Origin of the sequence: Pseudooceanicola marinus, from assembly GCF_002786295.1 — a bacterium.
In the GTDB taxonomy this organism is placed as follows: domain Bacteria; phylum Pseudomonadota; class Alphaproteobacteria; order Rhodobacterales; family Rhodobacteraceae; genus Pseudooceanicola; species Pseudooceanicola marinus.
On record NZ_PGTC01000007.1, the window covers coordinates 1 to 53752 of the forward strand.

Here is a 53752-nt window from a genome sequence, read left to right on the forward strand (position 1 = left end):
ACGACGCCGGAGCCGACGGTGCGGCCGCCTTCGCGGATGGCGAAGCGCAGGCCGTCTTCCATGGCGATCGGGGCGATCAGCTCGACACCGAACTTCAGGTTGTCGCCGGGCATGACCATCTCGGTGCCCTCGGGCAGGGTCACGGTGCCGGTCACGTCCGTCGTACGGAAGTAGAACTGCGGACGGTAGTTCGCGAAGAACGGAGTGTGACGGCCGCCTTCGTCCTTGGTCAGAATGTAGACCTCGGCTTCGAACTTGGTGTGCGGCTTCACGGAACCCGGCTTGCAGAGAACCTGGCCACGTTCCACGCCTTCACGGTCGATGCCGCGCAGCAGGGCGCCGATGTTGTCGCCGGCTTCACCGCGGTCCAGCAGCTTGCGGAACATCTCGACACCGGTGCAGGTGGTCTTCTTGGTGTCCTTGATGCCGACGATTTCCAGTTCGTCGCCAACGTTCACCACACCGCGTTCCACACGGCCGGTCACAACGGTACCACGGCCGGAGATCGAGAAGACGTCTTCGATCGGCATCAGGAACGGCTGGTCGACAGCGCGCTCGGGCTGCGGGATGTACTCGTCCACGGCGGCCATCAGTTCGCGGATCTTGTTCTCGCCGATTTCCGGGTCACGGCCTTCCATGGCGGCCAGGGCGGAGCCTGCGATGATCGGGATATCGTCGCCCGGGAAGTCGTACTCGGACAGCAGTTCGCGGACTTCCATCTCGACGAGTTCCAGCAGCTCCTCGTCGTCGACCTGGTCGACCTTGTTCAGGAACACGACCATGGCGGGGATACCCACCTGGCGGCCCAGCAGGATGTGCTCGCGGGTCTGGGGCATCGGGCCGTCGGCCGCGTTCACCACCAGGATCGCGCCGTCCATCTGCGCGGCACCGGTGATCATGTTCTTCACGTAGTCGGCGTGGCCGGGGCAGTCGACGTGCGCGTAGTGACGGTTCTCGGTCTCGTATTCCACGTGCGCGGTGGAAATGGTGATCCCGCGGGCCTTCTCTTCCGGCGCGCCGTCGATCTGGTCGTAGGCGCGGAAGTCACCGAAGTACTTCGTGATCGCCGCCGTCAGCGTCGTCTTGCCGTGGTCAACGTGACCGATCGTGCCGATGTTGCAGTGCGGTTTGCCGCGCTCAAACTTTTCCTTTGCCATCCGTCAGGCGCCTCTGTGTTTAGGGGGCCACTGGCCCGATTTCACTCGGACGGCGATGTATTGGGTCTGAGGGGGAAAATCAAGCGTCACTTGGGTGCGCGCGCCCGCAAGAGCGCCCCTGCGGCCACAACCGGCCCGCTCGGGCCCTGTCGCCCGACCCCGCGACAAGGTACATCGGGCGCCAAAGGGGGAGCACCGGCGGCGCCTGTGCGCGAAAGAATATTTTGGAATCAGTAAGATCAGCCGCCGCTGGCCGAGGCGCCCGCGCCCCCTGAGGTGGCCGTCGCAGCCGGGCTGGCCGTGCCGCCGCCGGTGCCGCCCGTCGCCGGCGACGGGGCATCGCCGCCCCCGGAGCGGCCACCACCGGACGTGGTGCCCGTGGAGGCACTGCCGTCATCCTCCGCGGCCACGCTGCCGGCCACCGTCGCGGCGGCCACCGGGGCCGGGCGCATCTGGCCGGCCTGCGGGCCGGGGGCGTCGCCGAACCACTCGCGGTTCTCCAGCAGCCAGTTCTCGATCTGCTTGGCGGCGTTGCGCGCCAGGTTGGTCATCTGCTCTTCGCGGGTCTGGGTCAGCCCGGAGCCGACCACCGTCTCGCCGGAGAAGCTTTCCAGCACGGTGAACTGGCGCGGTTCCTCGTTGATCTTGCCACCGGCGGCATCGTCCCAGACCGTGACATTCACGATCAGGCCGGATTTCGGCGACAGCACCAGCGGAATGCCCGGCGGCGCCAGGATGTAGCCCTCGACCGAGATGCCCAGGTGATAGAGCTTGTCGCCCTCGTAGCGACCGAAGCGTTCGTCGATCGCCTCGGTCATCGCGGCGACCCACTCCTCCTCGGAGGCATCGCGGGAGATCGCCACCTTCTTCATCTTGCTGGCCACGACGATGTTGTGGCCGAGGCTGAAATCACCCAGGTCCGGCATCGGTTCGTCGAAATCGTCGGGATTGGTACAGGCCGAAAGCAGGAACGCGCAGGCGGCCAGGCCCGGCACAAGACGAGCGACAGCGGATAGTCGGAACATGGATCCCCCCGGGACGGTCATAACACAGCCCCCGGAGTATCCGCTTTGGCCGCCCCTGTCTATTCGTGCGGTCATCCCACCTGCGAGCGGGACGGGGCCAAGGCGGAGGGGGCTCCGCCCCCGCCTCCTGCGGAGGCTCCCCCGGAGCATTTCCAACAAGGTGAAGCAGGGGCGGGGCACCGGGAGGCGCCCGGTTCGTCGGATGGCAGACGTGCCACGCGCCCGACCTCGGACGCGGGGCGCGCCCGGGCGGGGGCGTTTCGGGAGGCTGAGGCACGGAAATCCGGAGCGCCGGAGACAAGACGGCCCGCCACCGGACCTCCCGGCGGCGGGCCTGAGTGAAAGAGCGGGATGGCGCGCCTCCCGTGCCGAGTGCCCGGGTCAGGTAAAGGTGTTGTCGCGGGGGAAGCCGCGCGGGGCCATGCGGCCCGTGCCGGCCCGCTTGCCCAGCCATTCCGAGAGCTCCGTCTCGGTCCGGGTGCGGCCGGCGGGATCGTGCCACGACAGGCCCATTTCCAGCACCAGCGTGGTCAGATCCGACAGCCCGCCATCCTTGTACTTCTGCAGGCGTACGCCCTTGCCACGCGTCATCTCGGGCAGCTCTTCCAGCGGGAAGACCAGCACCTTGCGGTTCTCGCCCACCACCGCGACGTGATCGCCCGTCACCGGCTTCACCAGCAGGGCCTTCACGCCGTCCTTGACGTTCAGCACCTGTTTGCCGGAACGGGTCTGGGCCAGCACCTCGTCTTCGGGCACGATGAAGCCGTCGCCGGCGGTCGAGGCCACGATCAGCCGCTCGCCGGGACGGTGAATGCGCATCGCCACGATCTCGGATTCGTTGGGCAGGTCGACCATCAGCCGCACCGGTTCGCCCATGCCGCGCCCGCCCGGCAGGTTCGACGCCAGCAGCGTGTAGAACCGCCCGTTGGAGCCGAAGATCAGCAGCTTGTCGGTGGTCTCCGCATGGAAGGCGAAGCGGCCCTCGTCGCCGTCCTTGAACTTCAGCTTGTCCTGGGCCGAGAGATCGATGTGCCCCTTCATCGCGCGGATCCAGCCCATCCTGGAGCAGACCACGGTGACGGGCTCGCGCTCGATCATCGCCTCCAGCGGCACTTCCTCCGCCTCGGCGGCGGCCTCGATCACCGTCAGGCGGTGGCCGCGGGCGTAGTCCTTGCCGAAGGTCTTCTTCGTCGCCTTCAGCTCATCCGCGATGCGCGCCCATTGCAGATCGGGGGTGGCCAGCAGATCTTCCAGGCCCGCGCGTTCCTCCATCAGGGCGTCGCGCTCGCGCAGCAGCTCCATCTCTTCGAGACGGCGCAGGCTGCGCAGGCGCATGTTGAGGATCGCCTCGACCTGTACCTCGGTCAGTTCGCCATCATCGCCTTCGGACAGCGGCGAGACATAGTCCTTCTCGTCGCGGCAGCGCGCACGCTTCTTCGACCAGTCCTCGGCCAGCAGCGCGGCCTTGGGATCGTCATCGTAGCGGATGATGTCGATCACCCGGTCGAGGTTGAGGAAGGCGGTGACGAGGCCTTCCAGCACTTCCAACCGGTGGTCGATCTTTTCCAGCCGGTGCTGCGAGCGACGCTCCAGCACCTCGCGGCGGTGATCGAGGAAGGCGCGCAGCACCTCCTTCAGCGAGCAGACCTTCGGGGTCAGCCCGTCGATCAGCACGTTCATGTTCAGGCTGAACTTGATCTCCAGGTCCGAGTTGCGGAACAGCATGCCCATCAGCAGCTCCGGGTCGACGTTCTTCGACCGGGGTTCCAGCACCATGCGAATGTCGTCGGCGCTTTCGTCGCGGATGTCGGCGAGGATCGGGATCTTCTTGGTCTGGATCAGCTCGGCGATGCGTTCGACCAGCTTCGACTTCTGCACCTGGTAGGGGATCTCGGTCACGACGATCTGCCAGGTGCCACGGCCCAGGTCCTCGACCTCCCACTTGGCACGCAGGCGGAAACTGCCGCGACCGGTGCGATAGGCCTTGGCGATGTTTTCCGGGCTTTCCACCAGCACGCCGCCCGTGGGGAAGTCGGGGCCCGGCACGTATTTCAGCAACGTGTCGTCATCGGCACCCGGCGTCTTGATCAGATGCAGGCAGGCGTTGACCAGCTCGACGATGTTGTGCGGGGCGATGTTGGTGGCCATGCCGACCGCGATCCCCGACGACCCGTTGGCCAGCAGGTTCGGGAAGGAAGCGGGCAGCACCACCGGTTCGGTCAGGGTGCCGTCGTAGTTGTCGCGGAAATCGACCGCGTCCTCGGTCAGCCCTTCCATCATCGCCTCGGCGACGGCGGTCAGGCGGGCCTCGGTGTATCGGCTGGCGGCGGGGTTGTCGCCGTCGATGTTGCCAAAGTTGCCCTGGCCGTCGACCAGCGGGTAGCGGACGTTGAAGTCCTGCGCCAGGCGGGCCATCGCGTCGTAGATCGCGGCGTCGCCATGAGGGTGATAGTTGCCCATCACGTCGCCCGAGATCTTCGACGATTTGCGGAACCGCGAGGTGCCAGTCAGCTTCAGCTCGCGCATCGCGTAGAGGATACGCCGGTGCACCGGCTTCAGCCCGTCGCGGGCATCGGGCAGGGCCCGGTGCATGATCGTCGACAGCGCATAGGTCAGATAGCGCTCGCCAATGGCGCGGCGCAGCGGCTCCGCCAGCTGCTCGCCGGAACCGGATTCGGGAACGTCTTGGGTCTCGTCACTCATAGCCGCGGTGATAGCCGCAGGCCGCGCGGCGGTAAAGCGCCGCCTGCGCCCGAGACACGGATTGCGGATCGGCAAGGAACTTCCTGCCCGCAACGGGGTTAGTCAGGCAACACAGCGTCGCGGCGGGAACCTGCCAAAGCCCCGGCCGCGACACGCAGAAAACCGCTGCCCGGAGGTCCCGATGTTCCGCTTCATGACTGCCACGACCCTTGTGCTTACCGCCGCCTTCTACCAACAGAGCGGAGGCGCGGATTTCGAACCCTGGGAGCGTGAACTGCCCGACTACGTCCGCACCGAGGCCCCCACGCCCTACACCCTGGCCCGCACCGACACGGTCGCATCTGGCGCTGCGATGGCCGCCCAGGCCGCCACCCGACCCGCGGTCTTCGTTTCCAGTTCGCAGCCCGAGGCGGCGCCGGTGCGCCTGGCCTCGATCGCGGGCCAGAACGACAGCGGCCTCGACCCGGCGCTGGACGGCATGCGCTTCGCCACCGTCACCAATGCCTCCCTGCCCGCCGACGGCGGCCTGCCCCAAAGCTCGACCCGCCGCGAAGTAAGGCCCGAGGCGGCACAACAGATGACGCCGACCACCGAGGAGCGTCAGGCCGTGCTGCGCGGAACCCTGCCTGCCACCGCAACGGACGCCCCCGAAGCCAGCGCCGCAGACGCCCCCGAGCGCGACCTGCGCCAGGTCTCGGGCGACCGGGTAAACCTGCGCGCCGGACCCGGCACCAGCTACGGTGTGCTGGCCACGCTGGACGAAGGCGCCGAGGTCGAGGTCATCGACACCAATAATGGTTGGGTGAAGCTGAAGACCGCCGACAGCGGGCGCATCGGCTGGATGGCCGACTGGCTGGTGAGCGCCGCGAAGTAAGGCAGCCCCCACATCGCAGATCCCTCCCCGTGCGCTCTCTCGCACGGGATCCCGACCCGGCGGCCTTGCCCGCCGGGTCGCTGCGTTGCATAGCAGGGGCATGACCAAAAGCATCCTCATCACCGGCTGTTCCTCCGGCATCGGCTATGACGCCGCCCATGGGCTGAAGGCCCACGGCTGGCGGGTCTTCGCCACCGCGCGCAAGCCCGACGACGTGGCCCGGCTGGCCGCCGAAGGGCTGGAGGCGCTGCATCTGGACTATGCCGACCAGACCTCGATCGAGGCGGCACTGGCCGAGGTACTGACCGCCACAGGCGGGCGGCTCGACGCCGTTTTCAACAACGGCGCCTTCGCCATTCCGGGACCCGCCGAGGACATTTCGCGCGAAGCCATGCGCGCGCTGTTCGAGGCGAACTTCATGGGCCCCCACGCCCTGAATCGGCTGGTGATCCCGGTGATGCGCGCCCAGGGCGGCGGGCGGATCATCAACTGTTCCTCGGTGCTGGGGCTGGTCGCCGCCCCCTGGCGCGGCGCCTACAACGCGTCGAAATTCGCCCTGGAAGGGCTGACCGACACCATGCGGCTGGAACTGGCGGGCAGTGGCGTGCACGCCATCCTGCTGGAACCCGGCCCGATCCGGACCGATTTCCGCAAGAACGCCATCCGCGCCTTCGAGGAATGGGTGGATTGGGAGGCCTCGGACCGGGCGGAGGACTACCGCAATGGCCTTCTCGACATGCTCTACAAGCGCGGGCCGAAATACCAGGGCAAGGCGCGGTTCGAGCTGGAGCCGGCGGCCTGCACCGCCAAGCTGATCCGCGCGCTGGAAGATCCCCGTCCGAAGCCCCGCTACATGGTCACAACGCCCACCTATATCGCTGCCACCCTGCGCCGCCTGCTGCCCGCGCGCCTGCTGGACCGGGTGACGAAGAACGCCTGAGCGGGCCGTCACCGCCCGGCCCTGCGACGAAAACTGTTGTCGCTTTTTGCCCGCTGCCGCCCTAGGTATCGGGGAACCGAAAAGGAGAGCCCATGGCCCAGGACCCCCTCTTCCTCGTCGCCGCCGGCGCAGTGCTGATCGTTGCCATCATCCTGATGCTGGGGATCGGCAACTTCGCCAGGAGCGGCAGTCCCAAAACCTCCAACAAGCTGATGCAATGGCGGATCGCGGCGCAGTTCATCGCTGTGCTGCTGATCCTCGCCTTCGTCCTCATCCGCGGAAAGGGCTGACCCCATGGTCGTACTGTCGAAGATCTACACCCGCACCGGCGATGCCGGGGAAACCGCCCTGGGCGACGGGACCCGGGTGCCGAAACCCTCCCTGCGGGTCGAGGCCTATGGCACCTCGGATGAAACCAATGCCGCCGTCGGCCTGGCGCGCCTGCATGCGAGCGGCGAGATGGACGAGGCCCTGGCCCGCATCCAGAACGACCTCTTCGACTTGGGCGCCGATCTGGCGCGCCCGGCGATGGAGAAGGACCACGAAGCACCCTATACGCCGCTGCGCATCGTGGCCTCCCAGGTGGAACGGCTGGAACGGGAGATCGACGTGATGAACGCCGACCTGCAGCCCCTGCGCAGCTTCGTCCTGCCCGGCGGCTGCGCCCTGTCGGCCAACCTGCACCTGTGCCGCACTGTCTGCCGCCGGGCCGAGCGGCTGGCCGTGGCGCTGATGGCCGAGGAAGGCTGCAACGCCGATGCGGTGAAATACCTCAACCGCCTCTCGGACTGGTTCTTCGTCGCCTCGCGCATCGCCAATGACGGCGGCGCCAAGGACGTGCTCTGGGTGCCCGGCGCCACGCGCTAATGGCACCGGCAGAGGGGGGCTCTGCCCCCCGCTGCGCTCCCCCCGGAGTATTTCCAGCCCAAGTATGGGAATAAGACCAGCGCCAGACAGGCACCCGCGCTCTTCCGCTCATGCCCGCGCAACCGACGGACAAGGGAAGCGGGCGCCGATCAAGCGCCCCCGCCCTGCTCCATACAATGGCTAAAAATACTCTCGCCGAAGGCAATCGGCCGTCAGGCCGATACCCTACCCTGCCACCAGCCGCCGCGCGGCGGCCCAGAGCGCCAGCAGCAGGACCATCGGCAGGACCACCATCCGCAGCAGGAAGACCCCCACCAAGGTCAGCGCGGCATTCAGCAGGTCATCCGCCTGTTCCCAGAAGAAGCGCGCGGCGCCCCGATAGGCCTCCCAGCTTTCGCGCCAGGACTGGTCTTCCAGCGCCACCAGCTTGCCCGCCTCGGCCGCGATCATGTCGAGCGTTCCGTTGGCCCCCGCCGCCGCCTCTGCGGTCAGGACCTCGCCGCCCCAGACGCCCAGCACGAAGGCCAGCGGCAGGGCGATGGCAAACGCAAAGCCCAGCCCGCCACAGACCCCGCCCAGGCTCCGCAGCACCGGCGGGGCGCGATGCCAGCCGGTCACGGCCTCGCAGCCTCCGCGCGTCAGCAGGGCCAGGGCGAGCAGGGCAAAGCCCACCGAGGCGACGGGCGCCAGCGAGATCTTCAGCACCCCGGTCAGCACTGCCACGGCAAAGATCGCCGCCGAGACCCGTTCCACCGTGTCGTCCACCGGCTCCAGCCATTTCAGCGGGTGGACCGATCCCTCGACCACAAGCGAGCCGCCCACCTCGACCTCCTGCGCCGCCGAGAGGAAGGCGTTGATCGCCCGCAGGCTGACATAGGTGGCGCCTGCGGCCACGGCGATCTCGCCCTGGTAGGCTTCGGCCCGGGTGGTCAGGGGATTTTCCCGCGGCATCGCCGCCAGCACGAGGCAGAGCGCGGCCAGCACGAGCGACAGGAGCGTGTTGCGGGCAGAGCGCATGGTCGGGCCTTCCGTCGGGGGCAGCGTCAGAGCATGCCGGGCAGAACCAGGTCCGGCGGCCGGTGGCCATCGGCGAAGGTCTTGATGTTGATCAGCACCTTCTCGCCCATCTCCAGCCGCCCCTCGCGGGTGGCGGAGGCCATGTGCGGCAGCAGGATCGCGTTGTCCAGCTCGCGCAGGCGCGGGTTCGACTGACGATCCCCGCCGAAGACGTCGAGGCCGGCGCCCGCGATTTCGCCCGAGCGCAGCATCCGGGTCAGGGCGTTCTCGTCGATCACCTCGCCGCGCGAGGTGTTCACGATGACCGCCTCGGGTTTCATCAGCTTCAGCCGCCGGGCATTCATCAGGTGGAAGGTCGAGGGCGTATGCGGGCAGTTGATGGAGATCACGTCCATTCGCGCCACCATCTGGTCCAGACTTTCCCAGTAGCGTGCCTTCAGATCCGTCTCGATCTCTGCGCGCAGCCGACGGCGGTTGTGGTAATGCACCTGCATCCCGAAGGCCGAGGCCCGCCGCGCCACCGCCTGGCCGATGCGGCCCATGCCGAGGATGCCGATCCGTTTGCCGGCCACCCGCGCGCCCAGCATGCTGTCGGGCGCCCAGCCTTCCCAGTCATCCCGCTGCATCATCGCCAGGCCTTCGGGCATGCGGCGCAGCAGGGCCAGGATCAGCGCCATAGTCATGTCGGCGGTGTCTTCGGTCACCACGTCAGGCGTGTTCGACACCAAGATGCCACGCTGTCGCGCCGTGGCTACGTCGATATGATCAACCCCGGCGCCGAAGTTGGCGATCAGGCGCAGGTTCTCGCCGGCCTGGGACAGCAGCGACTGGTCGATCCTGTCGCGCAGGTTGGGCACCAGCACATCCGCGTCACGCACCGCCTCGGCCAGCTCCTCGCGGGTCATCGGGCGGTCGGCGGGACCGAACCGCGTGTCGAACAGCTCCTCCAGGCGGGCCTCGACCCGGTCCGGCAGGCGTCGCGTGACGACAACACTCAGGCGGCGAGATGGCATGGGCGGGCTCCTCTGTCTTCCCATTCCGGCGTTTCGCAGGCAAAGTGGCCCAAAGAACGTGAGGGTACAAGAATAACCCCGCGGAGGCAGCAGAAACGGGCAACATCATGAGACCATTGCGCAAGCGCGTCCTGGCGCTTTCGGTGTCGTTCTTCGCGATCGCCGGTGTCCTGACGGCATCCGAAACGCCGCAATCCGCCGAAGAGCCGGGTGAGCCCCGGCAGCAAACCGCCCAGGCCGGGCCCGAACCGGGCGCCGCGACCGACACCCAGGTGGCCGTTGCCGCCAGCGAGGCGCCCCCCGCCCAGGTGCAACAGCTGGGCCCGGAAACCAACCTGCCCCTGCCCCGTTTCGTCTCGATGAAAAGCGATCGCGCCCATGTGCGGCGCGGACCTTCGACGACTCACCGGGTCGACTGGGAATTCCTGCGCCGCGACATGCCGGTGGAAGTGGTGGCTGAATATGGCCACTGGCGCCAGATCCGCGACCATGACGGGGTCGGCGGCTGGGTCCATTACGTGCTGATCTCGGGCAACCGCACCGTGCTGGTGGAGGACGAGATGCTCGACCTGCATTTCCAGCCCTCCTCGGAGTCGCGCGTGGTCGCCCGGCTGGAACAGGGTGTCATCGCCGATCTGGGCAAATGCGACCGCGACTGGTGCCGCGTGGCCGCCGGCGGTCAACGGGGCTGGGCGCCGAAAACCTCTCTCTGGGGCGTGACTGCGGACGAGATCCGCGACTGAACCTGCGGCGGCCCGACGCCGCCCAGATGCCCGGCACAGCACAAGCCCCCTGCCCGCCCCTGTCCCTCGCCCGCTGCCGATAGAAGCCTCCGCCGCGCGACGCCCCTTGCCGCGCTCCCCGCTTCGATTCGCCGGTGACCGGGTAAACTGGCGGCACTGCCCCACGCCGACTCGGCACGAAGAAGAAGGCAGGCGCCTGCAACGGACGCGGCGCATTCGCCCCTGCGAGAGCCAGGACCGGCTCCCTTTCGGGGGCGCCACGCAAACGGGTCGAGATGCGCACACCCCTGTCGCAACAGCCCCCTGCGAACGCCTTCCGGGGGCCGGCAAAAAACCCGTCCGATTTCTGCCAAAAAGGGCTTGAACACCGGACGGGCATTCATTAGTTAGCGCGTCACCGTTGGGGTGTAGCCAAGTGGTAAGGCAGCTGTTTTTGGTACAGTGTACCGTAGGTTCGAATCCTACCACCCCAGCCAATGTCCTCGAAAAATTGCATACTTCCCAATGGGATAGCCGTTGATCAAGCGGCCAGCCTCCCGTCTCCACGTCGTGATGGTTCACAAACTGGTTCACATCGTGCGGGGTGTAGACCGCGCGAACCGTCGAGAAAGTGGGGGCTTCACCTCGTTCGCAGAAACGGGATCTTCTATTTCCGGCGGCGCTGGCCCGAAAAAATCCGCTGTCTCGGCGCGCCTGCGTTTCTGTCGGTTTCGCTCCGCACCCACCTCCTCGCCGAAGCGGTAAAGCGGTCGGCCGACATGCTCTCCGCGGTCGAGGCAGGAGAGAAGCACGTGCTCAAAGAACTACAGGACAGCCCGGTCAGCGAGGCCCGGGTTCAGGCGATGCTGAAAGAGATTGTGCGGCGGGCTGTGGCTGGCATGATCGCCCGTCAGGAGAGCGGGTCTGTGACCGAGATTCCCGAGTCCTATTTGGGCCGGATCGACAAAGAGACCGGACGCATCCGGGACGCTCAGCGGGCCAGGGACTGGTCGGTGGCCTCCACGTTCGCCGGAGAGATCGCGCGTCAAAACGGCCTCGGCCCGGAGGCCGTCGAGTCGCCAGCGGTTGCTCGGCAAGTGCTCTCCCTCCTGCGCCGGCTCAACGACTTGAGCGCCCGGGTCGAGCGCGACTTCGATGACCCGCTCGATGTCGGGCGGGATCTGCTGATCGATCATGGGCTGAACCCGACCCGGGAGGCCATGAAGCCGCCCATGCTGCTGTCGGAGGCGATCGAGAAGGCCTGCGAAGAGGCCCCGCATGACGTGGAAATCAAGATCCGGGTTATCGGGAAAGTCGCCCTGGCGTATTTCGGGGACGTGCCCGTGGCTTCGATCGTGCTCGAACAGTCCTTCGAGTTCCTCTTCCAGGTCTGGATGCTTCCGAAGCGCTGGGGAAAAGGCCACGGCCGAAACAGGCACGAGAAGATCGGCAAGGACTTGTGCCCTTTGCAGGAAATCCGCGACGCCGATGCGAGAGACGCTCAACTGTTGGAGGAAATCCTGAATCTCGACACGCTGTCGGTGCCCGACAAGCGGCGCCGGCTTGTGGTGGAACTGATTCCGAGGCTCACCGACGGATACCTCTTCGTCCAGCGTGACATGCTCAATCGCATATTCCGCGCCGCGCTCGGACGGAAGCGCGTCGGACGGGATGTCGATGACGAAGATCGCCTCGTCCCCTCCCACGCGCAGCTGAAGAACCGGTTGCGCGCCTGGCACAAGTCTCAGAAGACACCCTGCAAGCTTCCGAAACGGGTGTCGCGCCCGAAGCGCCGGATGTCGTGGTCGCTCGAGCACGTGTCGAGGCTCCTGCGCTCGCCGATCTATGTCGGCACATCGTCACCGAAGCAGCGTAGCCGGAAGGCCACCGCGCGCAATCGCATCATCATTCGAGACGCGATCTATTGGGTCCCGCTCATCATGATCACCATGGGCGTCCGCCCAGAGGAAATCCTCCAGGCCGCGGTGCCGGACGTGGTGCGCCGGGACGGGATCCTCTGCCTCTTTGTCGGAGAGGAAGAGGACGCGGTGTTGAAGAACGAGCAATCCCGGCGCGTTCTACCGATTCCGGAGATCCTCCTCGAACTGGGGTTCCGGGAGTGGGTCGTGGCGAAACGCAAATTCGGGGAAACCTGGCTTTTCCCGGAGATCCAGCCCGACAAGAGCCACGGTCGACGCTCCCAGATCTTCGGCGACCGCCTGCGGAACCTCCTGAAGACGCTGAAGCTCCACGACACGCGCGAAGACATCTACGCCATGCGGCGCACGCTTTCTTCCAAGCTTTTGAGCCGAGGCATCGATACCGGCACTCGCCAGAGGATTCTCGGCCACCTCGAGGGCACGACCATCGACCGGCACTATTCGGATCACGGTCTTCTGGAGTTGAAGGACCTCTTAGATTCCGTGGATTACGGGATTGAGGTCGGCCGCGACAGGCGGTTCGATTTCCCGATTATCGTCGGCAACCGAACCGCCATGCAGACGGCTCTCGATGTCGAGGTGGCCTTGACCGATCGGCGGGAAATCTCTGCCGTTCAACTCCGAGACTCCGAGACCGACGAGATCGTGTTCGAGGCCGCCATCTCAGGCCGGAAGGCCCCGGCGGAATATACGTGGAATGATTGCGAAGCACTGGAGGAAAAGGACGTAGCCGCGCGGATCGTTTCGCTCGGCCGGCAATATTCGCTCACGATGCCGGCAAGCGAAGAGGCCACGGCAGCACTCGAGCATCTGCTGATCCTGGTCGACGACAAACCATTTTACGCTCCCGCCACGAAGCCGAGCGTCGACAAGGAAACGGAGGAAATCGAAAATCCGTCTGTGGTTGATGCCAAACCGATCGTCGATAACCCAGATAGCCGCCCAGTCGATCTCGAGGCAGGGGACCTTGTGGTGTGCGCTCTTCCGAGCCGACGTGCTGAACCCACCAAGTCCACTGCGCGTCCGGGAATTGTCGTGAACACCCGGACCATGGCTGGCCGTAAATTCCTCGATATCGCCTGGGGCGGCCCGATCGAGACTGCGGGTCCGGCACCGCATGAACTCGCGATTGCGCAAGCCGTCGAGATGGCTGAAGCCAAGCTCGACATTCCGACGCGCTTCAATTTGCGGCGGCGTTTCCTTGTGCCCGAGGAGGATACCGCAAGGCTGCATCATCGCCTCGGACGCATCAGCAAGAGTGCCGAAAACAGACTTAGGGAAGGTCTTCTTTATGCAGGTGACGTGTCCCCAGAGCCGGTCGCAGAACCGACCAGAAAACAGCGGCCTTTGGTTGTAGAACGGAGACGCAGCAGGAGCGTGCGTCCGCCAAATTCAAGGTAGCGAACAGTAGTCGGTGGTCGACGAGCAGACCGATCCCCAAGGCTGTCCTAATTGGTCTTGGCACTGACACGCTTGAAGCGCCACCTTGTTGCGAGACCGATACCTGTGCCCGCTGCCCCGACGCCTCGGTCTGCAACGCCGTGATGCCGGAGGTGCGCCAGGTCAAGAAACAAGCCGATCCGCAGGCCGGCCGCTGACGCGGCCCCTGCACCCAGAGAAGGAACGCCCCATGGCGGCACGCAAACGCTCCCTGCGGGACCTGGCCGCGAAATCCAGGAAGGACGGGTTGGCAGCTGCCAACACTGGACCGGTGGCAGGCCGGATCGCCGAGCTCGACCCGGGCCTGGTCCATACCGGCGGTCTCGCGGGTCGCCTGGATGTCAGCCAGGCCGAGATAGCGACTCTGGCCGAGAGCCTGCGCAATGCCGGGCAGAAGGTGCCGATCCTGGTGCGGCCGCATCCCGAGAGGCCCGGAGAATACGAGATCGTCGCCGGCCGCCGGCGCCTCGCGGCCTGCCGGCTCGCGGGGATCAGCGTCCGTGCCGAGATCCAGGACCTCGACGATACTGCCCTGGTAATGGGTCAGGCGATCGAGAACATCGCCCGGGAAGACCTGACCTATATCGAGCGCGCGAAGCTGGCGGCGCGGATGGTCGACGAGGCCGGACTCGACGACAAGGACATCGACACCGCTTTCTCCTGCGGAAAGACAGACAGATCACGGTATCTCAAGATCGGCCGCGGCGTCCCGGACGACATCCTGTCCTTCGTGGGCAAGGCTCCCGGGATCGGGCGGCCCCGGTGGGAGAAGCTCGTGGCCCAGATGGCGGCGGACGAGACGGCGCTCCCCCGGATGCGGGAAGCGTTGGCAGCTGCCAACACCGAGGATGGCGGCGTGGGCGACTCCGATGCCCGCTTCTCCTATCTCTACGAGGCTGCCTTCCGGTCCGAGCCCAGCTCCAAGCCGACCGAGGCCAAGCCTCCGGCTGGGCACGAGATCTGGGTCTCGTCGCATGACAAGCCCGTTGGGACGATCAAGCGGACCGGGTCCGGTGTTCAGCTGACGCTCCGTGATGCCCCGAAACCCGGGTTTCTCGACTGGCTCGCCGAGAACGGAGAGCTGCTCGTCGTGCAGATGCTCCGAGAATACGAGGCGCACCGTTTCGTCGAGGACATAAGCGACGCGGTGAACGATGAGCAGGAGGACGAATGAGTCGGAAGACGAAGATCATCGCGGTCGCCACGCAGAAGGGCGGCGCCGGCAAGAGCACGATCTCGATCCATCTTGCGGTCCAGGCGATGCAGTCGAAGAAGTCCGCCCAGGTGATCCTGCTGGATCTCGACCCACAGGGGTCCGTCGCTGACTGGGCGAAGTTGCGCGAGCTCGAGGACCCGATTGTGCTGCAAGCCATGCCGGGCAACCTCTCCGCCTATCTCTCCCAGGCTGAGGAGGATGGCGCCGACTACGTGGTGATCGACACGCCGACCCATGCCGGCGGCACGATCGACGCGGCGATCCGCGCGGCGGACCTGGTTGTCATTCCCATTCGTCCGGGCCCCTTTGACATCAACGCAGCCGCGGGCACGGTCGAGATCATGAAGCAGACCGGCCGGCCGGGGATCTTCGTGCTGAGCCAGGTCGCGGCGGTCGGGCCGGAAGGCGACGACACCGCGGCGGTCCTGCAGGAGCTCTACCCGGACGTGCCGGTGGCCAAGGCCCGGCTCGGCCAGCGCAAGGCCTTCATGCAGGCGCTGATTTCGGGCCAGGCGATCACGGAATTCGACCGGCCGAGCTCAAAGGCCGTGGGGGAGATCAAGGCGCTGTTCCGGGAGGTGCGCGCCGCCATCAAGGCCCCGTGAGCACTCATTGATTTTACTCCCCCAATAGGGTATATGTTTCGTGCAAGACGCGGTTTTCCTGTCGGTCACTATCGATGAATCGGAAGATCCGGTCGTGATCGTGTCTATCGAGATTGCCGAGGGGCATCTCGAGGTCATGGCCGAGATCGAGATCGACGAGGAAGGCCGGGTGATCATTGCGAGGGGCCTTCATCTGCACGGTGTGGGCTTTGATGTGAACGCCCTGGGGCCCATCAGGCTCCGGCAGATTGCAAGGGCCATGCTCGAGGAGTTGGACTATGACGAATGCAGGATTGAAGGAGGTGTTCGGACGACTGGGGCAAGTCCAGGACGTCGACCGAAACCAGTCCGGTTCACGAGAAAGCCTCGTCCTGCGTCCTGAGGGCGCGACCTCCGCGATCAACGCCATTGCGGCGACACGCGCCCTGGCGCAGTGCGGGATCACCCTTCTCAGGGCAAAGCGCGCCGTGGAAGCTGTCATCGCCGGGGGCGAGGTCACACTCGTTCTTCCGAAAGTGGCCTCGCGAGATCAGCTGGTCGAGGAACTTGCCGCCGCGGGGCTGCAAGGCAAATTCCTTCGAAAGAGACTTCGTATCACGTCGAAGAGTGTCGCCAAGAAGTGGGTCAAGAAGGTTCGTGAGAGAGCGGGCCTGACCCAGGAACAGTTCGCTGTCACCTATGGCATGGACCTGAAGACCCTGCAGAAATACGAGCACGGCGACAGCATCCCGGCCTCATCTGTTCTGTCGTATCTCCAGATGATCGAAGCGGATCCCGAGGCCGTGAAACGCATTCGCATCGAGGGGTGACACGGCGTTGGCAGCTGCCAACGCCAAGCCGCAGGAGGAGCGCTATCGTTCACTCACCCTCAAGCTCTCCCTTCGAGCCAGAGCGGAATTCGTTCAGAAAGTTGGACTTGGATGGCCCCGACGGGATGCAGTGGTTCGAGCTTCACCACCCTGACCTCGTCATGGAGGGGCGCGACCCGTCCATTGAACTCTGCAATTGGGATGGACATATGGAGGAAGGCGAGGACGACTTCGCCCGGCCACACGGCCTGCACACGGGACGGCCCGACAACAGTTCGGAGTCCACCATGCGCAGCACCGCAGATCGTATTCGCCAGGCCCTCAGCTTCGAAATCATCGGTCTTCTGATCGTCACCCCGCTCTTCGCCTGGGTGTTCGACCATTCGATGAGCGAGATGGGCGTTCTGGCCTTTCTCGGCGCCACGGCCGCGACCGTCTGGAACTACGTCTTCAATCTCGCCTTCGATCATGGCCTGCATCGCTGGCGCGGCAATCCTCACAAGACGTTTCCCATCCGGATCCTGCATGCCGTGCTTTTCGAGACGACACTTCTCGTCATCCTCCTGCCGATCTTTGCATGGTGGCTGAACGTCTCTCTCGTCACGGCGCTGGTGATGGATATGTCCTTCGCGGCCTTCTACATGGTCTACGCTTTCGTTTTCACCTGGGGCTACGATATCCTGTTCCCACCCACGGGGATGAGACGGACAACGTGATGACGGACAAGGAGGCCGACGGCGGCAGCGATCCCTGCTTCGCACATCTGCTTGTCGACGGGCATCCGGTCGACCCGGAGGCCGCCCGCGATGTGGCGCGGTTCCGGCGCGCCGAGAGGGCACGGCTCATCGCGGCCCGCGCCCTCTCTGCCGAGGAGCGGCGCAGGGCCACGGCAAATCTGATCACCGAACTCGCCAATCTCATCGCCCCGGCCGCAGGCATGACGGTCGCCGTCTACTGGCCGATCCGCGGCGAGCCGGATCTCCGCTCCTGGATGCACACCGCGTATGCGGCGGGCGCGCGGATCCTGCTTCCGGTCATCATCGATGAAAACGCCCCCCTGGAGTTTCGCACCTGGTCGCCGGACTGCCGGATGACGCGCGGTTTCTGGAACATCCCGGTCCCGACCGATGGAGAGGTAGCCCGTCCGGATACCGTCATCGCGCCGCTCGTGGGTGTCGACGAAGCCCTCTACCGGCTGGGCAATGGCGGAGGCTATTACGACCGGACGCTCGCGCACCTCGAGCCGCGGGCGCGGGCGATCGGCGTCGGCTTCGCCGGATGCCTCCTGCCGACCATTTATCCTCTGCCCTGGGACGTTCCGATGGACGAGGTCGTGCTCTCCGATGGCACCAGGATTTCGGCGTAGAGTCTTGCGTGTCGCTGTTGTTGGCAGCTGCCAACAGGAGGCTTGTCCCCGTCCAGAGCGATCGCACCATTCGGGCGACCACGCTCCACAGGGGGGCGGATGTAGGAGCCCTTCCACGTGGCCACACCGGGAGAATTTTGCGACTCTCTTGAATCCGGGTATGCTGCGCGGGTTACGACGGGGAATCTCCAATGGACACGGCTGGGAACATTCAGCGCCGCCTTGCGGCGATCGTCGAGGGCTCCGAGGATGCCATCATTGCGAAGAACCTCGACAGCATCATTCTGACCTGGAACCCCGCTGCCGAGCGCATTTTCGGGTATTCCCCTGATGAGGTCATCGGCAGGCCGATCACCATTCTCATCCCCGACGACCGCAAGGATGAGGAGGCGGACTTCATTGCAAGGCTACGCCGTGGGGAGCGGATCGCCAACTTCGAAACTGTCCGAAAGCGAAAAGACGGAACCCCTATTCCCATCTCTCTGACCGTCTCGCCGTTGCGCGACGACGAGGACAACATCATCGGGGCGTCAAAGATCGCCCGCGACATCACACACCAACGCGAGGCAGAAGAACGTCAGCAACTTCTGCTATCCGAAATGCGTCACCGAGTCGGCAACTCCTTTGCCGTCGCCAGTGGACTTCTCTCCATCGCCGCGCGTCATGCCGGCAGCGTCCCGGAGCTTGTCACGGTGATGCGCCAGCGCCTCAATGCCTTGGCGGCGGTCCATTCGCAGGCCGTCAGCGATCCGTCCGGGAGAAAGGCCGAGGGGACCACCCTTTCCGAACTCCTCGGCGCAATATTGGAGCCGTTCACCGGCGATAGTCCGGCGCAGATGGAGATCCCGGAGGTTCATGTCTGTCCAGCGGCCCTCACGCCAATCTCTCTCGTTGTGTTCGAGCTCGCCACGAACGCCGTGAAATACGGAGGCCTCTCCCAGAATGGCGAAGGTATTGCCATCCGCGCCAACAGGCTCGGCGATCGACTGATCATCCATTGGAAGGAATCCTCGGCGCCCGCACCCGCATCCGGCGAAGCTGACCATGTAGGCTTCGGAACCCGCATGACCCAGAGCACTGTCAGTTCGTCTCTTGGAGGCACCTTCTCCCGGGACTTCAATACCGAAGGCCTGACGGCGACGCTCGATCTCGACCTGGCATTGGTAACGGGATCTTCGCCCAGTCGCTCGTCCGACGAAAATGTCGCCGCAACTGGCGGAGAGAAGAGGGCTTCGACCATGTCCGCAGATAGCTGCGCGGAGTGACCCCTGAGACGAGACTGGAGTGAGCCACACAAGATGGTCCTCTGCCTTTCGCCGCCCCCGTCATGAGACGACAGGCGAACTGGGGATCTTCCCATGGGGCGCGAAGGTGCATTTCTCGAAACCGGATATCGCCGTCGCCATGTAGTTACCCAGACAGGAGCACTGGCGTTCATTCGGGCCGACGAGATGCCGTTTCCGGCACACACGGTTTCGCGTTGGCAGCTGCCAACCTCATCGACCCGATCCTTCGACTAAGTCGAGGCCGGGGCAAGCGCGCGTAGAGCCTTCGCGAGTTCGGAAGGGCACACCGGCTTGGCCAGTATGCGCGCTGGACGGGCGCTGCGAATGAGATCGAGCTTTCCTGGAGACGTGGCGGCCGTCACGAAGATCACGCGAATGCCCGGCCATCTTCTCCGCAAAATCTCCACCACCTCGACGCCGTTGGAGCCCTCCGCGAGATCCATGTCGGTGATCAGGATTTCGGGCTCGACGCCGACAAAGCAAACAGATGCCTGCTGCGCCGAGGCCGCGAGCCCCAGGACTCGACAGCCGCTCGCCTCGCACAAATCCGCCATGTCGAGGGCAAGGATCGCCTCGTCCTCCACGATCGCCACTGTTGTCATGAACTGCTCGTAGGTTTGTTGTGATGCTTACATTAACCACAGGGGCAAGCCTGTCGTTCCGCACGAAGGCCTGAGCACACCAGCATTTGATCCTGATCAGCGCAGGGTCCAGCCGTGAAGCGCGACCGGCCTGTCTTCTGGATCCCGGCCGCCCTCAGGCGGCCTTCGGCCTGCATCGGTTTTCTCAGTGACGCCCGTGGGGCGCCAACGCCGGAGCACTCCTGTATCCAAGACGATTGCCGTTGGCAGCTGCCAACCTTACCTTCCGGGCGTCTTGAGGATCGACGCGATATACTTAAATGAGTATAACGAGATGTAACGTGCGGCAGAGCCGAGAAAGCGTGTCATGGACGAGGAAATCATCGACGGGTCCGGCAATGTTTTCGACGATATCGACATCAAAGACGCCCAGGAGATGAGCCTGAAGGCCGCTCTTGCGATGCAGATGTCGACCACCATCAAGCGCCGTCAGCTGACCCAACGCGACGCCGGAGAGATGCTCGGGATTCCTCAGTCCCATGTCTCCAGGATCATGAAAGGGAAGCTCGAGGGGATGACCGCCGACAGGATGCTGCGCATGCTGCTGAAGCTTGGCTGCGACATCGACATCGCAATCAGGGAAAAGGAAGCCGCCGGATCGGGGCGTCTGGCTGTCGAGACATCTCGAACGCGCGTCCCGGCTGCTGCCTGACAGGGAATGAAGGACATGACGTTGAACATCGCTCCCACTGCCCAGGCATTTCTCGGCTTCCTCGAGAAGGAGATCAGCTCCGATCCGAAACGCCTGAAGCCCTTCGGGGGTGAAACCACGTGCTTGGCGGAAAGGCTCGTGGATGGCGTGGAGATCGATCTGAACGCGCCACTCGACGATGACTGAGCAAGACAAAGTACCTGGGGGTCCGATCTTGCCGGACGACAGAGAAGCAATGCCCATGACATCACCGACCCAGAGGTCGCGTGAAGATCTGCTTGCGATGCAGCGGACCCACGAAGCCGCGCAGCAGCTTGAAGATGATGCGCGTGCCGTTGTGTGCTGGCTCGACGCGGAATTCCCGGGCCTCGTCGTCAGCATGGAGGTGCAGCGCCACTACTCCTGCGAGGACCATGAAGTCGCACATGTCGAGCCGCGAGTGACGGAGCGCCCGCGGCGACATGAAGTTCGGGATGCCGCAGAGAAGGCCCTCACGGCACTGGGATGGTCTCTGCACCCGGAGGGGCGCGATGTCCGCTCAGCTTTCTACCGCCCCGCGAAATCCGCGCATGCTCGGCTGGCGGCCGTTAATCGCGTTCAGCGCGCCCTGTCGGCCGAAGGCATTGTCGCGCCTCATTGGTCTCTCACGAACAGCGAGAACTGACAGGCAGCTCATCCTATAGCGGCCGCCTCGACCTGCGCTCGGCGCCATCTATTCCGGTATTATCCGTCTTCCCACTTAGCCTGTCTGTCTTTCTTCACCCGCCGTCGCGACGAGAGAAACGGACCGACATAACTCAACAGGAAGATCGCCATTGTGACGATCACGGCTGAGACGGCCTCCTCGTTCACCCAGCCATAGGTGACCGCGGTAATCGTCCCGGTCGCCGCCACGAGCAGGCTTCCGTATGGGTCGGGCAGACTACGGACAGCAAGACGGCGGGCCCAGATGAAGGCCAGTAAGGCATTCGTTCCGAGCCACAGGTAACTGAAAGGCCCAAGCGGAATCTGGTAGGGCTCCGGGAGCCAGATTTGACCGTAACCGACCATCGGCGAAAGCAGGTCACAGGAGAGATGCACCGCGATCCCGACGAGCGCTCCGGCGATCGGCGCGGCGCCTGCCCGCCATCCCAGGAGAATGAGTAGCAGGGCCGGGAGCACCGAATGTGTGACGATTGAGCGGTGATGCAGGAGGTCGAGCAGCAGGAGATCCAGGTCCGGCACCCAAAGGAACAGGTAGGCCATCAGCAGGAAGAGGCCCGCTTTCGCCGCAGACGAACGACCGGCAACACTCCTCACCTTTCCTGCAAGCGGGACAAATCCCGAAATCTTCTGCATGGACGTCACGTTCCCTAATCGTTCCGAATGAACTACCTTTTCAAGATGATGAAAGCCAGCATCGAGAATTTCGCCATCCTGGACTTCGAGGCGTCCAGCCTCTCCCAGGAGAGTTGGCCGATCGAGGTCGGGCTCAGCTGGATTGAGAACGGCTATGTGCGGACCTGGTCATCTCTCATCCGCCCCGATCCAGCATGGAATCTCGGCGACTGGTCTCCGCAAAGCGCCGAGGTCCACGGCATCCCTCTTTCAGATCTCCAGGATGCACCCTCTGCCGCGGAGGTGGCGGAAGCCTTTCTTGATGTCGTCGGGCGCCGCAGACTCACCTCAGATGCCCCTGAGTTCGAGGGGCGCTGGCTCTCGCGCTTGCTGCGAACTACCGGCCGCGCGGAGACCCCTTCGATCGAGGATTTCGACGCTGTCTCGTTCGCCGTGTTCTCGGGCTACGCCCTCGACATGCTCTACGAGACCATTGAGCGACGCCCTGCCCCGCATCGCGCGGGCCCAGACACTGCGCGTCTCGCTCGCGGCTGGCTACGGGCGAGCCAGCATCAGACATCTCTGCAGCTCGAAGGGAGGAGTGCATGACCGAGATATTCACCACTGAAGTCATTCTCACGACGGCTATCTTGGGGAACAGTCTGCTGGTGACGATCATGGGCTTCCTCATGATGCGCGAACCAAAGGACGATCGACCCAAGGTCGACATCGACGCCGTGGTCCGTAATGCCCCGTATCACCTCCTGGAGGGCACCGGGATCAAGGTTGAAGGCGCATGCCCTAACGACTGACGGTAATCCGGCAGTCATAGGAAGCTTGTCAGACCCGCATATTGCCTTCATAGTGCCATCATTTCGCAGTCAGGATGCGTGTCATGGCACAACTCACCGTTCGAAATGTCGACGATGCGATCGCCGCCGCCCTGAAGGAGCGGGCAGCGAAGGCAGGGCGATCTGCAGAAGCGGAGCATCGGCGAATTCTCGAGGAAGCCCTCCGCCCCGGCCAAAGGGCTGATTTCTTCGCCGAGGCTCGCACCAGGCGCCTGAAACTGGCCCCAGGAGCTCCGACCACGACGGAGATCCTGCGCGCGGATCGTGATCGCGACGAGGCGTCATGACAGCGGGCGAAAGCTTCGTTGTCGACACCTCGGTCGCGATCAAGTGGATCATCGACGAAGAGGGAAGCGACAAGGCAGAGCTCCTCCAGGGTGCCGACATGGTGACCCCTGCCCTCTTCCGCATCGAGGCCGGCAACGTCCTTCGCACCCTCGCGGCGAAACAGATCCTCGCCAACGATCGTGCGATCGACCTCTTCCTGTTTCTGCAGACGGCCCCAGTGACGATCATCGATGCCGACGAGATCCTGGAGCGACGTGCCCTCGACCTCGCGCTGGCGCTCGAGCACCCGATCTACGATTGCGTCTACTTAGCGCTTGCCGAGCGCATTGATCGTCGCCTCATCACCGCCGACCGCCGGTTCATCAAGACCCTTTCCGGCACCGAGCATGCGGCGCGGGTCCTTGCCTTGGAGTCCCTGGGATCAGCCACGCCGGGAGAGGCCCGCCTTTGAGACACCTTCCCCCGCGAGCAATATTCATTTCAGCAACGATTTTTCGAGTGAGCGCATGAATCCGACAGACATCTTCGAGGCCCTCGATGCCCTCGCCAAGGCCCCCTTCGATCCTGCGGAATTCGGGTTCTCCTTCGCCGAGGCGACCGACAATGCACAGGCGACGGTTTCCAAGCTCCGCGTCGGGTCACTGAACAGGTCGGACATCGAGGGCGGTGTCCTGATGAACCTCAAGTTCCATTACGCCCCGGCCGACGCCCTCGGGGTCGAGGCCACCCTCGATGCGCTGAAGGGCAGCAAGCGGACCGCGAAGCACAAGCCGGCGATCCTGATCGCCACCGACGGCGAGACAGTCGCGGCCGAGCACTGGAAGAGCGGCGAGCGGCTGCCCTGGCACTGGGCACCGGCGGCTCCCTCCTCTGCCGAGGCCGCCTGATGGCGACCATCACACATGTCAGCGCCCTCGACTACGTCGCGAAGGTGCTGGGGGAGGTCCTCAAACTGCTGGAGGCGATCGTCAGCAGCGACGACAACCTCAGCTGTAGCAACGTCGTCAGCGTCTACTTGGGGCAGAAGGACAGCGCTGGCTGATCGCTGGGCCTGGAGTGCTGGGGGTGGAACTGTCGACGACGGAAACTATCCTTCTCGGCGTTACAGGTTTGATGCGACCATTGGAGACCTTGCGATGAGCCGACCCGATCCGACCCGCCGCGCACTTCTGACCTCGCTTGCCGCCTCGCCGGCCGTGATGCTGGGCGCGCGCCCTCTCGCCGCTCAGGAGACTGCCGCCGCTTCGGCCGGGCTCATCTCGTCCAACGTCTGCCTCCTCGCCACCGAGGTGACGGAGGGGCCATACTACACCGATCCGGAACTTGTCCGCGCCGACATCACCGAGGGCAAGGAGGGGGTCGCCATGGACATGATGATCCAGGTCGTGGATGCCTCCTGCCAACCTATCGCTGGAGTCCGGGTGGACATCTGGCACTGCGACGCGCAGGGCAACTATTCCGGCTATGCCAATCAGGGGAGCGACGGCACCCTCGACACCTCGTCCGAGACCTTCCTGCGCGGCACGCAGATGGCGGACGAGCAGGGGATCGTCACCTTCAGGAGCATCTATCCGGGCTGGTATCGCGGGCGGACGACGCATATCCACCACAAGGTCTTTGTCGACGAGACGAACGTGCTCACCGGGCAGATCTTCTTCCCCGACGCGCTGTCCCAATACCTCTACAATAACTTGCCGCCTTACAACGATCGGGCCTCAGCCCGCGACACGGTCAACAGCAGCGACGGGATCGCGGCGCAAGCTGGCGAGAGCGCCTACGCCGCAGTGCGCGAGGCCACAGATCGGTATGTGGCAACTCTGGTCATCGGGGTGAACCCTGAGGCGACCAGTCAGAGCGGCGGCCCCGGAGGTCCGTCCGGCGGCGACGGTCGGCCCGGCATGCCCCCGCCTGACGCCGGCCTGCCTCCCGGTGAGGGTCAAGCGCCTCCCGGCGAGGTCGGCGGCAACACGGGTGGGCCATCGACATTGGTGCCGGGGCAGGAATGAACTGCCGGCAAACCTGAATAACACGGCAACAAATCTGGTAAGGGGCTTGGGACAGCGTCACCGCCCTTACCGAGCCTGGAGTGGAGTCAAAGAGCGGCACGGCATGATCCGAGGAGCCTGCGTCACGACGGAGCGCTGGCACCAGTTCCTCGACGACTTCGCGGACGACGAGGACCTCATCGCGCGCCTCAAGGATCGGTCACCGCGGTAACAAACGGCCGGTTACGGTCTCTGCACGAAGCCAGCCCCGGAATCTGCCGCTTCTGGATAGCGGACCTTCATTCCCGTGTTGGCAGCTGCCAACCTTCCCCGTCATTTCAGACTGGGGACGCTTTCCTTTGTCCGCTGCGCATCTTGGCTGCGATCTTTCTATGGCTCGGGCAAGGCCGACCGGGAGGCCTGCGACTTGCCGAAGCCGTGCATCTCTTTCGCCCACTGGTAGCCGACCACCAGCCCTTTCATCCTCGGAAGCATTAGCAGAGCCAGCCCGGTAGCGATCGTGCAGAGCACGAGCGCCAGCATCAGGGGATCATCCCGCATGTAGCCGAAGAGGCCATGGAGGGCGAAGCCCATCACGTGCCCGACGATCAGGATAGTCAGGTAGGCCGGACCATCGTCCGCGCGATGATGATGCAACTCCTCACCGCATTCGGAGCAGGTGTCTTTCACCTTGAGGTAGCGCGCAAAAAGCTGCCCTTCGCCACAAGCGGGGCAGCGATGGCGCAGGCCACGCAGGATGGCCGGTTTCATCTCACGGGTTTCAGAAGTGGTCATCTCATCCCTCTCGACTCGGATCATGACAGCCAGAATATAGGGATCATTGATTGGTTGTTGAAGGCATATGTTGCGCCCTGTGCATGCGACATTATGTGCGTGTATGAGGCGTTCCTGGGACAGTCATGCATACAATCATACCTTCAATCTCCTGAGAGATGACCTTATATGTCGGAAAAGGCATGGAGTGGTATGGCTATGAACGACTGGTGTCCCGAGATCTCGCAAAACGGAAGCCCACGCTATGTCGCGATCGCTGACGCCATCGTGCGGGATCTGGAGAGGGGCGTGCTACGTGCGGGAGATCGTCTGCCGCCACAGAGAAAGCTCGCGGATCTCCTGGGCCTGGACTTCACGACCGTCTCCCGTGGCTATTCGGAGGCCCAGAAGCGGGGGCTGGTGGAAAGCCATGTCGGGAGGGGGACTTTCGTAACGGCGCAGCTGGCTCGAGCCTCGGGGCCTGATCCGGAACGAACTCGGGACGAGGATCTGACGATGAACATGCCGCCGGAGCCGCGCGACGAGCGGCTACTGCGCCGCATGCGGGAAGGCCTCGGATATGTTGGCAACAACATGACGCCTTTGCTTCGATACCAGTCTTCCACGGGAAGCGATCGAGACAAAAGCGCAGCCATGACCTGGCTCGGCAAGCGGGGACTGAATCCGAGCGCTGAGTGCGTGGCGATCACGCCCGGGGCTCATGCGACCATCCTGGCGATCCTGACCATTCTGGCCGATCCCGGAGACACGATCCTATGCGAGGCCGTCTCCTATCCCGGCTTGCGCGCCATCGCGGCACGACTGCGCCTGAACCTCCAGGGCCTGCCCATGGACGAAGAGGGGATCATCCCGGGCGCGCTCGACTGCGCGATCCAGGAGCACAAGCCAAGGGCTCTCTATCTCACCCCCACCCTGCACAACCCGACCACCGTGACCGTTCCGGCGCAGCGCAGGCGGCAGATCGCAGACGTCGTGACCGCGCACGGGCTCCACGTGATCGAGGATGACGCCTACGGGTTCGTTCCCTCCGATGCGCCTGCGGCCCTCGCCACTCATGCTCCGGACCTCACCTGGTATATCGGAGGGTTATCGAAGTGCCTTGGAGGCGGATTGCGACTCGCCTACTGCACCGCACCCTCCAGCCGGTGTGCCCTCAGCCTGGGGCACGCCCTGCGAAGCACGGCCGTCATGGCCTCACCGATCTCCTCCGCACTGGCAACCCGCTGGATCGAGGACGGCACCGCTGATGAAATCCTCGGCTACATTCGTGTCGAAAGCGCAGCACGACAAGCGATCGCAACCGAGTTGCTGGCCGGGCTGGAATATCGATCGGCGCCGAATGCCTTCAACGTCTGGCTACGGCTGCCCGAGGGGGCGGGACGCGCGGACCTGATGGGCCGACTGGCAGGACGGCACATCGGCATCATGCCTTCCGATGCGTTCACTGTCCTCGGGAGCCCTGACGAGCATGTCCGCGTCTGCCTGGGCGGCTCCATATCGCGCGAGGAGCTGCGCAGAGGGTTGCTCCTCATGACAAATTCCCTACAACCCGATGCTTGGGTCGGATAGACAGATCATCGGGACACCGGTCTCGGAAGCCGCATTCAGTTCGCGACGACCGCACCTGCACTGAAGTCCGAGGACTTCCTTGAGGTCGTCCTCGGCGCAAGCCCTCCCGAAGCCGATCACCGATTCAGTCCGTCAGACAGGTATCACGCTGCACCAAGAACCTGCTCCGCGGCGGAGCCGGTCCCGAGATGAGCACGCTCCGCCGGTCCCGAGAGCCGAATCGGAACCTCAACGAACGGATCCCAAGCGCTGATTCGGCCCTCTGGAGCCTCGCAGCACCCTTCTGTGGACCATCACTCACTCCCGCAGACCTTCAGTAAGCAACTTTCCTCACACGGAAAAAACGGCGCTCATGCCCTCCCATACGAGCGACTAATAGCCGTCTCGACGGTGTGCCGCGAAGGATCCTCGGGACCGGTTTTCCGCATCCATGAAATTTCGGGACGCGCAAAACCCGCCATATGTGCCTCTGAGAGGGCCTCTCAGACAAGATATGGCCCACCATCCCATCCCCTCCGGGTCGTCCGAGCTCCACGACCTAATTGGCGCGCAGCAGCTGCATCGTGCCGGCTATCGCCAAGGGGCGTGAAATTCTCCTCAAGAATAGTGTCACCTCCCTCAAGGAGCAACGTCGAGGACCTGCAGCATTGCTTATTTGACGCGGCGCGGCCGCGGACGCTCTGGATCAGGGACCGGTTCGGCAAGCGCATCTTTTCGCGCGAGTGGCTCTATGCCTGCTCGAACGCGTGGGTCTGGCCGTCGCTCTGCATGCGCTGCACTACGGCCCCGCGAGCCAGAACATTGTCCGCAAAAACTGACTATCGGGCCTCGATCGGCACCGTCGGCGGCCAAGATCCAGCGCACTCGCCCTGGAGACAGCTCCGCCCTCAGCCTCCACTCTGCCGGATGAATGTCTGGGCCCCCGCAAGGGTTGAGGCTGGGAGACAGTTCGTAGACGGTTGAAACCACGCCGAATGGCGTGAGCCGGCCGGCCGGGACGCCCTTACTCCGCCCTCTTCAGGGCCGTGTCAAAATGCCCGGCGACCGGAAGGCAGTCCTCCTTGTCAGCATCGTCAAAGAAGCTTTCCTTGCGGCACAACTTCGCGGAAAAGCTGCCTGTGATCGTCGACCCCTCTTCTTCGAGGGAGAGCGTGTCGATCGAGATGCTCAGGTCGTCCCCGATCTCCTCGTTCATGTAGAAGGGTGCATTCATGCCCTCTGGCCACCACGACACAGAGGCATCCATCATCGCGGCCGGGGCGTCTGTGCCCATAAGGGATATCTCGATCGTCAGGATGCCCTGCATGATGCTCTCCGCATTCGGGTCATGTGCTTGGATGCTCAGCGAGGACACCGGACCGAAGGTGCGCCATTCCGCGGTTGACGTTCCTTCGGACGGAACGTCGAGGGTTTCACCCTCGTAGGCCGCCTCGCCGAGGGTGGCGGTTACCGTGCCGACCGGGACCGTCTCGATCTGGGCCGTCGCCGCCTGGGAAATTATCAGCAGGCCGGTCACAAGGACCGAAAGAAGTTTCGTGTTCATAATAGTCTCCATAGGTCTTGCGCCACTTACGGGAATGTCCAGCCGTCATGTTCGACGCGGAAGATACGCAACGGCGCGCCGGGCCGGCCCGTGTTTGGGCGCAGCCGGAAGACGGCGGTGTGCCTCCGCCCGAAATTCTCAATCCCAACATTGATGGTGATCATGCCGCGCACCATGGGCTGTTCGGGATCGGGTTGCGGGACACTTACGCTGCCATCGAAATCCTGCGCGCCATAGATCGGGTCGGCCTGAAGCGGTGTCGCTTGAATGGCCGCCACGACATCCGCAGAGAAGAAAGTGCCCGCATGCGCCGGATCGAGCGGCTCTGGCCCACCCATCCGTGCCAGGCGCGCGCTCTCATATAGGGCGCTGACAAGCTCCTGCGCCTCGCGGATCATCGCATCACCCGGCGCCTCGTCCGTATCGGCGGCGGGCGTCTCTACCTTCTCGTAGCCTTCGGCAATCAGGTAGCGTTGTGCCACCCAGCCGGCCTTGCTCATGTCCGCCGAACGCACCAGGCACCATCGTGGCGGCAGAGCCTCGATCTCTGCCTCGGTCATGGCTGAGTAATGCGCCATGGTGAAGAACGGCACGCAGGCGATCTCCTCCAATCCCCGCGCATCATGGGCAAAGGTCTCGATCACCGGATAGCCGGTGCCGGGCCCCATCCGAGCGTTCAGAACATCATCTGCAGCAACCCCGGTCACCCGCCATGCGTCGGGACCATGCCCATCAATCTCCGCACTCAAGATGCCAGGCAGCAGGGAGACGCCAATGGCGGTCAAGACCACATCGAGCATTCGGCGCGTATTCGTTGTCATGATACCTCCAGCACTTCGCGGCTCAGGTGCTTGCACCCTTGCGATGGAAAAGGATCGACCCGCCGACCTGGTTTAAGTCGGCGGGCAAGTTGCAAAGGTCTTCGCGATCCGTCGTCCTGCGCAAGTCAGCTACGTTCTCGCCTCGACTTGCCACGGTATCGCAACAAGCTCGAGCGGCTCTGTCGTCCCACTTGCGTTTAGGAGCGGCACCGTCTGTCCCACCTTCATGCCGAGCAAGGTGACCCCGAGGAATGTCTTGATCGGGATACCTCCCTGGTCATGTGCAAAACCATGGTCAAAGAGTGTCCGAGTTAATGGTGCCGTCCCCCGGATAGAGTAGGTCACACGTGAGCCCAGGGTGGCGACGCTTCCTGCCTCTTCTTCGGGATTCAGAATATGTGCATCCTGAAGCTTTGCCCGGATCAGGTGGGAGAGCAGAGGAAAGACACCGCCTTCGATAGCTGCGCATTCCCTCCCCAGCTCTTGCAGATGCCAGATGTCCCGCTTGGAAAGGAACGATTGGATCGGTCGCATGGCCTCGACGCTTCCGAACGTCCGGGTATCAATCGCTGCAGCCTCGTTGCCCGATCTTCCGGCGAGAGTCGCCATTTCACTTGATGTTCGCATATCTTCTCCTCGGCCTGCTCAACGCAAGCCTCAAGAAACCAAAGTTGTTGGTGAAGAAGATCCCCGAGCGTGGAGGTCAGCGCATGCGACCCCCTGCCCGGGGCAGGGAGCGGTTCAGCAGAGATCCCGGAAACGACCGGCCTCTGATTTTGCATGACGACACAGACATCACGCCACGCTATGAAGTTTCCGACGCCAAGTCAAACTTTGCCGGGTCCTCGGAGCAGCAGATGCCACCACCCGCTGGGCTGATCCTTTCAGGCGGGGTGGGAAACCTTTCCGTGAGACGGAAAATGAAGACCAGTGAGGCTGTCCCGTCTCCAGGCAAGCCGTTGATGCCGGTAGTCCCCGCGTCGGATGCTCCAGTGACCGCATTAGTTGCAACCCGTCACTACACGGCAAAAGGCACGCCCACCTGGGTTACCACCAATGACCGGGTGGTGCCGTCTTCGGACAGCAGCTTAGTGCGTTGCCCGGTCGACATTCCGATGAGCGCGCCCCCCAAGAGGGAGTGAATCGGGATTTCTCCAGCACGCGTCACAAGGCCGAAACTGAGAACCCCGCATTCGATATCTTTCTCATCCACCACGCAAGAAATGTAGCTGCCAAACGTGGCAACATCGGACGGTGCCGCACCCTCAATCGCAACGGCCACCTGCAGTTTCTGGTGTAGAGTATCCAGCATGAGCTGGGAGTAGGCGACACTGCTGTTGTTGGCGAAGCTCAGAAATCTCTCGATTCTCAGCCGATCGGCTTTTGTCAGGCGGCACTTGCAATCCCCGCCACCCGCTTCCGGCTTTCCGTGTCGCGGTATCGTTGATCCCGTAACGTCAGGTATGGCCATGTTTCCCCCTGGAGTTCCCTCCTACAATCTCAGAACTTTTCTCGAGATGTCCCCGGGAGATCGCTGCGCATAAAACGCCCACGATCCGCCCGGGGCTAAGGGCGGTTCAGCAGAAGAAACCGGAACTTGATCTGATACCTGACCATGGGTTGATCGTTGCTTGCCGCCTGACGAGTGTCAATCCCGACGCCCTGACCGCGCTCGCGGAGTGACGGGAAAGCTTCCCCGCGACAGCACCTCCCCCTCTTCGTCGACAACGAGACGGAACGCGCGGTCGGCGCGATAGAAGGTCATGCGCCAACGTCCTTCGTCTTCGTCTGTCCCGCTCTCGGAGCGGCTGCTGATGAGCCCATTCCGCATCTCTTCCCGGACCTGCTCTTCCGTGATCTTGAAGGCCCGCGCGATGGCGGCTGCTTCCACAACGAACCCACTGTCGGTCTTGGATACTTCGCTCATCGCACTGTCTCCCATTCCCTGGTCCCGCGCCGATCTGCGCCTGTCGGGCTCTGCGCGGTTTCGCGCGATTGCGCTCGACTCCAATAGGTATTTACAATACCACTTGGGGAACGTACCCCGTCAATACAACTGCGACCAAGGTGCCACTCCGATGACCTCCATCCAGACTTCTTCGCGAAGCCCCTCCGCGCGACCGGAGATCACAGCCGATCTCGAGGCACGGACTGGGCTCGATGAGGCGGTCCTGCGCGAGCTGGTCCATGCCTTCTATGACAAGATCCGCAAGGATCCTGTTCTTGGCCCGATCTTCGCGGCGCGCATCGATGACTGGCCACCGCATCTGGAGCGGATGACTGCTTTCTGGTCGTCAGTTGCCCTTATGACAGGCCGCTATCATGGCGCCCCAGTGCCCAAGCACGTCGGCCTGCCGATTGACTGGGGCCATTTCGAGCGGTGGATCATGCTCTTTCGCGAGACTGCAACGGAGATCTGCACGCCCGCAGGCGCCGCCCATGTCGTCGAACGGGCCGAACGCATCGCCCGGTCGCTCAACTTCGCGGTCCAGGATGCACGAGGGACCGGCATCCCGAACCTGGCTTGAGGCTCGCATGGCGAAGCAATTCGATATCGATATTGCCCGCGTTCACGACGAGGCGTCCGATACGGACCGCACGAGGCTGCTCGTGGACCGGATCTGGCCGCGAGGTATTCCAAAGGCCGATCTCGGACACGATGACTGGATCAAGGACATCGCGCCGACCACCGAGCTCAGGAAATGGTTCGACCACGACCCGGATAAATGGAGGGAATTCCGCAACCGCTACCTGCAAGAACTGGCTGACAATACGGACGCCGTTGACCGCTGCCTCGCATGGTGCCGAGCCGGCCCCGTCACTCTGCTCTTCGCCGCGAAGGACCGGGACCACAACCAGGCTGTGGTCCTGCGGGACTACCTGAAGCAGCGGCTCAAGGGGAGCAAGTCATGACGCTTGAAGACGGGTCCCTTCGCACGCCCCTGTGCGACCTTCTGGGATGCGAGTATCCCGTCATCCTGGCCGGCATGGGAGGCGTCGCGCGTTCCGAACTGGCCGCCGCGGTCGCCAATGCCGGCGGTTTCCCGACACTGGGGATGGTGCGCGAAGCGCCTTCACTGATCGCCTCGGAGATCGGAGCCTATCGCCGGCTGTCAAACCGTCCTTTTGCCGTCAACCTTATCCCCGCAGCCACCGACCCAGACCTGCTGGACCAGCAAATCGAAACCTGCCTCGCGATGGAAGTGGCGGTCTTCTCGTTCTTCTGGGATGTCGTGCCCGAGGCCATTGCCCGGGTGAAGACGGCAGGCGCTCTCCTGCTGCACCAGGTGGGCACGCTGCGCGCGGCACGGGAGGCCGAAGCCGCCGGTGCGGATGTGTTGATCGCACAGGGGCAGGATGCTGGCGGCCACGTTCACGGGCGCACCCCGACATTCGACCTGCTCCGGGCCGTGCTGGACACCACGGCCCTGTCGGTTGTCGCCTCGGGCGGCATCAGCAACGGCAAGGGGCTGGCCCGGGCGCTCTCGTTCGGGGCGCAGGGCGTCCAGTGCGGCACCGCCTTCCTGGCCACGGCCGAATCCTTCGCCCACGACTACCACAAGCAACGGGTCGTGACCGCGCAGGGGGAGGATACCGTCCTGACCGACGGCTTCGTGCTGAACTGGCCCAAGGGATCGGTCGTGCGCGTCCTCCGCAACAGCGTCACCGAGACCTTTGGCCCGGCCCTGATGGGACATGACCCCGAGAGGATCGCACATAAGGTGATCGCCCGCGACGGCCTCATCCCGCGGCTGCGCCAGAGCACGGACTCGCCCCTGCGCACCACGACCGGAGATCTTGAACAGATGCCGCTTTATTGCGGCACCGGAGCGGGTGAGATCGACGAGATTGTCCCGGCGGCGCAGCGCCTGAACACCCTGTGTGCCGAGGCTCAGGCTCGCCTCGCATCAGGCCGGCAAACGCCGGTGGGGCGGACATGAGCATCCTTCTACTGCTGATACCAGTAACGCTGATGATGGGTGCCATCGGCCTCGGAGCATTTTTCTGGGCGATGAAGACTGACCAGTTCGACGACCCGGAAGGCGATGCCCGCCGGATCCTCCAGACGGAGGACCGTCCGCTGCCACCAAGACATAGAACTGACCGGGAGGTTGCCAGATGATGGAGCGGTTGACAGGTGCCGAACGCCAGATCGCATTGATAATTTGTGTCGTCATGGCGATTGTCGGGCTGGTGATGGCCGCAGCGGGTCATGGCGATCCGATGGGGAGCCACGGCGCGATCGTGCTGATTGCAGCCGGTATCACGACCTTCTTCGTCCTGCGTGCGATTGGCGAGCCCGAACCGGCCGAGGACCGCACGGTCGACTACTATGATGACCCGACCAAGGCCGGCCTCGTGATTGCCCTGTTCTGGGCCGTCGTCGGTATGGGCATGGGGGTCTGGGTGGCGGCGCAACTTGCCTGGCCCGACCTGCGCATCGACGCGGCGTGGTCGAGCTTCGGCCGCATCCGCCCCGTTCACACATCGGGGGTGATCTTCGGATTCGGTGGCAACGCCCTCATCGCCACCTCCTATCACGTCATGCAACGCACCAGCCGGGCCCGGCTGGCGGGACATGTCTCACCGTGGTTCGTGCTGCTGGGCTTCAACCTCTTCTGCATCATTGCCGCCTCTGGCTACCTGATGGGGGTAACCCAGTCGAAGGAATACGCCGAACCGGAATGGTATGCCGACATCTGGCTGGTCATCGTCTGGGTGGTCTACTTCGTGCTCTACATCCGCACGCTGGCGCGCCGCAACGAGCCGCATATCTACGTGGCCAACTGGTATTACCTCGCCTTCATCCTGGTCGTGGCGATCCTTCATATCGTCAACAACCTCGCTGTCCCCGCCAGCCTGACAGGAGCAAAGAGCTACTCGGCATTCGCGGGAGTCCAGGACGCGATGACGCAATGGTGGTATGGCCATAACGCGGTCGCCTTCTTCCTGACCGCCGGGTTCCTCGGCATGCTCTACTACTTCCTACCCAAGCGGGCGGAGCGGCCGATCTATTCCTACCGCCTGTCGATCCTGTCGTTCTGGGGCATCGTGTTTTTCTACATCTGGGCCGGCTCGCATCACCTGCATTACACCGCCCTGCCGCAATGGGTGCAGACGCTGGGCATGACCTTTTCGGTCATGCTGCTGGTGCCCTCCTGGGCCAGCGCGGGCAACGCGCTGATGACGCTGAACGGCGCCTGGCACAAGGTGCGCGACGACGCCACGCTGCGCTTCATGATGGTGGCGGCGGTGTTCTACGGGCTGTCCACCTTCGAAGGCTCGTTCATGGCTGTGCGTGCGGTGAACTCGCTGTCGCATTACACTGACTGGACGGTAGGGCATGTCCATGCCGGCGCGATGGGCTGGGTGGCTTTGATCACCTTTGGCTCAATCTACTCCGTCGTCCCACTGCTGTGGAAGCGCGAGACGATGTATTCCTGGAAGCTGGTGGAATGGCACTTCTGGCTCGCGCTGGCCGGCACGGTGATTTACGTCTTCGCGATGTGGAACAGCGGCATCATCCAGGGGCTGATGTGGCGCACCTACACCGACAGCGGCACGCTGGCCTATTCCTTCACCGACACGCTGGTGGCCATGCATCCCTATTACGTCGCACGGGCCTGCGGCGGGGCCCTGTTCCTGACCGGGGCGATCCTGGCGGCCTACAACGTCTACATGACGATCCGGCACGCCCCCGAAAAACGGCCGGAACGCGACTACCCCACCTCGTCCGAAGCGGTAGAACCTGCCGTTCCGGCAGCGGAGTGACACGATGTTTCGCAAGATCCTCTCCCCCTTCGCCCGCCTGTTCGAGTTCCACGCCCGGACCCACTACCGCACCGAGCGGCACTCGATGGCCCTGACCCTTGGCATCATCGTCGCCGCCGGTGTGGGCGGGTTCGTCGAGATCGCGCCGCTCTTCACCATTGACGAAACGGTCGAGGCCGCACCGGACATGCGGCTTTACACGCCGCTCGAGCAGGCCGGGCGCGACATCTATATTCGTGAGGGCTGCTATGCCTGCCACTCCCAGATGATCCGCACCCTACAGGACGAGGTGGATCGCTACGGCCCCTATTCGCTGGCGGTGGAATCGCAATACGATCACCCGATGCTCTGGGGGTCCAAGCGGACCGGGCCGGACCTTGCGCGGCTGGGCAACAAGTATTCCGATGACTGGCACGTGCGCCACTTGGTCGATCCACGCGCCGTGGTGCCGGAATCGGTCATGCCGCAATACGCTTTCCTGCTGGACCGGACGCTCGAGACAGAGAACCTGCCGGACCGCCTCGCGGCGCTCCGGGCGGTGGGCGTGCCCTACAGCGATGAACAGATCGCCAATGCCGCTGCCGACGCTCGCGGCCAGGCCCGGCCCGACACCGATGCGGCCGACGGGATAAGCGAGCGATATGGCGACGCGACCGGCGTCCGTCACTTCGACGGACAGCGGGATCGGGTCACGGAGATGGACGCGCTGGTGGCCTACCTCCAGATCCTTGGCAGGCTCACCGACGCCGCCTTCGCAAATCAGCCACTCGGGGAGGAGTGACAGGATGGATCTTACCCATGACCTGACCTCGGTGATCGCCAAGTCCTTCGGGCTGTTTTACCTCATCGCCCTGTCCGTGGGGATCACCGTCTACGCCTACTGGCCGTCGCTGGGCAAACGCTTCGACAAGGCCGCCAACAGCATCTTGGATGACGAGGACGGGCCATGTCGGTAAAGGAACGAGATCCCCTCACCGGGCACCAGACCACGGGTCACGAATGGAACGGGATCACCGAGCTGAACACCCGCGTGCCGCGGGCGGTGTGGTTCTTCATAATTGTCACCCATATCTGGGCACTGGTCTACTGGGTGCTCATGCCGGCTTGGCCACTGGTGAACACCTATACTCGCGGGCTGCTGGGCATTGACCAACAAGAACAGGTGAAAGAGCGCGTAGCCGCCGCGGATGCCACCCGTGGCATCTGGGCGGATCAAATCGCCGCGCTCCCGTTGGACAAAATCCGTGACGATACCCTGCTCATGGCCAACGTCGACCGGGCAGCGCCCGCACTCTTCGGTGACAATTGCGCGGCCTGCCACGGAAGCCGCGCCGAAGGCGGGCCTGGTTATCCCTCCCTGGTCGATGACGCTTGGCTCTGGGGCGGTGACGATGAAACGATTCTCGAAACCCTGCGCGTCGGCATCAATTCACCTCATCCCGACACGCGCTATGCCGAGATGCTGGCGTTCGGCCGCGATGGCATGCTCGACCGGGGACAGATCCGCATCGCAGCGGACTACGTGCAGTCGCTGGCGGGCCTCGACAGCGGCGCCTCGCCCGAGCGCCTGGAGGAAGGCGCCGCGCTCTTCGCCGACAATTGCGCAAGCTGCCACGGCGAGGATGGCGCGGGCGTGCAGGACCTTGGTGCCCCGAACCTCACAGATACCCACTGGATCTACGGCGGCTCCGATGAGGCGCTGTTCGAGACGATCTATGGTGGCCGACAGGGCTGGATGCCCGCATGGGAAAACCGCCTGACCAAAGCGCAGCGCAAGATGCTTGCCATCTATATCACCTCGCTGGCCGATGGAGGCCCGGAATGACCATTGAGCGGCCCCGTGTTCTGGCGATCTCCGCCGCATTGCTGGTAGTGGCCGTCTTCGCGGCCGCCAATATCCATCTCGTCTCGGTCTCGCTGTCGTCGCAACCGAGCTGCGTTGAAACCGCCAAGGAAGGCGCCGGCACCTACCGTCCGGCGAAACCGTCATGCTGAGCCAGAATAACGCCCCGCCGCCGCCCGACAATCCGCACGCCGGGGGCGTCATTCCGAAGGTGGTCCCCCCCCTTGCGCGCCCGAGCCCGCACGCCCGCGATCTGGCGTGGCGCACCGCCTTCACATGGCTACGGGCCGGGTGGCGCGATCTGTGGACCCACCCGCTTCCGAGTCTGGTCTACGGCCTCGGCGTTTTCCTCGTCTCAGTCGCCGTGGTCTGGTTCCTGTTCCACTTGGAATTCGACTATGCGCTGCTCCCGGCGCTCGCGGGTTTCATGGTGGTCGGGCCGCTGATCGCCGGCGGGCTTTATGAGAAAAGTCGGCGACTGGAGGCAGGCGAACCCGTCGGCCTCGTGCCGATGCTCTTCGTCCGGCTTCGGTCCGGCCGTGCCGGTGTCTTCATGGGGGTCATGCTGCTGGGGCTTTTCCTGCTGTGGATGCGCGCGGCGGTCCTGATCTATGCACTGTTCTTCGGCATGGTGGCCTTTCCCGGCACCGAGGAGATCGTTCCGATGCTTCTCCTGACTCCTACTGGCTGGGCCCTGTTGCTGGTCGGCTCTGCCGTCGGTGCGCTCTTCGCCGCCTTCTCCTTCGCCATCAGCGTCTTCGCCTTTCCGATGCTGCTGACGGAACGGACCGACGCACTCTCCGCGCTCGGGATCAGCATGGCGATGGTCTGGAACAACCTTGGGGTGATGATCGCCTGGGGCGCCATCGTGGTGGTGCTGTTCGTCCTATGCCTACTCACGGCCGGACTGGGGCTGATCCTGGTGTTTCCGTTGCTGGGACACGCCACGTGGCATTGCTACCGCACCATCCGCTCCGACGATGCCGCCGCGCGTGAAGATGATCGCATGTTCATTCGTCCGGCCTGATCCTCCATCGGCGAAGCTGCAGAAGCCTGCTACCTGATGTGAGGCCGGTCGCGGCAAGGCAAATGTCTGGGTCATCACCGGTGCTGCAGCCGAAACCGATTGTCATCGGGGTCACAATAGATGCAGCGCAGCTTACTCTCACCGCCCCACAACCGCACAACATCCCCTTCGACGTCCTCCTGCGCGAGAACGGTTTGCACGATAGTCGAGGATCAAATAGCTGATTAGCAAATGGGCGCTCGTGGTCCTGATGCACACATTTTCCGCACCCAGCCCCCCCCCTTTGATGCGACGAGGCACATGAACAATATCGACGAAAAGCTACAACCGATCCTTGCCCAAGTGGCGAGGCGCAATGCCGGCGAGCCGGAATTTCACCAGGCCCTGCACGAGGTGATGGAAAGCCTCGGGCGCGTCGTGGCAAAGCACCCTGATTATCTCGAACAAGCGCTCATCGAACGGATCTGCGAACCCGAGCGACAGATTATCTTTCGCATCCCTTGGGTTGACGACCAAGGGAATGTTCAGATCAATCGAGGATTTCGCATCCAGTTCAACTCGTCCCTCGGCCCCTACAAGGGAGGGATGCGCTTCCACCCGTCCGTCAATCTGGGGATCATCAAGTTCCTGGGCTTCGAGCAGACCTTCAAGAATGCCCTGACCGGCCTGCCGATCGGTGGCGGAAAAGGCGGAACGGATTTCGACCCCAAGAACAAATCCGACGGCGAGATCATGCGCTTTTGCCAATCTCTCATGACCGAACTGCACCGCCACTTGGGCGAGCAGACGGATGTCCCGGCCGGCGATATCGGCGTTGGAGGGCGTGAAATCGGATACATGTTCGGGCAATACAAGCGCCTGACCAACCGTTATGAATCAGGCGTGTTTACCGGCAAGGCCATCGCCTACGGCGGATCCCGCGCCCGGACCGAGGCAACTGGTTTCGGCAACACCTATTTTACCAGGGCCATGCTTGCAACGCGCCAGAGCGACTTCGACGGTAAGCGCGTCGTGGTATCGGGCGCGGGCAATGTCGCCATCCATACCCTCGAAAAGGTGCAATCCTTTGGGGGCACGGTCATCGCCTGTTCGGATTCCAGCGGTTACGTCATAGACGAAGCCGGGATTGATCTTGCCCTGCTCCAGGAGATTAAGATCGTGCGCCGAAAGTGCATTTCGGAATATGCCCGGTTGCGTGGGGACGGGGTTCATTTTGTGCCCTGTCGGGAAAGGCTCTGTCTGGGATCTACCCTGTGACGTGGCAATGCCCTCGGCCACCCAGAACGAACTGACGGGCAAGGACGCGAAATCACTTGTCAAGAACGGCGTTCTGGCTGTCGGCGAAGGCGCGAACATGCCCTGCACCCCCGAGGCGATCCGTATCCTGCGCGAGGCCGGCATCCTGTTCGGGCCCGGCAAGGCTGCGAACGCGGGGGGCGTTGCAACGTCGGCACTGGAAATGCAGCAGAACGCCAGCCGTGACCGTTGGAGCTTTGAGCAGACCGAACAGCGGTTGGCTCAGATCATGAAAAGCATCCACGACAGATGCGCCGAAACTGCCGATGAATATGGCGCTCCCGGCGACTACGTCCTGGGCGCGAACATCGCCGGTTTCGAGCGGGTTGCGAAAGCCATGCGGATGCTGGGAGTGATCTGAGCCGATCCCCTCGGTCATCGAAAGACGAGAGCGATCTCTTCCTGGCTCAGCAGCTTCCATCGTCCGGGGGCCAAGGAGTCGTGCAGGCAGAGATCGCCCAGGCGTTCACGTCGCAGAGCTTCTACGAAATTGCCGGTGGCGGCGAACATGCGGCGAACTTGGTGGTATCGGCCCTCGGTCACGGTGATCAGGGCTTCGGTTTCCGAGATTATGTCCAGCACTGCCGACGCCAGGGGTTTGTCATCGCCTCTGAGCGTGAGTCTGCCGGACGCAAACAGTGCGGTTTCCGTGCCGTCGAGTGGACGGGCAAGCGTGGCGCGGTAGGTCTTTCTGAGCCGACTTCTGGGGCTGCTGATACGGTGCAGAAGGTCTCCGTCGTCGGTCAGAAGCAAAAGGCCCGAGGTCTGTTTGTCCAAACGCCCAATGGTTGAAATTGCGGGTTTGCGGCGTCGCCAGCGAGCAGGCAGCCTATCATAGACGAGTTCGCCTGCCTCCTTGTGCGAACAGGTCACGCCCAAGGGTTTGTTCATCATGACGACCAAGCCAGCAAGCGGATCAAGCGGCCTGCCCGCGACCGTCATGCGGCAGAGCAGGTCCGCGCTGACAGGGATGCGGACGGAGGCGTCCAGGATCTCAGCCTGATCGAAGACAATACCACCAGATCGCGCCAGCCGCGCGATGTCCTTGCGGGCACCATATCCCATCGAGGACAAGAGCCTGTCTACACGTGTGAATGAACTGCTGGACAAATCCGGTGATCCTCGTGAGCGAATTGCACCACGCTGGGATCTTGTGGCTCTGCGGCCATGCTCTGTTTCACACGGAAAATCCAGTTTGAATGATGGAGAATGACCGGCTTTCAGTTCATCGGGACGATAGTTTCAGGAGCTGAAGGGTGATAGTCCAGAGCGCTGTGGGGTCGCTTGGTGTTGCGGTGCTTCCTTCGTCGCTCAATCAGAGCCTGCGCTTCTCTGAGACTATAGAAGATTTCTCCGTTGAACATTTTGTCGCCAGACCGGGCATTGAAGCTCTCGCAGCATCCGTTTTCCCAAGGTAAGCCCGTTTCGGAGTAGGCTGTCTCGGCCACGCTGGGCGAATCCAGTGCCTGACAGTCTGGGCCGCGAACTCTGGACCATAATTCGACCGTTCATTCAGCATCCTGATACGAGCGACCGCGCGGGGAGGCGGTCCGCTATCTCTATAGCCGCGAGCCAAGTTTCGAAGATCGGATCGCCGAAGATCAAGCGGATAGTTTGATAATCCGCCCTCTCAAAACATGCAGAGAGAGCGCCTCGACAGTCCCGTCAACTGCGAAGCGCGCGCCGCAACCTCTTGCGCTCTTCGAAGTCCTCGGTGACGTCGCGCATGATCGCCGCGACCGCCTGCAAGTCGCCATCCTCGCCGCGCAACGGAACGATGGAAAACTGGATCGAGATCTGTGCTCCGTCCTTACGGATTGCTGGAACTGACAAAAGATCGCCTGCGCCATATTTGGTTTGGCCCGTCCGCATGGTGGCTTCATAGCCGATCCAGTGTCGCTCGCGAAGGCGCTCCGGCGTGATGATGTCCAATGAGTGGCCAAGCGCCTCCCCCTCTGCAAAGCCGAATATCCGCTCCGCGCCCCCGTTCCAGACGCGGATGATGCCTTCGCGGTCCGCGACCACCAGCGCATCGGGCATGCCCTCGAACAGTTTTCGCGCAATCTGCTCCCTGTCCATCGTTAGCCTCCGACTTCGGTCCCACGCTCGGTGAGTATGGCATCCATCGGAATATCGTGGGGTTGCGGATAGATCGTGGGCAGCTGCGCCGAGGCTAAGCCGACGCCGATGCTGAAGGGTTGCGGCGACAGCGCCGCGAGGGTTCGATCGAAATACCCCCCGCCATAGCCAAGACGATACCCTTCGCTGTCCCAGCCCATGAGAGGCGCGAGAACGACATCCGGTATCACCTCCTGCGCGTCCCGTGGCGGCACCGGGATGTTCCAGTATCCGCGCTCCATCCGCGTCTCCGGAGTCCACAGGCGGAACACCAAGGGCGCCGACCGCGTCTCCACCAGAGGCAGCGCAATGCGGCGGCCAGACGCCTGCATCTCGGCCATCAGAGATCGCAGGTCCGGCTCGTCCTTGATCGGCCAATAGAAGGCGACAACCCCGCCACCAGTGCCGGCAGAGTGCGCTGCAAGCAATCTCGCCAATCCTGCCATCAACGCTTCACTTATTGCTTTCCTCTGGGGCGAGGCCAGCGTCCGACGCGCCTCGCGAAGCCGCTTGCGTTCCGCCGTGCGCCACCGGGCCACGTCGCGAGCTTGTTCGGGATCTATGGCCAAGGGGTCGAAATACCCAGGATCGACCTCTGCCGCCATGCAAGGCGGCGAGGCAAAGTTTCCCTCACTCTTGAAGCTGTTGGACCCATTGCCCATGTCCGAACTCCCAACTTCAGGTATAGTCATCCTCGTGGCAGGAGCCGCCTCTCTGCGCCGGGACTATTCACTTCTCTGGATAAGCGCCATAATAGGCACTGTAAATACCACTTCATGGATGGCAGATGCGCCTTACCTCCTTCACCGACTACGGACTCCGCATGCTGATGCGCCTTGCCAGCGCGCCGGACCGGGCTTTTTCCACGGCTGATCTCGCCGAGGAATTCCAGCTTTCCCGCAACCATCTCATTAAGATCATGCAGAAACTCGGTCGGGCCGGGCTGGTGCAGACACGTCGTGGAGGCGGTGGCGGTGCCACCCTGGCCCACGCCCCCGACGAAATCCGGTTGGGGGACGTGGTGCGAGTGTTGGAGGAGGGCCAAGCCCTTGTCGAGTGCTTTCAACCGAACGGCGGGGATTGCACGATCGACGGATGCTGTCGCCTAAAGACCCGGCTTCGGGTTGCCGAGATGGCCTTTATCGAGAACCTCAACCGCTCGACCCTTGCCGACGTCGCCCTTCCCGCACCGGAACCCGCATGACACGGCGATCGTGGCGCTACGTCGGCGCAGATTAACCGACACGGCACGTTACACGCGGTTCCTTGCCGCAGATCGATCTGCTACTCGACGCATTAGACCGGTTCCACTGTTTCGATCTTCAAAACGCCAACAATGACAGTGCGACCGTCTTCTTTCTTCAGGGGCTCTTCTTGGTGTCTTGACATGCCCAAGAGTGTTGCGCCGAGCTGGGACCCCACCGGAATGCGGCCCGGCCGTTCTACTATGCTCATTGTCAAAATGCCCTTCCGTACCGGGCCATTGCTTTCAGAATATGTAATGCGTTTCATAGGCAATGCGATTTGGTCGATGCCTTTGCCAATCGCTTTCCCGGCCGTCCGCATCTTGTAGCGCAGGATCTGTTCTACCAGACGCGGCATATTCCGTGCCGCGGGGTCATCTCGGGAAAGCAGCCACTCGATGTCGGCGCGGTCAGAAGGCCGAAGGAAAAACTCGGCGTCGTTGAGGTGATTTTCTGGCGTGGTGTCGTAAGCAAAGCTATTCGGCACCCGCACATGTTGTGCGTTGGTCATGATTATCTCCCAGGGGCTGATCTCGGCAGACCCGATGTCTCTATCAAAATGTTCGAGAAATCCCCGGGTGGCCGTGAACGCGGTTACGCGCTCGCCGCCCGGGCAGGGAGGCGGTTCAGAAGCAGAAACCGGAAGAGGTTTTCGTTCGTAACCATACATGTAAGCTATGAAACAAATGGATTCTGTCAAGCGTCACGACCGTGGTGCGGCGAACAATATAACCGAGGTCAGCGATCTCCTTTGGCAGGAAATGAACCGCCCCGGGTTTGCCGGAGAGTCCAACTCTTGAGTAGGATGGAGCATCATGAGCAAGACCACGAACAAGTTTTCCCCCGAAGTGCGTGAGCGCGCCGTGCGGATGGTTCTCGACAACGAGGGCCAGCACGGATCTCGCTGGCAGGCGATAACTTCGATCGCAGCGAAGATCGGCTGCTCGGCGAACACGCTGAACGACTGGGTCAAGAAGGCTGAGGTGGACAGCGGCAAGCGTTCAGGCGTTCCCAGCGAGATGGCCGAGAGAATGAAGGCGCTGGAGCGGGAGAACCGCGAACTGCGTCAGGCCAACGAGATACTTCGGAAGGCGTCGGCGTATTTTGCGATGGCGGAGCTCGACCGCCGGTCGAAGTGATGGTGGATTTCATTGAGGCGCATCGTGATGCGCATGGGGTCGAGCCGATCTGCACGGTGCTGCCGATCGCCCCCTCCACCTACTATGATCATCTTGCGAAGCGGGCCAATCCGGCCCGGTTGTCGGACCGTGCCCGCCGAGATGCTGCCCTGCGGCCCGAGATCGAACGCGTCTGGGAGGAGAACTACAAGGTCTACGGCGTCCGTAAGATCTGGCGGCAGCTTTTCCGGGAAGGCTTCGTTGTCGCGCGTTGCACGGTGGCACGGCTCATGCGGGACATGGACATCCAGGGCATCATCCGCGGCAAACCGCATCGGACAACGATCCCCGACAAGAAGGCCCCGTGTCCTCTGGACAAGGTGAACCGCGAGTTCCGCGTCCCGGCTCCCAACATGCTCTGGGTCAGCGACTTCACCTATGTCGCCACCTGGAAGGGGTTCGTATATGTCGCTTTCGTCATCGACGCCTATGCGCGCAAGATCGTCGGCTGGCGCGCCAGCACCTCGGCGCAGACTGGTTTTGTCCTGGATGCACTGGAGCAGGCAGTCCATGACCGAAGGCCGACAAAGGCCATGGGGCTGGTCCATCATAGCGATCGCGGCTCGCAATATCTGTCCATTCGCTACACCGAAAGGCTGGGCGAAGCCGGCATCGAACCATCGGTCGGCAGTGTTGGCGACAGCTATGACAATGCCTTGGCCGAAACGATCAACGGCCTCTACAAGGCCGAAGTCATTCATCGTCGCGGCCCATGGCGCAGCTTCGAGGCCGTCGAATATGCCACCCTCGAATGGGTCGACTGGTTCAACAACCGCCGCCTGCTCGAGCCCATCGGGAATATCCCACCAGCCGAGGCAGAAGCCAACTTCTACGCAGCTCTGGAAACTGAAGACATGGCCGCGTAACTAACGACAATCAGCCTCCGGCAAACCCGGGGCGGTTCAAAATCATCCATGAGCCTCGTCCGCCTCTGATGGCGTCAGCGCCAGAAAGTCGCAAACTGCGTCTTCCTCTTGATAAACACACGCGGCTTGCCGATATCTCATTCATGACCATGTTCAGTCTTCATACGAGGTTCCTGCTCAACGCAGGAAACACACTGAACCGCCGGTAGCCCCGGGCGGGATCAGGCCGCTTGCCGGTCCGCGCCTCGGGGTCATCTCGATCTCTTACAGATCAGTCGAAGTGGCAAACGCGCCAATCTGGCCGGAAGATCACGCCTGTGCGGGTCGCCCGGCTGACGTGGTGCGTGCGTCCCGGCTCAGTTCCTTCGTCATGGAGCATGACATGCACCCCCCACGTCTTCAAATCCAATACCCCTCACTTCCCACCCCCACGAACGGCCAGTCAGCGCAACCGCAATCCCGGAGCGTTCCGACGATGGCTCCGGACGGTATTCCACCGCTGGCAACGCCGGAAAATGATCGAGACTCTTCGAAGCATGGACGATCGCCTGCTGCGCGACATCGGGATTGATCGCAGTGATATCCCGCGCGTCGTCGATGGTCTCACAGATCGCGAACTGAGCATGCGTCCAGTTTCTCCGGATGTGGAGGTCGATGCGCGGTGGCGCGGCGGCCGAACGGCATAGCCCGTCCTATTCTCCAGAACGCGCACCACTGGACTGCAGTGGTACGCAACCTTCGCCATGTAGTGGCTCCCTATGGAGCGATGAAAAGGAGTGACAACATGATGATTTGCAAGGCAGATTTCGAAGAACTGTTTCCGGAGCTCTTCCGGCCAAGTGACATGGTGAAATCGGTCGCTGAGCCGAGCGCCAAATGCCTGGCGCGTTGGGAAGACGATGGGGGTCGCACGACATCCGCAAACATCATCCCGCTGCCACACCGCCGGCCGATCCAGGAAGCTCGACGTGGCTCATTCTTCGAGATGCGCCGTCGGTGCCCCCTGACGTCGAAGTCCGCCTCGTGGACCTCTTCATCAATTCGCCTTCTTCACCGTCTCGAGATCTGTGCATCCTTGTCCGTCCCAGAACCGGCCCGATCTCCAAGATTGACAGGTTGCGCCCAAAGACTAAGGTCTCCTCATGGTCACGCACGAGAACCTTTTCCGGTTTCTGCTTCTGAACCGCCCGGGTCCCCGGGCGGTCTGCGCATAAGCGCGTCTTCGACCACCCGGGGCTTTCTCACATCCTTGCATCTGAGAACGCGGGCTTCACCGCCCCGGGAGACATATCATGACCATTACCAGGATCACCCGCCTGCCTTTCGGCAGTGACTTTCGATCGCTCTTCGAAGGCTCCGCTGCCGAGAGCGGCTTTCTACTCACTGTCGACGACCGGCTCGGCATCGAGCACCTGCTTCGCTATCGCGGGACCAGAAACTCGCCCAATCCCCCTCTTCTGAACGGGCTACTCCGCCACAAGCTGCGGATCTCGCGCGGAGCGACGGAGTCGGCTTCACCCGATCTCGTCGTTGCCGGATGCCATGTCACTTACATGATCAGCGGTGAGGGCGCTCGCACCGGCGTGCTTTCCATGAGCCCCATGCCGGTCCCGGGACATATTCTCGTTGCTTCATTGCTTGGGGCGACCCTGATCGGGATGCGAAAACTGCAGAAGGTTCCGCTTCTGCGGGACGACGGTCAGATCGAAGTCGTCGTGGTGTTGGATGTGCATCCGTCTCCGGACCACGCCGCGGCCTGATGCTCTGATCCCCCCCTGGCGGATCAGGGACCGTGGCCACCCATAATTCACTCACACCACCAGATGGTGGAAAGGAAACTACGATGAACAAACAAGTCTCTACGTCACGCGGCACCGGCCGGCGGCCCAGGGTCGTCATAGGTGCTGATTGCCTGGAAAGGCTCGAAGCACTGGCGGAGGGCGCGATCCAGCGCAACCCGGACCTTGCCGACCGGCTGCTCGGCGAACTCGGCCGGGCCCGTATCGTTCCGGCGGCGAAACTCCCGCAGAACGTCGTGGCCATCGGTCGCGCGGTCACCTATCGGGATGAGTCGACCGGCCAGGAAAAGACGGTAACGCCCGTCTATCCAGAGGACGCCGACATCGCACGCGGGCGGATCTCGATCCTGACACCGATCGGGGTTGCCCTGATCGGACTGGCAGAGGGCGCATCGCTCCACTGGGATACCAGGGATGGAAAGCGGCGGGTTCTGACCGTGCTCCACGTCGCGTCCCAGGATGTCCCCGAAGGTCTGGAGGCACAATGAACAGACATTCCCTGGGCCCTGCCGAAGCCCATGCTCTGCCCGGAAGGAGCCGCTCGATGCGCTGACGAAGCCCCGACGCTCCTTCCGGGATATCGGCAATCGCCGCTTCGGCGTCTTTTCTTCCCGTTGAAAGAGGGTCTCATGTATCGTCACCTTCCGCTTGCCTGCTCGTCCTGCCAGACATCGCTTCCCCGGGCGGCCGCCCATCGGTGTCCCAGCTGTCGGCACATTCTCGGGGGCAATACCCCCACTATCCGAATCTCCTGTCGTCGTTGTGGCTCTGCCGTCGAGCGACATGCCGGCGCTGCCGTGACCTGCCTCCAGTGCCGGTCTCGCCGACCATCGCGGCACCAGCAACAGGGCTGCTGACATGAGACGTCTCTCTTTTCTCCGTCGGCTGGTGTGGCCTTCCGTTCTGCTTCTTGTCGCCGCCGGTCTGGTATTCTTCGACCAGGATGTCGAGCAGCGGGTCGGACTTTCTCTCCGCCTGCTTGGCGGCGTTGTCGGCTGCCTTGCTGCGGCCTGGCTCGGTAGCCGACTGTTCGGTCTGTTCGCAGATCGCCGGAGACGCCACAAGCGCCCATACCCGCGCCTGTTTCGGGATCTCGTGGCGGTTCTGCTGTTCTTCGCCGCCATCGTTGCCTCTGCCGCGCTCTTGCTGGAACAAGGTTTCCTTGGCGCGCTTGCTGGATCGAGCTTGATACTCGCGGTGCTGGGGTTCGCAATCCGGAACGTCGTGGCTGACACGCTGTCCGGCATCGCACTGAGCGTGGAGGCCCCCTATCGGATCGGTGACTGGGTCGATATCGAGCAGGTCGCACGAGGCAAGGTCATCGAGATCGGCTGGCGCTCGACACGGGTGTTAACGCTGGACTCGACCTACATGATCCTGCCGAACAGCCAGATCGCGCGCCGACGCATCATCAACTACTCCGCTCCGAAACCGCAGTATCGCGCGCAGCTGTCTCTGAAGCTATCGCGTGAGGTTTCCGTGGACGCCGCCAAGGAAATGATCCTGAAGGCCGTTGGCGAGGCGCGCCTGATCCAGAGCGAACCGGCACCGGATGTCCGCGTGCAGGAGCTGGGAAGCGAAGGCAATTCCTATGCGGTCCGGTTCTGGCTGTCGCGCTTCGAACGGGACGTTGACTGCCGCGACGAGCTGCTGTCTCTGATCGACCGCGCGATGCGGCAGGCGAAAGTCCCGACCCCACGCATGCAGATCGAGCTGAATAGGCCCCGCAGGGAAACCATGCTCCCCGTCGATCATGAAACGGAGGTCGCACGGATATTCGCAGCGCCGCCCAAGACAGAGCGCATCGACGCGTGAGGAACGGCTGACAACATGGATAGACATCCGATGACAAACGGCCATGGCGGCCAGCACGTGGTCCTTTCCGGCTGCTCGGGGGGGGGCGGGACGTCGACGTTGCTGGCCGAACTCGCTTCCCGAGGCTTCGGAACTGTCGAGGAGCCCGGCAGGAAGATCGTGCAGCAGGAGCTGAACGGCGCAGGTGTGGCACTTCCCTGGGTCGCTCTCGAAGCCTTCTCAAGGCGCGCCATCGACATGGCGACCGGAGACCGCAACCGCGTCGCGTCTTCGCAGGGTTGGGTGTTCTTCGATCGCGGGCTGCTGGATGCGGCCATCGCGCTGGAACATGCAACCGGATTGGCGGCCTCCGTCAGCCTGTCGGGACACGCCCACTTCCATCACCAAGTGTTTCTGACTCCACCTTGGCCAGAAATCCACCAGAGGGACAGTGAACGCCAGCAAAACCTGAAGGACGGTATCGCCGAGTATCATCGGCTGATCGAGGCTTTCGACTGGCTCGGATATGATCTGGTCATTCTGCCGAAGCGCAAAGTCGAAGCGCGAGCCGATTTCATTCTGAGCGCTCTTGCCTGACGTCAAGGGCCTTGCCAAACAATAAGCCAGAGAGCTACCTGCTTTCCGGATTGGACAAGTCCTTTGAAGACCCCTATATGCGCGTTGCAAGGCAGCATGCGATGGCGTCGCGCGTCCGCTGCCCCGCCCCGATATTTTCAAACGATGTCCTGAACGCCCGGACTTGCTCTCGCACATATCTTGCGGAGCCTGAAGTTATGAGGTGTCCTATGACTCTTGCCTTGCTCGACAGGTCGCAGACCATGTGGACTGGCTCTTTCGCAGGAATGACCTGCATGGCCGCGGCGATGCTCCTGCTACCACTGGGCGACACGTTTTCGAAGCTGCTGACGGAGACACTGAACCCGATCGAGGTCGCGACCGTGCGCGTTCTCGCCCAGGGGGCCTTCCTCCTGCCGGCGGCGGTGTTGCTGCGGAATCGTCTCAGGGGCGCCATGTTCTCGCCGGTTGTCGCGCTGTCCGGTCTTCTGGTGATGATCACGCTCATCTGCCTGATCGGCGCCTTCGCGGTCATGCCGATTGCCACCGCAATCGCCGTCTTTTTCGTTGAGCCTTTGATCCTGACTGTGCTGGCAGGTCCACTCCTCGGCGAGACAGTCGGACCGCGACGCCTCGCAGCAGTTGGCGCAGGGCTCGCGGGCGCGCTTATCGTGATCCGGCCGGGGCCCGAGTTCGAGGTCGCTGCGCTGCTGCCGCTCCTCGCGGCCGTCTCCTATGCGCTCAACATGATTGTCCTCCGCCGCGCCGCGCGCACCCGCTCCGGGCTGACCATTCAGTGCGGCGCCACAACCTATGCCTGCCTCGGCATGGTAGCGCTTTCTTCCGGTCTTCACGCAGCGGGAATTGTGACTCCGGACCCGAGCGCCCTTTCGACTTGGGCCTCGGTCCTCATCCTGGGTAGCGGCCTCCTCGCCGCTGCAAGTTATGTCCTGATCGCCGAAGCCTTTCGCCACGCCGAAGCCGGTCTCCTGGCGCCGTTCCAGTATCTCGAGATCATCGGCGCCACCGCCGCCGGCTACCTGGTCTTCGGGGAGTTTCCGGACGGGATGACCTGGCTGGGGATTGCAGTCATCCTCGCCTCGGGCCTTTACGTCGTTTACCGGGAGAGATCACGTGCGCCGGCATCCATGCTGCCGACCGCCCACAAAAGCCGGAGAGTCCGGCCTCGGTGAGAGTGTCATCATCAGCGCGACGGCATGGGGCTGAGAACGCCCATGTCGATGCTGACAGCCTCGAGATGATGGGCCATGGCATGATGAGCGGCTGCCCCGTCGCCGTCGGCAATCGCGTCGACGACCTGTTCATGATGATCGCCATGCACGCGGGTGAACTCTTCCACGCCGACTCGGCGGTATGTGCGGTCCCATTCTCTCTGCCAGACCACACGGCATCGGGCGCTTGAGAAATGACGCAGGAGGGCAATCACGAGCGGGTTGCGCGCGACCTGCGCGATCGACTGGTGAAAGGCGTCATCGGCACGTTCGCATTCCGCGCGATCTCGTGCGGCACGTCCGTTGGTGACGCGCAGACGCAGCAGGGCGATGTCCTCCGGCGCACGGCGCATCGCGGCAGCCGTTGCGACCTGCGGTTCAAGTAGACGGCGGGCGTCCATAAGGTCCCCGGGTGTCGTCGCCTCGAGTAGGAGCGTATCCTTCACAGGACGACCCAGGGGCGCCCGACCCCGAAAGGTCCCCTGTCCAACATGGCGCCAGACCTCGCCGCGCGCCTCGAGGGCGGCGAGCGCCCCACGAAGCGTCTCACGACTGCATCCGACGAGATCCTTCAGCACCCTCTCTGGTGGTAACCGATCTCCCGACGCCGGCGCACGATCCTCGAGAATCTGCCAGAGTCGCGCCTGTGCCGCATCCTTGTCTGTTCGCATTCGATTCCCTCGTCCAGGCCAATATTCAGACCATTCACTGCTGAAGACAAGCGGGAGACTGCGCGCGATCGGTCGTTTCGATCCTGACGTCTACGCAGGACCACGATCCTCCGTTCAATTGTAAATAGGACCAATGTCCTTTTCGTCGGCTTCCTGTGTTCACATTCTGCCGCCATTTCAGGCATAGCAAGCGAATGTTGCTCTCTTTTGGGGCGGCGCAGGAGTCCTTCAAATGCGGGCATGGTATCATCTCTACCCGGCGCTGCCGGCATTCCACGGCCGCGAACAGCTGCGGGCCGGCCTTGGCGCAGTTCTCGGGATCAGCCTGTGCGCACTCGTAGTGAGCTTGGCTGCCAGGCTGGGGGCATCGTCCTTCTTTTTGATGGCACCGCTTGGGGCGACGGCAGTGCTTGTCTTCTGCGTTCCAAACTCGCCCCTCGCCCAGCCATGGTCGGCCGTCGTCGGCAATGCAACGGCAGCACTGGTCACTTTCTTCGTGCTCCAGATCGTGCCCGCTCCCTGGTCTGTCGCCGTCGCCGTCGGCGCAGCGATCACCGCCATGATGTTCGTTCGGGCCCTACACCCGCCGGGAGGGGCAGTGGCATTGCTCACCGCACTCGATCCAAGCGTGGCCTTGGAAGCGGGGCCGCTTTTCGCCTTGATGCCGGTCGGGCTGACCACCGCCGTGCTGGTCCTTGCCGCCATCGTCTACAACAGGGCAACGGGCCGGGTATATCCGTTCCGCCAGCCTGAGACGGACGAGACGGTAAATCCCGCGCTGCGCCTGGGTTTGACGACCGAGCAACTCGGTGAGCTGCTCGACCGCTTCAACCAGTCGACCAACCTTGGTGTGGCAGACCTCGGCCGGTTGCTGGCCGCTGCCGAAGCAGAGGCGGCCCAGCATCGTTTTGACGGAACGACCTGTGCGGATGTCATGACAACCGGTCTGATCACAGTCCGGCCTGACACGCCGCTACCGGATGCGGCACGCCTGTTCCGTAGCCATTCCATAAAGAGCCTCCCAGTCGTAGACGAACACATGATACTGCGCGGCCTCGTGCTCCAGGCAGATCTTCTCCACGTTGTCGCGGCGCAGGACCGACCGGCGGCCTGGCAGCAGAGATCTCCGCGTCCCACTGTATCAGACGTGATGCGACCCGCCGACCGTGCGGTGCCGGACGATATGCCCGTTGGCGTGCTCCTCAACAGACTGGCAGCGCAAGGAAGCGAGGTTGTTCCGGTGACCCGGGAGCAGCGACTGGTCGGGATCCTGACCCGATCTGATATCATGCGGCTACTGCTTGCTGGGGCAGAGGAACGTCCTGCGGCATGAAGGCCGCTTGAAAAACGAACATCCCGAACACATCCTATCGACAAGCGAGGACGACTTCGCCCGGCCAGATGGTCAACACGCGGGACGGCCCTGACAACTATCGGAGCCATCATGCGCAGCACCGCAGACCGAATTCGCCAAGCTCTCAGTTTCGAGTTCATCGGCATTGTGATTGTCACGCCGCTCTTCGCTTGGGTCTTCGATCACCCCATAGGCGACATGGGAGCACTGGTCGTGCTCGGCGCCACTGCCGCGACGATGTGGAATTACATCTTCAACCTGGTATTCGACCATGTTCTGAATTGGCGACGAGGCGATGTCCGTAAGACCATGCCGCTTCGGATCTTTCATGCCGTGCTCTTCGAAGCGACGCTTCTGGTCCTCCTGCTGCCACTCTTCGCCTGGTGGCTCGATGTCTCGCTGATCGCCGCACTGCTAATGGAGATCTCCTTTGCGGCTTTCTACATGGGCTACGCCTTTGTCTTTACCTGGGGTTACGACACCCTTTTCCCCGCCTCAATGGACCGCTCGAACGGCGTGACAATCGACAATGAGACCTTCGGAGGCACCGCTCCCTGCTTCACTCATCCACTTGTCGACGGCCATCCGGTCATCCCGTAGACGGCACGGATCGTAGCGCACGCAGGCGCGCAGAGACGGCCCGGCTCCTCGCACCAACCGCTGTGTCGTCGGAAGGGCGCGAGTGGGAGACAGCGGCGCTTATTCAGGGCCGCGGATCCTCGGTGTCCGTTTCTCCGGCCGCCCCTTGGCGCCCATACACCCAATGCCGTGAGTTGTCCCGATGACGACGGATTGTCTGTTGCATGGAACGCTCCAGTAAGTCGGCTCTACGAGGAACCTCGACAGTCAGATTGCGAAGAACACCAGCGTCATCGATGCGCCGATACCGACGATCAAAGCCCGGAGATACTCGGTGTGTTGAATCCGCCGCGCCTGTCGGGCGCCGATGTATCCTCCAATCGTTGTCGAGATTGCCAGGATCGCAGCGGACTCCCAAGCGATCAGGCCAGCGGTCGCATACGTCGTGACAGATACCAGGGAGAGCACGGCAGAATGCAGGTTCTTCAGGCCATTCATCCCGTGCAGGTTCTGGAAGCCAATCAGACTGAACACCGCCAGCAACATGATTCCAAGGCCACCATTGAAATAGCCGCCGTATCCAGCGACGAGGAAGATCGCGAAAGCCGAGAGACCCGGTCCGATCGTCAGTCCCCTCGCGCGAACCGGCTCTACGAGACGCGGACCGACAGCAAAGAGCAGAGTGGCGGTGAGCAGGAGCCAAGGCACGATCCCAACAAAGGCATCGCCCGGCGTAATCAATAGCAGCCCCGCCCCCGCCAAGCCGCCGAATGCCGCGATCACGATAATGCTCCTAAGCCTGAGGCTTCCCTCTGCGGCTATATCGTGCCTGTAGGCCCATGCACTGCCAATATAGCCTGGCAAGGCAGTCAGCGTCGCCGTGACATTGGCCATGATTGGCGGCACTCCCAGCCAGACCAGGGCAGGAAAGCTAATGAGTGTCCCGCCACCTGCGATGGCA

Annotated in this window: 64 protein-coding genes, 1 tRNA gene, 3 pseudogenes and 1 other annotated feature (1 of these 69 cut by a window edge); of the genes and pseudogenes, 47 read left to right on the forward strand and 21 right to left on the reverse strand. The window is 63.2% G+C overall.

What is annotated here, in order from left to right; translation table 11 throughout:
• The 3 genes from tuf to CVM50_RS00145 all read right to left on the reverse strand — a co-directional run.
• A partial coding sequence (gene tuf / locus CVM50_RS00135) for an elongation factor Tu (RefSeq protein ID WP_085890267.1) occupies positions 1-1157 on the reverse strand: 1157 nt, incomplete at its 3' end.
• Positions 1158-1396: 239 nt separating this feature from the next.
• Positions 1397-2182 carry a hypothetical protein gene (locus CVM50_RS00140; protein ID WP_198431826.1) on the reverse strand — a complete coding sequence of 262 codons (786 nt, stop codon included), beginning with the start codon at positions 2180-2182 and terminating at the stop codon, positions 1397-1399.
• A 381-nt stretch (positions 2183-2563) separates the two neighbouring features.
• A complete protein-coding gene (locus CVM50_RS00145) occupies positions 2564-4885 on the reverse strand; it encodes a DNA topoisomerase IV subunit A (RefSeq protein WP_085889911.1) in 2322 nt (773 codons plus the stop codon).
• Between the two features lie 181 nt (positions 4886-5066).
• On the opposite strand from CVM50_RS00145, the gene CVM50_RS00150 reads away from it, so the two are divergent.
• The 4 genes from CVM50_RS00150 to CVM50_RS00165 all read left to right on the forward strand — a co-directional run bounded on the left by CVM50_RS00150 (position 5067) and on the right by CVM50_RS00165 (position 7566).
• Positions 5067-5759, forward strand: coding sequence for an SH3 domain-containing protein (locus CVM50_RS00150; protein ID WP_157792098.1), 693 nt, complete (start codon positions 5067-5069; stop codon positions 5757-5759).
• A gap of 100 nt (positions 5760-5859) precedes the next feature.
• Positions 5860-6699: an SDR family NAD(P)-dependent oxidoreductase gene (locus tag CVM50_RS00155; protein ID WP_085889910.1), complete on the forward strand. Its 840-nt coding sequence runs from the start codon at positions 5860-5862 to the stop codon at positions 6697-6699.
• A gap of 92 nt (positions 6700-6791) precedes the next feature.
• Complete coding sequence (locus tag CVM50_RS00160; RefSeq protein WP_085889909.1) at positions 6792-6989, forward strand: twin transmembrane helix small protein; 198 nt, start codon at positions 6792-6794, stop codon at positions 6987-6989.
• A gap of 4 nt (positions 6990-6993) precedes the next feature.
• The gene (locus CVM50_RS00165) at positions 6994-7566 is read left to right on the forward strand and encodes a cob(I)yrinic acid a,c-diamide adenosyltransferase (RefSeq protein WP_085889908.1); all 573 of its coding nucleotides are present in this window, start codon (positions 6994-6996) and stop codon (positions 7564-7566) included.
• A 225-nt stretch (positions 7567-7791) separates the two neighbouring features.
• On the opposite strand, the gene CVM50_RS00170 is transcribed toward CVM50_RS00165, so the two are convergent.
• Positions 7792-8583 (reverse strand): hypothetical protein, encoded by a 792-nt coding sequence (locus CVM50_RS00170; protein WP_085889907.1) that lies wholly within the window; start codon positions 8581-8583, stop codon positions 7792-7794.
• A gap of 26 nt (positions 8584-8609) precedes the next feature.
• The gene (locus CVM50_RS00175; RefSeq protein ID WP_085889906.1) at positions 8610-9596 is read right to left on the reverse strand and encodes a 2-hydroxyacid dehydrogenase; all 987 of its coding nucleotides are present in this window, start codon (positions 9594-9596) and stop codon (positions 8610-8612) included.
• 272 nt (positions 9597-9868) lie between these two features.
• Between CVM50_RS00175 and CVM50_RS00180 the strand changes: the two genes are divergently transcribed.
• The 10 genes and pseudogenes from CVM50_RS00180 to CVM50_RS00225 all read left to right on the forward strand — a co-directional run bounded on the left by CVM50_RS00180 (position 9869) and on the right by CVM50_RS00225 (position 18959).
• Positions 9869-10339 carry an SH3 domain-containing protein gene (locus CVM50_RS00180; protein ID WP_232618108.1) on the forward strand — a complete coding sequence of 157 codons (471 nt, stop codon included), beginning with the start codon at positions 9869-9871 and terminating at the stop codon, positions 10337-10339.
• A 401-nt stretch (positions 10340-10740) separates the two neighbouring features.
• Positions 10741-10815 (forward strand) — tRNA-Gln (locus tag CVM50_RS00185).
• A pseudogene (locus CVM50_RS22225) lies at positions 10816-11103 on the forward strand (DUF6538 domain-containing protein); the annotation flags it as partial.
• A 27-nt stretch (positions 11104-11130) separates the two neighbouring features.
• Complete coding sequence (locus CVM50_RS00190) at positions 11131-13659, forward strand: tyrosine-type recombinase/integrase (RefSeq protein WP_157792099.1); 2529 nt, start codon at positions 11131-11133, stop codon at positions 13657-13659.
• 88 nt (positions 13660-13747) lie between these two features.
• Positions 13748-14872 carry a plasmid partitioning protein RepB gene (gene repB / locus CVM50_RS00195; protein WP_268808218.1) on the forward strand — a complete coding sequence of 375 codons (1125 nt, stop codon included), beginning with the start codon at positions 13748-13750 and terminating at the stop codon, positions 14870-14872.
• A complete protein-coding gene (locus tag CVM50_RS00200; protein WP_085889902.1) occupies positions 14869-15519 on the forward strand; it encodes an AAA family ATPase in 651 nt (216 codons plus the stop codon). The genes repB and CVM50_RS00200 overlap by 4 nt, the downstream gene beginning before the upstream one ends.
• A 278-nt stretch (positions 15520-15797) precedes the next feature.
• Complete coding sequence (locus CVM50_RS00210; RefSeq protein ID WP_085889900.1) at positions 15798-16328, forward strand: helix-turn-helix domain-containing protein; 531 nt, start codon at positions 15798-15800, stop codon at positions 16326-16328.
• Between the two features lie 107 nt (positions 16329-16435).
• Positions 16436-17044, forward strand: coding sequence for a PACE efflux transporter (locus tag CVM50_RS00215; protein WP_408634034.1), 609 nt, complete (start codon positions 16436-16438; stop codon positions 17042-17044).
• The gene (locus CVM50_RS00220) at positions 17044-17694 is read left to right on the forward strand and encodes a 5-formyltetrahydrofolate cyclo-ligase (RefSeq protein WP_085889899.1); all 651 of its coding nucleotides are present in this window, start codon (positions 17044-17046) and stop codon (positions 17692-17694) included. Before CVM50_RS00215 ends, CVM50_RS00220 begins: the two co-directional genes overlap by 1 nt.
• Before the next feature lie 191 nt (positions 17695-17885).
• Positions 17886-18959 carry a PAS domain-containing sensor histidine kinase gene (locus CVM50_RS00225; RefSeq protein WP_085889898.1) on the forward strand — a complete coding sequence of 358 codons (1074 nt, stop codon included), beginning with the start codon at positions 17886-17888 and terminating at the stop codon, positions 18957-18959.
• A 251-nt stretch (positions 18960-19210) separates the two neighbouring features.
• On the opposite strand, the gene CVM50_RS00230 is transcribed toward CVM50_RS00225, so the two are convergent.
• Positions 19211-19582 (reverse strand): response regulator, encoded by a 372-nt coding sequence (locus tag CVM50_RS00230; RefSeq protein ID WP_085889897.1) that lies wholly within the window; start codon positions 19580-19582, stop codon positions 19211-19213.
• Positions 19583-19928: 346 nt separating this feature from the next.
• Between CVM50_RS00230 and CVM50_RS00235 the strand changes: the two genes are divergently transcribed.
• Genes CVM50_RS00235 through CVM50_RS21215 form a run of 3 tightly spaced genes read left to right on the forward strand, consistent with a single transcriptional unit; the run spans position 19929 to position 20937 of the window.
• Positions 19929-20273, forward strand: a complete 345-nt coding sequence (locus CVM50_RS00235; RefSeq protein WP_085889896.1) for a helix-turn-helix domain-containing protein — start codon at positions 19929-19931, stop codon at positions 20271-20273.
• Between the two features lie 15 nt (positions 20274-20288).
• Positions 20289-20459, forward strand: coding sequence for a type II toxin-antitoxin system PrlF family antitoxin (locus CVM50_RS00240; protein ID WP_232618105.1), 171 nt, complete (start codon positions 20289-20291; stop codon positions 20457-20459).
• 55 nt (positions 20460-20514) lie between these two features.
• Positions 20515-20937, forward strand: a complete 423-nt coding sequence (locus tag CVM50_RS21215) for a hypothetical protein (RefSeq protein ID WP_143515656.1) — start codon at positions 20515-20517, stop codon at positions 20935-20937.
• A gap of 59 nt (positions 20938-20996) precedes the next feature.
• Here CVM50_RS21215 and CVM50_RS00245 read toward each other — a convergent pair whose 3' ends face one another.
• Entirely contained in the window at positions 20997-21611 is a 615-nt protein-coding gene (locus tag CVM50_RS00245; protein WP_085889894.1) for a hypothetical protein, read from the reverse strand.
• Between the two features lie 27 nt (positions 21612-21638).
• Here CVM50_RS00245 and CVM50_RS00250 point away from each other — a divergent pair, with 27 nt between their 5' ends.
• From CVM50_RS00250 to CVM50_RS00275, 7 genes are all read left to right on the forward strand, one after another.
• Positions 21639-22199, forward strand: a complete 561-nt coding sequence (locus tag CVM50_RS00250) for a 3'-5' exonuclease (RefSeq protein WP_232618106.1) — start codon at positions 21639-21641, stop codon at positions 22197-22199.
• Complete coding sequence (locus tag CVM50_RS00255; protein WP_085889893.1) at positions 22196-22402, forward strand: hypothetical protein; 207 nt, start codon at positions 22196-22198, stop codon at positions 22400-22402. The genes CVM50_RS00250 and CVM50_RS00255 overlap by 4 nt, the downstream gene beginning before the upstream one ends.
• A gap of 83 nt (positions 22403-22485) precedes the next feature.
• A complete protein-coding gene (locus CVM50_RS00260; protein ID WP_085889892.1) occupies positions 22486-22728 on the forward strand; it encodes a FitA-like ribbon-helix-helix domain-containing protein in 243 nt (80 codons plus the stop codon).
• Positions 22725-23180 (forward strand): type II toxin-antitoxin system VapC family toxin, encoded by a 456-nt coding sequence (locus CVM50_RS00265; RefSeq protein WP_085889891.1) that lies wholly within the window; start codon positions 22725-22727, stop codon positions 23178-23180. Before CVM50_RS00260 ends, CVM50_RS00265 begins: the two co-directional genes overlap by 4 nt.
• A 55-nt stretch (positions 23181-23235) precedes the next feature.
• Positions 23236-23616, forward strand: a complete 381-nt coding sequence (locus tag CVM50_RS00270; protein ID WP_085889890.1) for a type IIL restriction-modification enzyme MmeI — start codon at positions 23236-23238, stop codon at positions 23614-23616.
• Positions 23616-23771 (forward strand): hypothetical protein, encoded by a 156-nt coding sequence (locus CVM50_RS21220; protein WP_157792101.1) that lies wholly within the window; start codon positions 23616-23618, stop codon positions 23769-23771. Before CVM50_RS00270 ends, CVM50_RS21220 begins: the two co-directional genes overlap by 1 nt.
• 94 nt (positions 23772-23865) lie before the next feature.
• Positions 23866-24735: an intradiol ring-cleavage dioxygenase gene (locus CVM50_RS00275; RefSeq protein ID WP_085889889.1), complete on the forward strand. Its 870-nt coding sequence runs from the start codon at positions 23866-23868 to the stop codon at positions 24733-24735.
• A gap of 369 nt (positions 24736-25104) precedes the next feature.
• Here CVM50_RS00275 and CVM50_RS00280 read toward each other — a convergent pair whose 3' ends face one another.
• Complete coding sequence (locus tag CVM50_RS00280) at positions 25105-25509, reverse strand: DUF983 domain-containing protein (protein ID WP_306372324.1); 405 nt, start codon at positions 25507-25509, stop codon at positions 25105-25107.
• Between the two features lie 198 nt (positions 25510-25707).
• Between CVM50_RS00280 and CVM50_RS00285 the strand changes: the two genes are divergently transcribed.
• On the forward strand, positions 25708-27078 hold the full coding sequence (locus CVM50_RS00285) for an aminotransferase-like domain-containing protein (RefSeq protein WP_085889920.1): 1371 nt from the start codon (positions 25708-25710) through the stop codon (positions 27076-27078).
• 1003 nt (positions 27079-28081) lie between these two features.
• On the opposite strand, the gene CVM50_RS00290 is transcribed toward CVM50_RS00285, so the two are convergent.
• The 5 genes from CVM50_RS00290 to CVM50_RS00310 form a co-directional block, all read right to left on the reverse strand.
• Complete coding sequence (locus tag CVM50_RS00290) at positions 28082-28621, reverse strand: hypothetical protein (RefSeq protein WP_143515655.1); 540 nt, start codon at positions 28619-28621, stop codon at positions 28082-28084.
• A gap of 26 nt (positions 28622-28647) precedes the next feature.
• Complete coding sequence (locus CVM50_RS00295) at positions 28648-29442, reverse strand: SH3 domain-containing protein (RefSeq protein ID WP_143515654.1); 795 nt, start codon at positions 29440-29442, stop codon at positions 28648-28650.
• Positions 29443-29571: 129 nt separating this feature from the next.
• Positions 29572-30069, reverse strand: coding sequence for a hypothetical protein (locus CVM50_RS00300; RefSeq protein ID WP_157792102.1), 498 nt, complete (start codon positions 30067-30069; stop codon positions 29572-29574).
• Positions 30070-30460: 391 nt separating this feature from the next.
• Positions 30461-30913 (reverse strand): hypothetical protein, encoded by a 453-nt coding sequence (locus CVM50_RS00305; RefSeq protein ID WP_085889884.1) that lies wholly within the window; start codon positions 30911-30913, stop codon positions 30461-30463.
• A gap of 177 nt (positions 30914-31090) precedes the next feature.
• On the reverse strand, positions 31091-31369 hold the full coding sequence (locus CVM50_RS00310) for a DUF6522 family protein (RefSeq protein ID WP_085889919.1): 279 nt from the start codon (positions 31367-31369) through the stop codon (positions 31091-31093).
• Positions 31370-31520: 151 nt separating this feature from the next.
• Between CVM50_RS00310 and CVM50_RS00315 the strand changes: the two genes are divergently transcribed.
• The 12 genes from CVM50_RS00315 to CVM50_RS22305 all read left to right on the forward strand — a co-directional run bounded on the left by CVM50_RS00315 (position 31521) and on the right by CVM50_RS22305 (position 39741).
• Positions 31521-31970: a group III truncated hemoglobin gene (locus tag CVM50_RS00315; protein ID WP_085889883.1), complete on the forward strand. Its 450-nt coding sequence runs from the start codon at positions 31521-31523 to the stop codon at positions 31968-31970.
• Between the two features lie 7 nt (positions 31971-31977).
• Positions 31978-32355 (forward strand): DUF488 domain-containing protein, encoded by a 378-nt coding sequence (locus tag CVM50_RS00320; protein ID WP_085889882.1) that lies wholly within the window; start codon positions 31978-31980, stop codon positions 32353-32355.
• On the forward strand, positions 32352-33383 hold the full coding sequence (locus CVM50_RS00325) for an NAD(P)H-dependent flavin oxidoreductase (protein WP_085889881.1): 1032 nt from the start codon (positions 32352-32354) through the stop codon (positions 33381-33383). Before CVM50_RS00320 ends, CVM50_RS00325 begins: the two co-directional genes overlap by 4 nt.
• Complete coding sequence (gene ccoS, locus CVM50_RS00330; RefSeq protein WP_085889880.1) at positions 33380-33565, forward strand: cbb3-type cytochrome oxidase assembly protein CcoS; 186 nt, start codon at positions 33380-33382, stop codon at positions 33563-33565. Before CVM50_RS00325 ends, ccoS begins: the two co-directional genes overlap by 4 nt.
• The gene (ccoN, locus tag CVM50_RS00335) at positions 33562-35214 is read left to right on the forward strand and encodes a cytochrome-c oxidase, cbb3-type subunit I (protein WP_085889879.1); all 1653 of its coding nucleotides are present in this window, start codon (positions 33562-33564) and stop codon (positions 35212-35214) included. Before ccoS ends, ccoN begins: the two co-directional genes overlap by 4 nt.
• A 4-nt stretch (positions 35215-35218) precedes the next feature.
• Positions 35219-35995, forward strand: a complete 777-nt coding sequence (ccoO, locus tag CVM50_RS00340; RefSeq protein WP_085889878.1) for a cytochrome-c oxidase, cbb3-type subunit II — start codon at positions 35219-35221, stop codon at positions 35993-35995.
• Positions 35996-35999: 4 nt separating this feature from the next.
• Positions 36000-36170, forward strand: a complete 171-nt coding sequence (locus CVM50_RS00345) for a cbb3-type cytochrome c oxidase subunit 3 (RefSeq protein WP_069086739.1) — start codon at positions 36000-36002, stop codon at positions 36168-36170.
• On the forward strand, positions 36161-37039 hold the full coding sequence (ccoP, locus tag CVM50_RS00350) for a cytochrome-c oxidase, cbb3-type subunit III (RefSeq protein WP_085889877.1): 879 nt from the start codon (positions 36161-36163) through the stop codon (positions 37037-37039). Before CVM50_RS00345 ends, ccoP begins: the two co-directional genes overlap by 10 nt.
• Positions 37036-37209, forward strand: a complete 174-nt coding sequence (locus tag CVM50_RS00355) for a hypothetical protein (protein WP_190325630.1) — start codon at positions 37036-37038, stop codon at positions 37207-37209. The genes ccoP and CVM50_RS00355 overlap by 4 nt, the downstream gene beginning before the upstream one ends.
• On the forward strand, positions 37203-38084 hold the full coding sequence (locus CVM50_RS00360) for a DUF2189 domain-containing protein (protein WP_085889876.1): 882 nt from the start codon (positions 37203-37205) through the stop codon (positions 38082-38084). Before CVM50_RS00355 ends, CVM50_RS00360 begins: the two co-directional genes overlap by 7 nt.
• Positions 38085-38384: 300 nt before the next feature.
• On the forward strand, positions 38385-39341 hold the full coding sequence (locus CVM50_RS00365) for a Glu/Leu/Phe/Val dehydrogenase dimerization domain-containing protein (RefSeq protein ID WP_332835650.1): 957 nt from the start codon (positions 38385-38387) through the stop codon (positions 39339-39341).
• A 7-nt stretch (positions 39342-39348) separates the two neighbouring features.
• Positions 39349-39741 carry a dehydrogenase family protein gene (locus CVM50_RS22305; protein WP_332835651.1) on the forward strand — a complete coding sequence of 131 codons (393 nt, stop codon included), beginning with the start codon at positions 39349-39351 and terminating at the stop codon, positions 39739-39741.
• A 14-nt stretch (positions 39742-39755) separates the two neighbouring features.
• On the opposite strand, the gene CVM50_RS00370 is transcribed toward CVM50_RS22305, so the two are convergent.
• The 4 genes and pseudogenes from CVM50_RS00370 to CVM50_RS00385 all read right to left on the reverse strand — a co-directional run bounded on the left by CVM50_RS00370 (position 39756) and on the right by CVM50_RS00385 (position 42160).
• Positions 39756-40445 (reverse strand): pseudouridine synthase, encoded by a 690-nt coding sequence (locus CVM50_RS00370; protein ID WP_085889875.1) that lies wholly within the window; start codon positions 40443-40445, stop codon positions 39756-39758.
• Positions 40446-40600: 155 nt separating this feature from the next.
• A pseudogene (locus CVM50_RS00375) lies at positions 40601-40887 on the reverse strand (integrase core domain-containing protein); the annotation flags it as partial.
• 158 nt (positions 40888-41045) lie between these two features.
• A complete protein-coding gene (locus CVM50_RS00380; RefSeq protein ID WP_085889873.1) occupies positions 41046-41459 on the reverse strand; it encodes a PAS domain-containing protein in 414 nt (137 codons plus the stop codon).
• Between the two features lie 2 nt (positions 41460-41461).
• Positions 41462-42160, reverse strand: coding sequence for a 5-formyltetrahydrofolate cyclo-ligase (locus CVM50_RS00385; protein ID WP_085889872.1), 699 nt, complete (start codon positions 42158-42160; stop codon positions 41462-41464).
• Between the two features lie 125 nt (positions 42161-42285).
• Between CVM50_RS00385 and CVM50_RS00390 the strand changes: the two genes are divergently transcribed.
• The gene (locus tag CVM50_RS00390; protein ID WP_085889871.1) at positions 42286-42702 is read left to right on the forward strand and encodes an RrF2 family transcriptional regulator; all 417 of its coding nucleotides are present in this window, start codon (positions 42286-42288) and stop codon (positions 42700-42702) included.
• 92 nt (positions 42703-42794) lie between these two features.
• On the opposite strand, the gene CVM50_RS00395 is transcribed toward CVM50_RS00390, so the two are convergent.
• A complete protein-coding gene (locus CVM50_RS00395) occupies positions 42795-43253 on the reverse strand; it encodes a hypothetical protein (RefSeq protein ID WP_085889870.1) in 459 nt (152 codons plus the stop codon).
• A 304-nt stretch (positions 43254-43557) separates the two neighbouring features.
• Here CVM50_RS00395 and CVM50_RS00400 point away from each other — a divergent pair.
• From CVM50_RS00400 to CVM50_RS00430, 7 genes are all read left to right on the forward strand, one after another.
• A protein-coding gene (locus CVM50_RS00400; RefSeq protein ID WP_100148399.1) for an IS3 family transposase occupies positions 43558-44786 on the forward strand; the annotation gives its coding sequence in 2 pieces (ribosomal slippage) (positions 43558-43846 and positions 43846-44786; 1230 coding nt in all).
• Positions 43839-43955, forward strand: a sequence feature (AL1L pseudoknot). Its footprint overlaps the gene before it by 117 nt.
• A gap of 377 nt (positions 44787-45163) precedes the next feature.
• Positions 45164-45472: a DUF1127 domain-containing protein gene (locus CVM50_RS22110; protein WP_085889869.1), complete on the forward strand. Its 309-nt coding sequence runs from the start codon at positions 45164-45166 to the stop codon at positions 45470-45472.
• 606 nt (positions 45473-46078) lie between these two features.
• Entirely contained in the window at positions 46079-46546 is a 468-nt protein-coding gene (locus tag CVM50_RS00410; RefSeq protein WP_085889868.1) for a hypothetical protein, read from the forward strand.
• An 83-nt stretch (positions 46547-46629) separates the two neighbouring features.
• Positions 46630-47073: a nucleoside diphosphate kinase regulator gene (gene rnk, locus CVM50_RS00415; RefSeq protein WP_085889867.1), complete on the forward strand. Its 444-nt coding sequence runs from the start codon at positions 46630-46632 to the stop codon at positions 47071-47073.
• 370 nt (positions 47074-47443) lie between these two features.
• Positions 47444-48400 (forward strand): mechanosensitive ion channel family protein, encoded by a 957-nt coding sequence (locus tag CVM50_RS00420; RefSeq protein ID WP_085889866.1) that lies wholly within the window; start codon positions 47444-47446, stop codon positions 48398-48400.
• A 30-nt stretch (positions 48401-48430) separates the two neighbouring features.
• The gene (locus CVM50_RS00425; protein WP_085889865.1) at positions 48431-48976 is read left to right on the forward strand and encodes an AAA family ATPase; all 546 of its coding nucleotides are present in this window, start codon (positions 48431-48433) and stop codon (positions 48974-48976) included.
• Positions 48977-49251: 275 nt separating this feature from the next.
• Positions 49252-50148 (forward strand): DMT family transporter, encoded by an 897-nt coding sequence (locus CVM50_RS00430; protein WP_085889864.1) that lies wholly within the window; start codon positions 49252-49254, stop codon positions 50146-50148.
• Positions 50149-50159: 11 nt separating this feature from the next.
• Here CVM50_RS00430 and CVM50_RS21885 read toward each other — a convergent pair whose 3' ends face one another.
• Positions 50160-50588 (reverse strand): FadR/GntR family transcriptional regulator, encoded by a 429-nt coding sequence (locus CVM50_RS21885; RefSeq protein WP_232618110.1) that lies wholly within the window; start codon positions 50586-50588, stop codon positions 50160-50162.
• Between the two features lie 84 nt (positions 50589-50672).
• A pseudogene (locus CVM50_RS21890) lies at positions 50673-50858 on the reverse strand (GntR family transcriptional regulator); the annotation flags it as partial.
• Between the two features lie 232 nt (positions 50859-51090).
• Here CVM50_RS21890 and CVM50_RS00440 point away from each other — a divergent pair.
• Positions 51091-52191, forward strand: a complete 1101-nt coding sequence (locus CVM50_RS00440; RefSeq protein ID WP_085889862.1) for an HPP family protein — start codon at positions 51091-51093, stop codon at positions 52189-52191.
• A 111-nt stretch (positions 52192-52302) separates the two neighbouring features.
• Positions 52303-52812 carry a PACE efflux transporter gene (locus CVM50_RS00445; RefSeq protein ID WP_085889861.1) on the forward strand — a complete coding sequence of 170 codons (510 nt, stop codon included), beginning with the start codon at positions 52303-52305 and terminating at the stop codon, positions 52810-52812.
• A 246-nt stretch (positions 52813-53058) separates the two neighbouring features.
• Here CVM50_RS00445 and CVM50_RS00450 read toward each other — a convergent pair whose 3' ends face one another.
• Positions 53059-53752 carry the 3' portion of a sulfite exporter TauE/SafE family protein gene (locus CVM50_RS00450; RefSeq protein WP_085889860.1) on the reverse strand. 53 nt of this gene lie beyond the right edge of the window, so 694 of the gene's 747 nt are visible here — the last part of the coding sequence; its start codon lies off the right edge, out of view; its stop codon occupies positions 53059-53061.

Coding starts and splice junctions, on each gene's coding strand:
- CVM50_RS00140 (WP_198431826.1), bottom strand. CDS start 2,182: ATGTTCCGACTATCCGCTGTCGCTCGTCTTGTGCCGGGCCTGGCCGCC.
- CVM50_RS00145 (WP_085889911.1), bottom strand. CDS start 4,885: ATGAGTGACGAGACCCAAGACGTTCCCGAATCCGGTTCCGGCGAGCAG.
- CVM50_RS00150 (WP_157792098.1), top strand. CDS start 5,067: ATGTTCCGCTTCATGACTGCCACGACCCTTGTGCTTACCGCCGCCTTC.
- CVM50_RS00155 (WP_085889910.1), top strand. CDS start 5,860: ATGACCAAAAGCATCCTCATCACCGGCTGTTCCTCCGGCATCGGCTAT.
- CVM50_RS00160 (WP_085889909.1), top strand. CDS start 6,792: ATGGCCCAGGACCCCCTCTTCCTCGTCGCCGCCGGCGCAGTGCTGATC.
- CVM50_RS00165 (WP_085889908.1), top strand. CDS start 6,994: ATGGTCGTACTGTCGAAGATCTACACCCGCACCGGCGATGCCGGGGAA.
- CVM50_RS00170 (WP_085889907.1), bottom strand. CDS start 8,583: ATGCGCTCTGCCCGCAACACGCTCCTGTCGCTCGTGCTGGCCGCGCTC.
- CVM50_RS00175 (WP_085889906.1), bottom strand. CDS start 9,596: ATGCCATCTCGCCGCCTGAGTGTTGTCGTCACGCGACGCCTGCCGGAC.
- CVM50_RS00200 (WP_085889902.1), top strand. CDS start 14,869: ATGAGTCGGAAGACGAAGATCATCGCGGTCGCCACGCAGAAGGGCGGC.
- CVM50_RS00210 (WP_085889900.1), top strand. CDS start 15,798: ATGACGAATGCAGGATTGAAGGAGGTGTTCGGACGACTGGGGCAAGTC.
- CVM50_RS00220 (WP_085889899.1), top strand. CDS start 17,044: ATGACGGACAAGGAGGCCGACGGCGGCAGCGATCCCTGCTTCGCACAT.
- CVM50_RS00225 (WP_085889898.1), top strand. CDS start 17,886: ATGGACACGGCTGGGAACATTCAGCGCCGCCTTGCGGCGATCGTCGAG.
- CVM50_RS00230 (WP_085889897.1), bottom strand. CDS start 19,582: ATGACAACAGTGGCGATCGTGGAGGACGAGGCGATCCTTGCCCTCGAC.
- CVM50_RS00235 (WP_085889896.1), top strand. CDS start 19,929: ATGGACGAGGAAATCATCGACGGGTCCGGCAATGTTTTCGACGATATC.
- CVM50_RS00240 (WP_232618105.1), top strand. CDS start 20,289: ATGACGTTGAACATCGCTCCCACTGCCCAGGCATTTCTCGGCTTCCTC.
- CVM50_RS21215 (WP_143515656.1), top strand. CDS start 20,515: ATGACATCACCGACCCAGAGGTCGCGTGAAGATCTGCTTGCGATGCAG.
- CVM50_RS00245 (WP_085889894.1), bottom strand. CDS start 21,611: ATGCAGAAGATTTCGGGATTTGTCCCGCTTGCAGGAAAGGTGAGGAGT.
- CVM50_RS00250 (WP_232618106.1), top strand. CDS start 21,639: ATGAACTACCTTTTCAAGATGATGAAAGCCAGCATCGAGAATTTCGCC.
- CVM50_RS00255 (WP_085889893.1), top strand. CDS start 22,196: ATGACCGAGATATTCACCACTGAAGTCATTCTCACGACGGCTATCTTG.
- CVM50_RS00260 (WP_085889892.1), top strand. CDS start 22,486: ATGGCACAACTCACCGTTCGAAATGTCGACGATGCGATCGCCGCCGCC.
- CVM50_RS00265 (WP_085889891.1), top strand. CDS start 22,725: ATGACAGCGGGCGAAAGCTTCGTTGTCGACACCTCGGTCGCGATCAAG.
- CVM50_RS00270 (WP_085889890.1), top strand. CDS start 23,236: ATGAATCCGACAGACATCTTCGAGGCCCTCGATGCCCTCGCCAAGGCC.
- CVM50_RS21220 (WP_157792101.1), top strand. CDS start 23,616: ATGGCGACCATCACACATGTCAGCGCCCTCGACTACGTCGCGAAGGTG.
- CVM50_RS00275 (WP_085889889.1), top strand. CDS start 23,866: ATGAGCCGACCCGATCCGACCCGCCGCGCACTTCTGACCTCGCTTGCC.
- CVM50_RS00280 (WP_306372324.1), bottom strand. CDS start 25,509: ATGACCACTTCTGAAACCCGTGAGATGAAACCGGCCATCCTGCGTGGC.
- CVM50_RS00285 (WP_085889920.1), top strand. CDS start 25,708: ATGAACGACTGGTGTCCCGAGATCTCGCAAAACGGAAGCCCACGCTAT.
- CVM50_RS00290 (WP_143515655.1), bottom strand. CDS start 28,621: ATGAACACGAAACTTCTTTCGGTCCTTGTGACCGGCCTGCTGATAATT.
- CVM50_RS00295 (WP_143515654.1), bottom strand. CDS start 29,442: ATGACAACGAATACGCGCCGAATGCTCGATGTGGTCTTGACCGCCATT.
- CVM50_RS00300 (WP_157792102.1), bottom strand. CDS start 30,069: ATGCGAACATCAAGTGAAATGGCGACTCTCGCCGGAAGATCGGGCAAC.
- CVM50_RS00305 (WP_085889884.1), bottom strand. CDS start 30,913: ATGGCCATACCTGACGTTACGGGATCAACGATACCGCGACACGGAAAG.
- CVM50_RS00310 (WP_085889919.1), bottom strand. CDS start 31,369: ATGAGCGAAGTATCCAAGACCGACAGTGGGTTCGTTGTGGAAGCAGCC.
- CVM50_RS00315 (WP_085889883.1), top strand. CDS start 31,521: ATGACCTCCATCCAGACTTCTTCGCGAAGCCCCTCCGCGCGACCGGAG.
- CVM50_RS00320 (WP_085889882.1), top strand. CDS start 31,978: ATGGCGAAGCAATTCGATATCGATATTGCCCGCGTTCACGACGAGGCG.
- CVM50_RS00325 (WP_085889881.1), top strand. CDS start 32,352: ATGACGCTTGAAGACGGGTCCCTTCGCACGCCCCTGTGCGACCTTCTG.
- ccoS (WP_085889880.1), top strand. CDS start 33,380: ATGAGCATCCTTCTACTGCTGATACCAGTAACGCTGATGATGGGTGCC.
- ccoN (WP_085889879.1), top strand. CDS start 33,562: ATGATGGAGCGGTTGACAGGTGCCGAACGCCAGATCGCATTGATAATT.
- ccoO (WP_085889878.1), top strand. CDS start 35,219: ATGTTTCGCAAGATCCTCTCCCCCTTCGCCCGCCTGTTCGAGTTCCAC.
- CVM50_RS00345 (WP_069086739.1), top strand. CDS start 36,000: ATGGATCTTACCCATGACCTGACCTCGGTGATCGCCAAGTCCTTCGGG.
- ccoP (WP_085889877.1), top strand. CDS start 36,161: ATGTCGGTAAAGGAACGAGATCCCCTCACCGGGCACCAGACCACGGGT.
- CVM50_RS00355 (WP_190325630.1), top strand. CDS start 37,036: ATGACCATTGAGCGGCCCCGTGTTCTGGCGATCTCCGCCGCATTGCTG.
- CVM50_RS00360 (WP_085889876.1), top strand. CDS start 37,203: ATGCTGAGCCAGAATAACGCCCCGCCGCCGCCCGACAATCCGCACGCC.
- CVM50_RS00365 (WP_332835650.1), top strand. CDS start 38,385: ATGAACAATATCGACGAAAAGCTACAACCGATCCTTGCCCAAGTGGCG.
- CVM50_RS22305 (WP_332835651.1), top strand. CDS start 39,349: ATGCCCTCGGCCACCCAGAACGAACTGACGGGCAAGGACGCGAAATCA.
- CVM50_RS00370 (WP_085889875.1), bottom strand. CDS start 40,445: ATGGGATATGGTGCCCGCAAGGACATCGCGCGGCTGGCGCGATCTGGT.
- CVM50_RS00380 (WP_085889873.1), bottom strand. CDS start 41,459: ATGGACAGGGAGCAGATTGCGCGAAAACTGTTCGAGGGCATGCCCGAT.
- CVM50_RS00385 (WP_085889872.1), bottom strand. CDS start 42,160: ATGGGCAATGGGTCCAACAGCTTCAAGAGTGAGGGAAACTTTGCCTCG.
- CVM50_RS00390 (WP_085889871.1), top strand. CDS start 42,286: ATGCGCCTTACCTCCTTCACCGACTACGGACTCCGCATGCTGATGCGC.
- CVM50_RS00395 (WP_085889870.1), bottom strand. CDS start 43,253: ATGACCAACGCACAACATGTGCGGGTGCCGAATAGCTTTGCTTACGAC.
- CVM50_RS22110 (WP_085889869.1), top strand. CDS start 45,164: ATGACATGCACCCCCCACGTCTTCAAATCCAATACCCCTCACTTCCCA.
- CVM50_RS00410 (WP_085889868.1), top strand. CDS start 46,079: ATGACCATTACCAGGATCACCCGCCTGCCTTTCGGCAGTGACTTTCGA.
- rnk (WP_085889867.1), top strand. CDS start 46,630: ATGAACAAACAAGTCTCTACGTCACGCGGCACCGGCCGGCGGCCCAGG.
- CVM50_RS00420 (WP_085889866.1), top strand. CDS start 47,444: ATGAGACGTCTCTCTTTTCTCCGTCGGCTGGTGTGGCCTTCCGTTCTG.
- CVM50_RS00425 (WP_085889865.1), top strand. CDS start 48,431: ATGACAAACGGCCATGGCGGCCAGCACGTGGTCCTTTCCGGCTGCTCG.
- CVM50_RS00430 (WP_085889864.1), top strand. CDS start 49,252: ATGGCCGCGGCGATGCTCCTGCTACCACTGGGCGACACGTTTTCGAAG.
- CVM50_RS21885 (WP_232618110.1), bottom strand. CDS start 50,588: ATGGACGCCCGCCGTCTACTTGAACCGCAGGTCGCAACGGCTGCCGCG.
- CVM50_RS00440 (WP_085889862.1), top strand. CDS start 51,091: ATGCGGGCATGGTATCATCTCTACCCGGCGCTGCCGGCATTCCACGGC.
- CVM50_RS00445 (WP_085889861.1), top strand. CDS start 52,303: ATGCGCAGCACCGCAGACCGAATTCGCCAAGCTCTCAGTTTCGAGTTC.